At 67.7% G+C, this 42,654-nt stretch carries 37 protein-coding genes and 4 pseudogenes; 24 read left to right on the forward strand and 17 right to left on the reverse strand.

Annotated features, from left to right (window positions below):
* Positions 1–327 precede the first annotated feature (327 nt).
* Positions 328–1,311, forward strand: coding sequence for a heme o synthase (locus G9373_RS31820; protein WP_005255013.1), 984 nt, complete (start codon positions 328–330; stop codon positions 1,309–1,311).
* Between the two features lie 57 nt (positions 1,312–1,368).
* Here G9373_RS31820 and G9373_RS31825 read toward each other — a convergent pair whose 3' ends face one another.
* Positions 1,369–2,334, reverse strand: coding sequence for a quinone oxidoreductase (locus tag G9373_RS31825; RefSeq protein ID WP_005565774.1), 966 nt, complete (start codon positions 2,332–2,334; stop codon positions 1,369–1,371).
* Positions 2,335–2,414: 80 nt separating this feature from the next.
* On the opposite strand from G9373_RS31825, the gene G9373_RS31830 reads away from it, so the two are divergent.
* A complete protein-coding gene (locus G9373_RS31830) occupies positions 2,415–2,780 on the forward strand; it encodes a hypothetical protein (RefSeq protein WP_005565772.1) in 366 nt (121 codons plus the stop codon).
* On the opposite strand, the gene G9373_RS31835 is transcribed toward G9373_RS31830, so the two are convergent.
* The 5 genes from G9373_RS31835 to mptB all read right to left on the reverse strand — a co-directional run bounded on the left by G9373_RS31835 (position 2,777) and on the right by mptB (position 8,684).
* Entirely contained in the window at positions 2,777–3,739 is a 963-nt protein-coding gene (locus tag G9373_RS31835) for a heme A synthase (RefSeq protein WP_133986666.1), read from the reverse strand. The two genes, G9373_RS31830 and G9373_RS31835, sit on opposite strands and share 4 nt — an antisense overlap.
* A gap of 69 nt (positions 3,740–3,808) precedes the next feature.
* Positions 3,809–5,254, reverse strand: coding sequence for a hypothetical protein (locus G9373_RS31840; protein WP_005565767.1), 1,446 nt, complete (start codon positions 5,252–5,254; stop codon positions 3,809–3,811).
* Positions 5,251–6,051, reverse strand: coding sequence for an ABC transporter permease (locus G9373_RS31845; protein ID WP_007300659.1), 801 nt, complete (start codon positions 6,049–6,051; stop codon positions 5,251–5,253). The genes G9373_RS31840 and G9373_RS31845 overlap by 4 nt, the downstream gene beginning before the upstream one ends.
* Entirely contained in the window at positions 6,048–6,992 is a 945-nt protein-coding gene (locus G9373_RS31850; protein ID WP_037203409.1) for an ABC transporter ATP-binding protein, read from the reverse strand. The genes G9373_RS31845 and G9373_RS31850 overlap by 4 nt, the downstream gene beginning before the upstream one ends.
* A 6-nt stretch (positions 6,993–6,998) precedes the next feature.
* A complete protein-coding gene (mptB, locus tag G9373_RS31855; RefSeq protein WP_240960860.1) occupies positions 6,999–8,684 on the reverse strand; it encodes a polyprenol phosphomannose-dependent alpha 1,6 mannosyltransferase MptB in 1,686 nt (561 codons plus the stop codon).
* A gap of 231 nt (positions 8,685–8,915) precedes the next feature.
* On the opposite strand from mptB, the gene G9373_RS31860 reads away from it, so the two are divergent.
* From G9373_RS31860 to G9373_RS31895, 8 genes are all read left to right on the forward strand, one after another.
* Positions 8,916–9,665: a metalloregulator ArsR/SmtB family transcription factor gene (locus tag G9373_RS31860; RefSeq protein WP_269591226.1), complete on the forward strand. Its 750-nt coding sequence runs from the start codon at positions 8,916–8,918 to the stop codon at positions 9,663–9,665.
* Positions 9,666–9,760: 95 nt separating this feature from the next.
* Positions 9,761–11,221, forward strand: coding sequence for a Fe-S cluster assembly protein SufB (gene sufB / locus G9373_RS31865; protein ID WP_005565756.1), 1,461 nt, complete (start codon positions 9,761–9,763; stop codon positions 11,219–11,221).
* Positions 11,221–12,450, forward strand: a complete 1,230-nt coding sequence (gene sufD / locus G9373_RS31870) for a Fe-S cluster assembly protein SufD (RefSeq protein WP_133986667.1) — start codon at positions 11,221–11,223, stop codon at positions 12,448–12,450. The genes sufB and sufD overlap by 1 nt, the downstream gene beginning before the upstream one ends.
* 45 nt (positions 12,451–12,495) lie before the next feature.
* Positions 12,496–13,305: a Fe-S cluster assembly ATPase SufC gene (sufC, locus tag G9373_RS31875; protein WP_005255023.1), complete on the forward strand. Its 810-nt coding sequence runs from the start codon at positions 12,496–12,498 to the stop codon at positions 13,303–13,305.
* A gap of 6 nt (positions 13,306–13,311) precedes the next feature.
* Positions 13,312–14,571: a cysteine desulfurase gene (locus G9373_RS31880; RefSeq protein ID WP_005565753.1), complete on the forward strand. Its 1,260-nt coding sequence runs from the start codon at positions 13,312–13,314 to the stop codon at positions 14,569–14,571.
* The gene (gene sufU, locus G9373_RS31885) at positions 14,568–15,083 is read left to right on the forward strand and encodes a Fe-S cluster assembly sulfur transfer protein SufU (RefSeq protein ID WP_133986669.1); all 516 of its coding nucleotides are present in this window, start codon (positions 14,568–14,570) and stop codon (positions 15,081–15,083) included. Before G9373_RS31880 ends, sufU begins: the two co-directional genes overlap by 4 nt.
* Positions 15,080–15,499 (forward strand): metal-sulfur cluster assembly factor, encoded by a 420-nt coding sequence (locus G9373_RS31890; protein WP_005565751.1) that lies wholly within the window; start codon positions 15,080–15,082, stop codon positions 15,497–15,499. The genes sufU and G9373_RS31890 overlap by 4 nt, the downstream gene beginning before the upstream one ends.
* Before the next feature lie 179 nt (positions 15,500–15,678).
* Entirely contained in the window at positions 15,679–16,107 is a 429-nt protein-coding gene (locus G9373_RS31895; protein WP_133986670.1) for a hypothetical protein, read from the forward strand.
* Positions 16,108–16,292: 185 nt separating this feature from the next.
* Here the strand turns inward: G9373_RS31895 and G9373_RS31900 are convergent, their stop codons facing one another.
* Complete coding sequence (locus tag G9373_RS31900; protein WP_007300667.1) at positions 16,293–16,634, reverse strand: metallopeptidase family protein; 342 nt, start codon at positions 16,632–16,634, stop codon at positions 16,293–16,295.
* Positions 16,631–16,777 carry a hypothetical protein gene (locus G9373_RS31905; protein WP_164709573.1) on the reverse strand — a complete coding sequence of 49 codons (147 nt, stop codon included), beginning with the start codon at positions 16,775–16,777 and terminating at the stop codon, positions 16,631–16,633. Before G9373_RS31905 ends, G9373_RS31900 begins: the two co-directional genes overlap by 4 nt.
* Positions 16,778–16,846: 69 nt before the next feature.
* On the opposite strand from G9373_RS31905, the pseudogene G9373_RS31910 reads away from it, so the two are divergent.
* Positions 16,847–19,004 (forward strand): annotated as a pseudogene (locus G9373_RS31910) (LuxR C-terminal-related transcriptional regulator).
* A gap of 17 nt (positions 19,005–19,021) precedes the next feature.
* Here G9373_RS31910 and G9373_RS31915 read toward each other — a convergent pair.
* Positions 19,022–19,918 carry a Ku protein gene (locus tag G9373_RS31915; RefSeq protein ID WP_005255030.1) on the reverse strand — a complete coding sequence of 299 codons (897 nt, stop codon included), beginning with the start codon at positions 19,916–19,918 and terminating at the stop codon, positions 19,022–19,024.
* Positions 19,919–19,949: 31 nt separating this feature from the next.
* On the reverse strand, positions 19,950–21,098 hold the full coding sequence (locus tag G9373_RS31920; RefSeq protein WP_167118793.1) for a lycopene cyclase family protein: 1,149 nt from the start codon (positions 21,096–21,098) through the stop codon (positions 19,950–19,952).
* Positions 21,099–21,748: 650 nt separating this feature from the next.
* Here G9373_RS31920 and G9373_RS31925 point away from each other — a divergent pair.
* Both G9373_RS31925 and G9373_RS31930 read left to right on the forward strand, forming a co-directional pair.
* Entirely contained in the window at positions 21,749–23,380 is a 1,632-nt protein-coding gene (locus tag G9373_RS31925) for an ABC-F family ATP-binding cassette domain-containing protein (RefSeq protein ID WP_007300669.1), read from the forward strand.
* 73 nt (positions 23,381–23,453) lie between these two features.
* Positions 23,454–23,669 (forward strand): helix-turn-helix domain-containing protein, encoded by a 216-nt coding sequence (locus G9373_RS31930; protein ID WP_005255033.1) that lies wholly within the window; start codon positions 23,454–23,456, stop codon positions 23,667–23,669.
* A 24-nt stretch (positions 23,670–23,693) separates the two neighbouring features.
* On the opposite strand, the gene G9373_RS31935 is transcribed toward G9373_RS31930, so the two are convergent.
* Both G9373_RS31935 and acnA read right to left on the reverse strand, forming a co-directional pair.
* Positions 23,694–24,260, reverse strand: coding sequence for a TetR/AcrR family transcriptional regulator (locus G9373_RS31935; RefSeq protein ID WP_005241827.1), 567 nt, complete (start codon positions 24,258–24,260; stop codon positions 23,694–23,696).
* A 207-nt stretch (positions 24,261–24,467) separates the two neighbouring features.
* Positions 24,468–27,272 (reverse strand): aconitate hydratase AcnA, encoded by a 2,805-nt coding sequence (acnA, locus tag G9373_RS31940; RefSeq protein WP_005255034.1) that lies wholly within the window; start codon positions 27,270–27,272, stop codon positions 24,468–24,470.
* Positions 27,273–27,578: 306 nt separating this feature from the next.
* Between acnA and G9373_RS31945 the strand changes: the two genes are divergently transcribed.
* From G9373_RS31945 to G9373_RS31980, 8 genes are all read left to right on the forward strand, one after another.
* The gene (locus G9373_RS31945) at positions 27,579–28,184 is read left to right on the forward strand and encodes a DUF6676 family protein (RefSeq protein WP_005565745.1); all 606 of its coding nucleotides are present in this window, start codon (positions 27,579–27,581) and stop codon (positions 28,182–28,184) included.
* 381 nt (positions 28,185–28,565) lie between these two features.
* Positions 28,566–30,065 (forward strand): NlpC/P60 family protein, encoded by a 1,500-nt coding sequence (locus G9373_RS31950; RefSeq protein ID WP_005565744.1) that lies wholly within the window; start codon positions 28,566–28,568, stop codon positions 30,063–30,065.
* Between the two features lie 204 nt (positions 30,066–30,269).
* Entirely contained in the window at positions 30,270–31,445 is a 1,176-nt protein-coding gene (locus G9373_RS31955; protein ID WP_005565743.1) for a MoxR family ATPase, read from the forward strand.
* Positions 31,442–32,416 (forward strand): DUF58 domain-containing protein, encoded by a 975-nt coding sequence (locus G9373_RS31960; RefSeq protein WP_054248890.1) that lies wholly within the window; start codon positions 31,442–31,444, stop codon positions 32,414–32,416. The genes G9373_RS31955 and G9373_RS31960 overlap by 4 nt, the downstream gene beginning before the upstream one ends.
* On the forward strand, positions 32,413–33,393 hold the full coding sequence (locus G9373_RS31965; protein WP_005255039.1) for a VWA domain-containing protein: 981 nt from the start codon (positions 32,413–32,415) through the stop codon (positions 33,391–33,393). Before G9373_RS31960 ends, G9373_RS31965 begins: the two co-directional genes overlap by 4 nt.
* Before the next feature lie 63 nt (positions 33,394–33,456).
* On the forward strand, positions 33,457–34,206 hold the full coding sequence (fabG1, locus tag G9373_RS31970) for a 3-oxoacyl-ACP reductase FabG1 (protein WP_050998704.1): 750 nt from the start codon (positions 33,457–33,459) through the stop codon (positions 34,204–34,206).
* 48 nt (positions 34,207–34,254) lie between these two features.
* On the forward strand, positions 34,255–35,052 hold the full coding sequence (gene inhA, locus G9373_RS31975) for an NADH-dependent enoyl-ACP reductase InhA (protein ID WP_133986673.1): 798 nt from the start codon (positions 34,255–34,257) through the stop codon (positions 35,050–35,052).
* Between the two features lie 41 nt (positions 35,053–35,093).
* Positions 35,094–36,197: a ferrochelatase gene (locus G9373_RS31980; RefSeq protein ID WP_120659102.1), complete on the forward strand. Its 1,104-nt coding sequence runs from the start codon at positions 35,094–35,096 to the stop codon at positions 36,195–36,197.
* Here G9373_RS31980 and G9373_RS31985 read toward each other — a convergent pair.
* The gene (locus G9373_RS31985) at positions 36,163–36,972 is read right to left on the reverse strand and encodes a hypothetical protein (protein WP_133986674.1); all 810 of its coding nucleotides are present in this window, start codon (positions 36,970–36,972) and stop codon (positions 36,163–36,165) included. The two genes, G9373_RS31980 and G9373_RS31985, sit on opposite strands and share 35 nt — an antisense overlap.
* A gap of 67 nt (positions 36,973–37,039) precedes the next feature.
* Between G9373_RS31985 and G9373_RS31990 the strand changes: the two genes are divergently transcribed.
* Genes G9373_RS31990 through G9373_RS32000 form a run of 3 tightly spaced genes read left to right on the forward strand, consistent with a single transcriptional unit; the run spans position 37,040 to position 39,522 of the window.
* The gene (locus G9373_RS31990; RefSeq protein ID WP_133986675.1) at positions 37,040–37,879 is read left to right on the forward strand and encodes a DUF3097 domain-containing protein; all 840 of its coding nucleotides are present in this window, start codon (positions 37,040–37,042) and stop codon (positions 37,877–37,879) included.
* Between the two features lie 8 nt (positions 37,880–37,887).
* Positions 37,888–38,319 carry an NfeD family protein gene (locus G9373_RS31995; protein ID WP_005241863.1) on the forward strand — a complete coding sequence of 144 codons (432 nt, stop codon included), beginning with the start codon at positions 37,888–37,890 and terminating at the stop codon, positions 38,317–38,319.
* Entirely contained in the window at positions 38,320–39,522 is a 1,203-nt protein-coding gene (locus G9373_RS32000; RefSeq protein WP_005571979.1) for an SPFH domain-containing protein, read from the forward strand.
* Here the strand turns inward: G9373_RS32000 and G9373_RS47835 are convergent.
* From G9373_RS47835 to G9373_RS32015, 4 genes and pseudogenes are all read right to left on the reverse strand, one after another.
* A complete protein-coding gene (locus G9373_RS47835) occupies positions 39,503–40,003 on the reverse strand; it encodes a thioesterase domain-containing protein (RefSeq protein WP_346842877.1) in 501 nt (166 codons plus the stop codon). The two genes, G9373_RS32000 and G9373_RS47835, sit on opposite strands and share 20 nt — an antisense overlap.
* Positions 40,004–40,022: 19 nt before the next feature.
* Positions 40,023–40,241: pseudogene (locus G9373_RS47840) on the reverse strand (thioesterase domain-containing protein); the annotation flags it as partial.
* Between the two features lie 4 nt (positions 40,242–40,245).
* Positions 40,246–40,866, reverse strand: a pseudogene (locus tag G9373_RS32010) (aminotransferase class I/II-fold pyridoxal phosphate-dependent enzyme); the annotation flags it as partial.
* Between the two features lie 390 nt (positions 40,867–41,256).
* Positions 41,257–42,302, reverse strand: a pseudogene (locus tag G9373_RS32015) (transposase).
* Positions 42,303–42,654: the final 352 nt, after the last annotated feature.

Here is a 42,654-nt window from a genome sequence, read left to right on the forward strand (position 1 = left end):
CGCGTCCGCGGCGAGCACCCGGATGGTGTCGACGGCCTTGGTGTCCAGTTCGGTCCAGTCGGCGGGGTGAACCGGTTGCGTGAGGACGTGGATGTCGTCTGTGATCGACACGGGCAGAAGTCTCCTGACATGGGTGAACGTGGAGCCTGAGGATGCGTGGGCCTCTTGTGCCACTCCAGCCTAGTGTGCGGTCGTATCCGGGTCGATTCGGTTCACGCATTACGGCGGTCTACCATCGTTTGTAGTAGACGGCCGGCCGTCGCGAAGGACTTCGGGAGCAGGCGCCGGCATTCGGATGTGGAATTACGCGTGGTGCGAGGAGAGAACGTGCGGACAGGGCATCAGCCGAGCGGACACGGCTTCGGCAGCCCCAGCCCCGCCCCCCGCGCGACCGACACCGGTACGGTGCTGGGTCGCGTCACGGGCAAGGTCCTGGCCTACATCGCATTGACCAAGCCGCGGGTGATCGAGCTGCTGCTGGTCGCCACCATCCCGGCAATGCTGCTGGCGGATCGCGGCAACGTCGACATCGCGCTGATCCTCAGCACGCTGTTCGGCGGATGGATGGGTGCGGCGAGCGCGAACTCGCTCAACTGCGTCGTCGACGCCGACATCGACAAGGTCATGAAACGCACCGCTCGCAGGCCGCTGGCCCGCGACGCGGTGCCGACGTCGCACGCGTTCGTGTTCGGGATGACTCTCGGTGTCGCGTCGTTCCTGTGGCTGTGGTGGCGGGCGAATTTGCTCGCCGGCTGCCTGGTCGTCCTGACCATCGCGTTCTACGTGCTCGTGTACACGATGGTGCTCAAGCGCCGGACCTGGCAGAACGTGGTTTGGGGCGGCGCCGCGGGCTGCATGCCCGTCATGGTCGGCTGGTCGGCGGTCACCGGGTCGCTGAGCTGGCAGCCCATCGTGCTGTTCCTGGTCATCTTCTTCTGGACGCCGCCGCACACGTGGGCCCTCGCCATGCGCTACAAGGAGGACTACAAGGCGGCCGGTGTCCCGATGCTGCCGGTGATCGCCACCGAGGAGCACGTCACCAAGCAGATCCTGCTGTACAGCTGGGCGATGGTGATCACGTCCCTCGTGCTCGTCCCCGCCGCGGGTGTCGTGTACGCCGTCGTGACGCTCGTCGCCGGTGCCTGGTTCCTGCTGATGGCCCATCAGCTGTACCGCAGCGTCCGCGGCGGAGCGGCCGTGAAACCGCTCCGCCTGTTCCTGCAGTCCAACAACTATCTGGCCATCGTCTTCGTCGGTCTCGCCGTCGACTCCGTGCTGGGACTGCAGACCGTCGGCAGCCTGCTGAGCTGATCCTCCGCGTCAGGGCCGAGTTGACGCTCCGCATCAGGGCCGAGTCGACGCTCCGCGTCAGGGCACCAGCACGATCGATCCCGTCGTGGCACGCGCCTCCAGGTCGCGGTGCGCGTCCTCGGCCCGCTCGAGCGGGTACTCCGCGCCAACCCGGACCGTCAGCGAACCGTCGGCCAGGGCGGAGAACACGTCGCCCGCCCGCCACGTCAATTCCTCACGGTTGCGGATGTGGTGCGCGAGTGTGGGCCGGGTGAGGAACAGCGAACCGGCCGGGTTCAGCCGTTGCGGATCGAACGGCGGCACCGGGCCGCTCGCCGCGCCGAACAGCGCGACCGTCCCCCGGATCCGCACCGACGCGAGACTGGCCTCGAACGTGGACGCGCCGACACCGTCGTAGGCGGCTGCGACGCCCTCGCCGTCGGTCAGTTCTCGCACCCGGGCGGCGATGTCGTCGTCGTATCGCAGCACCTCGTGTGCGCCGGCGTCGCGGGACAATTGTTCCTTGGCGTCGGAGGACACGGTGGTGATCACCCGCGCGCCCAGCGTGGTCGCCATCTGGGTGAGCAGCAGGCCGACTCCGCCCGCTCCGGCGTGAACGAGGACGGTGTCGCCGGACTGGATCGGGTAGGTCGAGTGGGCCAGGTAGTGGGCCGTCATTCCCTGCAGCAGAGCGGAAGCGGCCTGCGGGGCGGGCACGGAGTCGGGGACGGCGATCGCGGCCGCCGCGGGGACGACCACCTTCTCGGCGTAACTGCCGGGGGCGGAGCACCAGGCCACCCGGTCGCCGGGAGCGATACCGGTCACGTCGCCGCCGACGGCCTCCACGACTCCGGAGCCCTCGTCTCCGGGGATGTAGGGCAGCGGCCGCGGATACAGCCCCGTCCGGAAGTAGGTGTCGATGAAGTTGATGCCGATCGCCTCGGTGCGAACCAGAAGATCCGTCGCTCCGATCCGGGGTTCGGGAACCTCCGCCGGTTCGAGGACGTCGGGACCACCGAGACGGGAAACCTGTATCGCGCGCATGGATTCAGTTCTACACGGCGAGTGCCGCCGTTCCGAGCCTGGCGGACACGACGCCACTACCGCCCAGTATTCTCGGGGTCATGAGTACCGACACCCACGCGGATCAGGCGCCCGCGAGCCCGGCGCCCTCGCTGCCGTCCCACACGGTCGACGCGATCAAGAAGTTCGTGGCCGAGCACGGCGGTTCCGCCAGTGCCGTCATCCAGCCGATCGGACTCGCCGGCGTCCGCATCACGCTCGTCGGCGCCGACGGCATCCTCGGTGACCAGGTGGTCAAGGATCTGGCCACCGCCAACGCCGTCGTCGCATCCTTCGACGACGTCACCGTCTCGGAGTGGGACCGCGCGATCACCAGCATCGTCACGCCCCGCAAGGGGCACTTCCAGAAGATGGCCGGCTGGGTCGCGCGGCAGACGCGGTTCCCGAAGGCCCGCAACGAGCGCTAGACGCTCGCGGTGTCCGGCTGCGTGACGTACTCGCGGGTGCGTCCCGCAGCCCACACCGCCGCGGTGGCCGCGGTGCACAGCCCGGCCCCCGCAACGTGGAATGCCACCAGGGCCGCGGGAACGTCCGTGAAGAACTGGACGAGTCCGATCAGGGCCTGCGCCGCCACCAGCACGAGCAGAACCTGCACGCGGATCTTCACCGCGCGGGTGGCGCCCACGGCGTAGAGGCCGAAGCACAGGCCGACCAGCAACGCCAGGTAGCCCACGAGCAGCTGGGCGTGCAGGTGCACGAGCGTGACGATCTCCACCTCGAGGCGGGGAACCACGCGGTCGAGACTCTTGTCTCCCGCGTGCGGTCCGGCGCCCGTGACCAGCGTTCCGGCGGCGAGCACCCCCGCCAGCGCGACACCCGACAGCGCGGTGAGCCACCGCAGCGGGGCGGGGATCACGTCGATTGCCGGTGCGTCGTCGGGTTCGCAGATCTTCACGTACATCACGGTCGCCAGCCACACCATCGCCATCGACGCGAGCAGGTGTACCGCGACCGTCCACCACAGCAGTCCGGTGAGCACCGTGACACCGCCGATGACGGCCTGCACGACGGTGCCGAGGGGCATCATCCACGCGTAGACGAGGACCTCTTTACGGCGGCGGGCGCGGGTGACCGCGAGGACGATCAGGGCCGCGGCCACGACGACGACGAACGTGAGCAACCGGTTGCCGAATTCGACGGCCTGGTGGATGACGGCGACCTCGCCGTGCCCGACCGGCACGAAGCTGCCGGGGAAGCACTGCGGCCAGGTGGGGCAGCCGAGGCCGGACGCGGTCACCCGCACGACGGCTCCGGTGACGGCGATTCCGCCCTGCGTGAGGATCACCGCGAATGCGATGACACGCTGCACGGTCAGCGACGGAAGGGGGAGACGGTCTACCAGGCTCAGAAACCCGCGATACAGCACGACGTCGATGGTAGAGGGCCGTCAACTACAGCGTGTCGTTGGGCTGGTGGCGGCGCGCTCGACTCCGTGCTACTCGCCGCGAATCCGCAGGATGCCGGTCACCGTACCTTGCCAGAAGTCGCCGGTGTCGGTGACGAGTCCGGACATCTGGAGGGTGTCGTTGACCGCGGTGCCGGGGAGTGGGCTGGTGTGCTCGACCGAGCCGTCCGCCGGATCGATCACCGCGAACGAGAAGCCGTCGAGGGGTGTCGTGACGTCGAATCCTTGACGGATCACGGTGTACAGCAACCCGTCACCGGTCGAGAGGTGGGGCACCGCCGCGCTGCGGACGTCGTTGCTCCACACCTGGTGGCAGCCGATCGGGTCGATGTCGACACGGGTCATGCCGCCGGTGAAGGGGGCGTTCGTCGGAACCGCATCGCCCGCGCCGTCCGGGACGGCGGGATACGGGTAGCCGTACGTCCCGGCGACGTACACCGAATTGGCGATGCCGATCGGCGAGTTCTCGCTGCCGCCCGGGTTGCCGAGCACGGGGAGGGAGCAGATCTCGTCACCGGAATCGGCGCGGAAGACCCGAAGACTCACCTGCGGGTCGGCGTTGTCGACGATCGCGACGAAATCGCTGCCGGTCGACGGCCCGAAGTAGGTGGGGGTGGAGCCGGTGCCGCGGCTGAGTTGCCCGGGTTTACGGTCCGGACCGCGGTCGTATTCCCGCCGCCAGTCCACACGCACCGCGCCGTCGCGGAGCGTGAACTGGTACAGGGCGTGCGTCGTCGCGACCGCGGTGCCGGCGGGCGAGGTGGAGATGCTGTTCTGGACCTGTTCGCCCGCGGCCAGCGGCAGGCTGTGCGCGACGCCGGCGCGATCCACCGCCCCGACGACGCCGCCGCCCGTTGCGAACCAGACGTTGCCCTGCCAGTCCGGCGTCAGCCCGGTCACGTTGTCGCCCGGCGGAACACTGCCGGACAGGTCGACGCGCGAGTCGACGGTGATCCGCCAGCGGCCGTCGGGGTCCCGCGAATGCCCGAGGCGCAGTAGCTGACGGTTGCCGTCCACCGCGACCAGTCTGTTGTCGTTGTCGAGGAACGCGTACACGCCGCCCAGGAGGCTGCCCTTCGCCAGTGCGAACGTGGCGAGCGAGGCGCCGAACGGGGCCGCGGGGGCGGCGGGGTCGATCAGGTGCACCGTCGGGACCTGGCCGGCCACGGACGTGCACAAGGCGACGACGAGCCGGTCGGAACCCTGCAGGAGGGTCGGGCACGCCGACACCAACGGGTACGCGGACAGGGTGAGCGGGCCGGTGCCGGGACCGGGCAGCGGAGTGACGTCGGTGGACCCGGCGTCGCCGTGCATCGTGGACGTGCCTGCGGGTCCGAGGAACGGGTTCGGCGCGGCCGGTGGTCCCCACTGCGGTGCGGCGCCCGCGGGCAGGGTGCCGCAGCCGAGAACGGCGAGCAGGACTGCCAGAACGGTGCCGACGGTGCGGGCGCGGCGGGCTGCGTGTCGGCGGCTCACGTGAATCGGAACGTCCGGGACGCCAGGGCTCCCGCGGCCGCACCCCAGACGACGAGGACCACGACGCTGAGCAGGTCCACCGACCCCGACAGTGCGGCGTCGAGCGCGTGTGCGAGCGCACCGGACGGAATCAGCCGGGCCCCGGTGTGCAGGAGCCAGGGCAGGTCGCCGGTGGCGAACACCACGCTGCCGACGCCGACCATGACGAACCACAGGATGTTGGCCAGCGCGAGGACGATGTCGGCGCGGAGGGTGCCGCCGAGCAGCAGTCCCATCGCCGCGAACGTCACGGTGCCCAGGGCGATGATCACGGCGCCGAGGACGAGTCCCCACGCACTCGGACGCCAGCCGAGCGCCAGTCCTATGGAACCGAGGAGCACCGATTGCAGGGCGACGACGATGACCACCGCGGCGCTCTTCCCGGCGATGATTCCCCACGTCGGCAGGGGAGTGGCGCCGAGCCGTTTGAGGGCCCCGTACCGGCGGTCGAAACCGACCGCGATGGCCTGGCCGGTGAACGCGGTGGACATCACCGCCACCATCATGACGGCGGGCACCACCTTGTCGACCCGCGACGTTCCGAGATCGCCGATGGGCAGCAGGCACAGGCCGATCAGCAGCGTGATCGGGATGAACATGGTCAGTAGCAGCTGTTCGCCGTTGCGCAGGAGCAGTTTGAGTTCGAGCGCGGTCTGCGCCCGCAACATGACCGCCGCGCCGCTCGGGCGGGGATCGGGTGCGAACGTGCCCGGGGCGAAACGATTCTCCGTCAGACGGTCACTGGTGCTCATCGTCATCCCCTCAGTTCCCGGCCGGTGAGTTCGAGGAACACGTCCTCGAGGCTGCGCTGGTCGACGCGGATGTCGCTGATCAGGGCGTCCAGATCGGCGCACCACGACGCGACCGACGCCACCACCTTCGGATCGATCGGCCCTTCGACGAGATAGGTGCCCGGTCCGGACTCGGCGACCCGGAAACCGTCGGGGAGGGCTCTCGCGAGGGGCTCGGTGTCCAGACCGGCGGGCGCGCTGAGCCGCAACTGGCCTTCGGCGCCGCGGCTGGTGACCTCCGCCGGCGTACCCGCAGCGACGATCGACCCGTGGTCGATGATGACGAGTCGGTCCGCGAGTTCCTCGGCCTCGTCCATCAGGTGCGTCGTCAGCAGCACACTGACGCCGTCGCGGCGCAGGGCGTCGATCAGTTCCCACACCAGCAGGCGGGCCTGGGCGTCGAGTCCGGCGGTGGGTTCGTCGAGGAAGACCAGTTCCGGCCGGCCGACCAGCGCGCAGGCCAGGGACAGGCGCTGCTGCTGCCCGCCCGACAGCCTGCGGTAGGGGGTGCGACGGGAATCCTCGAGTCCGAGGCTGCGCAGCAACCAGTCGGGGTCGAGGGGGTCGGCCGAATAGGCCGCGACGAGGTCGAGCATCTCACCGGCGCGGGAACCGGGGTAGGCGCCACCGCCCTGCAGCATCACGCCGATCCGGGCCCGGACGGCGCCGGCGTCCGCGACGGGGTCGAGTCCGAGGACGCGGACGGTGCCGCTGTCCGGGCGGACGAAGCCCTCGCACATTTCGACGGTGGTGGTCTTACCCGCGCCGTTGGGGCCGAGCAACGCGACCACCTGTGCCGGTTCGACGGTGAGATCGAGTCCGTCGACGGCCCTCACACCGTCGAAGGTCTTCACCACGCCTTCCAGGCGTACAGCAGGTTGCGCCGATCCGGGCGTTCGCGAGGTCACGGGGAATCAGCGTAAGCCCTGGCCTGGTGTGACCCGGCCGGTGCCCCGGCTTTCCGCGTCGGCGTCGTCCCGGGGCGGATCCTGGGTGTCCGGCACGGTCGGCTGCTGCTCCGAACCGACCCGCCACGGCAGCCGGTTGCGGGTGATCACGATCAGCGTTCCGGCTGTGAAGATGGTGGCGATGGCGGCCTGCACGATGACGAACGGCTGGTACTCGCCGCCGTTCGGCATCAGGATGACGCTGACGATGGACGAGAAGACGATGGCGGGGACGCGGAAGGCGGGTGCTGTGGCCCACGCCGCGAGCGGCAGGACCGCCCACAGCAGATACCAGGGCTGCACCACGGGGAAGAGGAGGACGACCGCGCCGAGGGACAGCCCCAGCGCGCCGACCGCGTGGATGCGGCCGACGAGCGTGGCGACGAGCATCCGCAGTGTGATGAACGCCGCAGCGACGGCCGCGATCGGCCGGGTCAGGCTCAGCACCGCCGTCGTGTGGTCGCCGAGGCCCAGGAGGACCCCGGCCAGTCCGGTGCCCAGTCCGAGGAGCGTGGGGATGGACATCCAGCTGCGGACCGCGTTCGCGGTGCCGAGGGTGTGTACCCAGCCGATGCCGAGTCCGCTGGACGTGCTGATGACGAGGGTGACCGCCAGGGCCACCCCGCCGAGCAGGGCGGCCGCCGTGAGCACGGCCTTCGGGGTTCCGCCCCACCTCCGGGCCAGCGCCATCCCGACGAATCCCAGTGCGAGGAGGGAGGGGATCTTGATCGTCGACGACAGGGCGATGAGCGCCGCCCCCGACAGCAACAGGAGCAGGGACTGCCCGCGGATCGGCTCCGACCGTTCGACGGCCCGCAGCGCCAGCTCGATCCCGGCCAGCATGAGGCCGAGCATGAGCGCCTCGTTGTGAATCCCCGCGACCAGGTGGAACAGCAGCAGGGGGTTGGCGGCGCCCAGCCAGAGGGCGCTGACCTCGGCGACGCCGCAGCGTCGCGCCAGCCGGGGGAGCGCCCACACGATCATGGCCACACCGGCGAGGGCCAGCAGCCGGTGCAGGAAGATCCCCGCGACGATGTTCTCGCCGGTCAGCCAACTGATTCCGCGCCCCATCCAGAGGAACAGCGGACCGTACGGCGCCGGCGTGTCGCGCCAGATCGTCGGCACGGTCCGGGTCAGGACGTGATCGACGCCGAGCGCACCCGCGGGACCGATGGCGTAGGGATCGAGCCCACGGGCCGCGATCTCGCTCTGCGCGAGGTAGGAGTACACGTCCTTGCTGAACATCGGCGGCGCGACCGACAGCGGGATGATCCACAGCAGCAGGGTGCGGTCGAGCTGGGAGCGGTTGAGGCGACGCACCGCCCCCGACTGCAGACTGCCGATCGCGAACCGTCCGAGGAGGAGCCACGCGAGCACGATCATCACGGTGCCGGTCATGGTCAGCGTCAACGCCACACTGGGGATCCGGGCGGGCAGACCGATGACGCGAAGACCCTGGACAGGGTTCTGCAGTACCGGCTGGGCGCCTGCGCCCAGCGCACCCACCGCCATCAGGACGGCTCCGGTCGCACCGAACCGGCGGATCCCGCGGAGCTGCGCGGTCTCCTGCTCGTTCAGGCCCGCGGTTTCCGGCTCGTCGCCGTGCAGCGCGGCCGCCACCGAGGGTCGCGGGGAGCGGCCGTCGATGCCCAGCGCCCGCCGGGCGAGCTCGGCCGGATGTCGAAGAGCGGCGCGAGCCGTGAAGGTCGGCTCCGCGCGGGTCGGCTCCGGGTTCTCGGGGGTCTGCGGCACACAGGCAGCGTAGCGGTGCGCCGAACACAGTCGGTTCAGCCAGTATTCCCGGGCCCGAGCCGCAGATAATCACAGGTGTAAGGCAGGGCACCCTTAGTAGACCTGCGATCCGAATTCCGTCACACTGGTGTTGTGAAAACGGAAACGACACCACGTGCAACGAAGGAAAGCGCAGTTCACGCGCCTTCCTCGGCGGCGCCTGTCGAAACCGCGTCACCCGTCGCCGTCGGCCACGAAGGCCACACCCGAGCTGCCGTCGTGAAGCTCCTCCTCGAGGAGGGGCCGATCACCGCGTCGGAAATCGGAACCCGCCTCGGTCTGAGTGCCGCCGGTGTCCGTCGTCACCTCGACGCGCTCCTGGACTCCGGCGAGGCGCGCGAGGCGTCCTCCGTCGCCGTGCGTCACCGCGGGCGGGGACGACCCGCCAAATACTTCCAGATCACCGCCAAGGGCCGCGGCCGGCTCGGCCACGCGTACGACGACCTCGCCGGCGCGGCGATGCGTCAACTGCGGGAGGTCGGGGGAGACGCCGCGATCACCGATTTCGCTCGTCGCCGAGTCCAGGCGATCGTCGGAAACGTGACCCCGGCAGGCGATCACAGCGCCGAGGGCCTCGAAACCACCGCCGACGCCATCGCCGACGCGTTCACCACCGCAGGATTCGCGGCATCGACGCGCCCGGTCGGCAACGGCGTCCAGATCTGCCAGCACCACTGCCCGGTCTCGCACGTGGCCGAGGAGTTCCCGGAACTGTGCGAAGCCGAGCAGGAAGCGTTCGCCCAACTTCTCGGCACCCACGTCCAGCGGCTCGCGACCATCGCGAACGGTGACTGCGCATGCACCACTCACGTTCCACTCGTCCCGCCGTCCGGTCCCAAATAACAACGCTTTCCCGATAGACCCCCTAGTCAGCAACCTGTTTTCCACCGGCGACCAGCCCTCGCCGGTCTCGTAACAAGACTCCGGAAGGAGCTCGCATGACCGTCACATCAGACCAGGTGACATCCACTGCGTCGGCCAACGCCGAGCCGCTCACGCAGGAAGAGACCATCGCGTCACTCGGGCATTACGGGTACGGCTGGTCCGATTCCGACGAGGCCGGTGCCAGTGCGCAGCGCGGTCTGTCCGAAGACGTCGTGCGCGACATCTCGGCGAAGAAGAGCGAGCCGGACTGGATGCTCGACATCCGCCTGCGCGCGCTGAAGACCTTCGACAAGAAGCCGATGCCGAACTGGGGTTCGAACCTCGAGGGCATCGACTTCGACAACATCAAGTACTTCGTGCGCTCGAGCGAGAAGCAGGCCGAGAGCTGGGAAGACCTGCCCGAGGACATCAAGAACACGTACGACAAGCTGGGCATCCCCGAGGCCGAGAAGCAGCGCCTCGTCGCCGGTGTCGCGGCTCAGTACGAGTCCGAGGTGGTGTACCACTCGATCCGTGAGGACCTCGAGGCGCAGGGCGTCATCTTCCTCGACACCGATACCGGCCTGAAGCAGCATCCCGAGCTGTTCCGGGAGTACTTCGGCACGGTCATCCCGGCCGGCGACAACAAGTTCTCCGCGCTGAACACCGCGGTGTGGTCGGGTGGCTCCTTCATCTACGTCCCGCCGGGCGTGCACGTCGACATCCCGCTGCAGGCCTACTTCCGCATCAACACGGAGAACATGGGCCAGTTCGAGCGGACTTTGATCATCGTCGACGAGGGCGCCTCGGTGCACTACGTCGAGGGCTGCACGGCGCCGATCTACAAGTCGGACTCCCTGCACTCCGCGGTCGTCGAGATCATCGTGAAGAAGGGCGGCCACTGCCGCTACACGACGATCCAGAACTGGTCGAACAACGTCTACAACCTGGTCACCAAGCGCACCAAGGTCGAAGCCGGCGGATCCATGGAGTGGATCGACGGCAACATCGGGTCCAAGGTCACCATGAAGTACCCGGCCGTCTGGATGATGGGCGAGCACGCTCGCGGCGAGGTTCTCTCCGTGGCATTCGCCGGTGAGGGACAGCACCAGGACACCGGTGCCAAGATGCTGCACCTCGCGCCGCACACGTCGTCGACCATCATCAGCAAGTCGGTGGCCCGTGGCGGTGGACGCGCGTCCTACCGCGGACTCGTCCAGGTCAACAAGGGTGCCCACGGTTCCAAGTCGACGGTCAAGTGCGACGCGCTGCTGGTCGATCAGATCAGCCGCTCGGACACCTACCCGTACGTCGACATCCGCGAGGACGACGTGACCATGGGCCACGAGGCCACCGTCTCGAAGGTGAGCGACGACCAGCTGTTCTACCTGATGAGCCGCGGGCTCACCGAAGACGAGGCCATGGCCACGGTCGTGCGCGGCTTCGTCGAGCCGATCGCCAAGGAACTCCCGATGGAGTACGCCCTGGAACTGAACCGCCTGATCGAACTGCAGATGGAAGGGGCGGTGGGTTAGTGACCACGCCAGAAACTGGTGTCCAGAATCTCGGAGTCGCGGGAGCCGTCGCAAGCGAGAATCCGCGGATAGCGCGGACCGCCACCGGTTCGCCGATCAAGAACAAGGGTGAGGTCTTCACCTCGTTCGACGTCAACGCGTTCGAGATCCCGGGTGGTCGCGACGAGGTCTGGCGGTTCACCCCGCTGCGCCGACTCCGTGGACTGCACGACGGAACGGCCGTCGCGAACGGCACGGTCACCGTCGACGTCGCCGGTCCGGACTCCGTCCAGGTCGAGACCGTCGGGCGTGACGACGACCGGCTGGGCAAGGCCGGCGTGCCCGCCGACCGGGTGGCCGCACAGGCCTACTCGGGTTTCGAGACGGCCACCGTCGTGACCGTCGGCCGTGAGGTCGAGGTCGCCGAGACGATCAACATCACGGTCACCGGCCCGGGCGAGGACAAGGTCGCCTTCGGGCACCTGCAGATCCGGCTCGAAGCCTTCGCCAAGGCGACCGTCGTCATCGACCAGCGCGGCAGCGGCACATTCGCCGAGAACGTCGAATTCGTTCTCGGCGACAGCGCGCGCCTCACCGTGGTCGCCGTCCAGGACTGGGCGGACGACACCGTGCACGTCGCGTCGCATCACGCGCGGCTGGGCCGCGATGCGGTGCTGCGGCACAACGCGGTCAGCCTCGGCGGCGACCTCGTCCGCCTGTCCGCGACCGTCAAGTACGACGGTCCCGGCGGCGACGCCGAACTGCTGGGCCTGTACTTCGCCGACGCCGGACAGCACTTCGAGCAGCGACTGCTGGTGGATCACTCGCAGCCGCACTGCAAGTCCAACGTGGTCTACAAGGGCGCCCTGCAGGGTGATCCGAATTCGGGAAAGCCCGACGCCCACACCGTGTGGATCGGCGACGTGCTGATCCGCGCCGCGGCCGAAGGCACCGACACGTTCGAGCTGAACCGCAACCTCGTCCTCACGGACGGTGCACGCGCGGACTCGGTTCCGAACCTGGAGATCGAGACCGGTGAGATCGTGGGTGCCGGCCACGCCAGTGCCACGGGTCGATTCGACGACGAGCAGTTGTTCTACCTGCGCGCCCGCGGAATCCCCGAGGACGCGGCACGGCGACTCGTCGTGCGCGGGTTCTTCCACGAGATCATCAACAAGATCGCCGTCGCCGAGATTCGCGAGCGCCTCGAGGCGGCTGTCGAGGCCGAACTCGCCGCAGTCGGCGTGTGACCCGCGCCGCCGGACCACTACTTCCCATTTCTTCGAAGGATCACAATGTCTACCCCTGACGCTTCCACCCCCGAAACCTCGGTCCTGGAAATCAAGGACCTGCACGTCGACGTCGCGAACACCGACGAGAACGCCGAACCGATCAACATCCTCAAGGGTGTGAACCTGACGGTTCGTTCCGGCGAGACCCACGCGATCATGGGACCCAACGGGTCCGGCAAGTCGACGCTGTCGTACGCCATCGCGGGTCACCCCAAGTACCAGATCACCTCGGGATCCATCACCCTCAACGGTGAGGACGTCCTCGAGATGAGCGTCGACGAGCGTGCCCGCGCGGGACTGTTCCTGGCGATGCAGTACCCCGTCGAGGTTCCCGGCGTCTCCATGTCCAACTTCCTGCGCACCGCGGCCACCGCAGTCCGTGGCGAGGCCCCGAAGCTTCGCCACTGGGTGAAGGAAGTCAAGGAAGCGCTGACCGAGCTGGACATCGACCCCTCCTTCGGCGAGCGCAGTGTCAACGAAGGTTTCTCCGGCGGTGAGAAGAAGCGCCACGAGATCCTGCAGCTCGGTCTCCTGAAGCCGAAGATCGCGATCCTCGACGAGACCGACTCCGGTCTCGACGTCGACGCCCTGCGCGTCGTCTCCGAGGGCGTGAACAAGTACAAGGAACGCGAGCACGGCGGAATCCTGCTGATCACGCACTACACGCGCATCCTCCGGTACATCAAGCCGGAATACGTCCACGTGTTCGTCGGCGGTCGTGTGGTCGAGTCGGGCGGACCGGAACTGGCCGACGAACTCGAGGCGAACGGCTACGAGCGCTTCACTCAGGCTGCAGCAACGCAAGGAGCATAAACGCAGATGACCACCTCGGTGCGCGTATTCGACGTCACCCGGATCCGGGAGGACTTCCCGATCCTGGCGCGTACGGTCCGCGACGGAAAACCGCTGGTGTACCTCGATTCGGGCGCGACGTCGCAGCGCCCGAACCAGGTGCTCGACGCCGAGAGGGAGTTCCTCACCACCTGTAACGCGGCCGTGCACCGAGGCGCTCACCAGCTTGCCGAAGAGGCCACGGACGCGTACGAGAACGCGCGTGCGACGATCGCCGCGTTCGTCGGTGCCGACAGCGACGAACTCGTGTTCACCAAGAACGCGACCGAGTCCCTGAACCTCGTCACCCACGTCCTCGGCGACGATCGCTTCGAGCGGCACCTCGGCCCCGGTGACGAGATCGTCATCACCGAACTCGAGCATCACGCCAATCTCGTGCCGTGGCAGGAACTCGCGCGCAGCACGGGTGCCACGTTGCGCTGGTACGGCGTCACCGACGAGGGCCGGATCGACCTCGATTCGCTCGAGCTGACCGACGCCGTCAAGGTCGTGGCGTTCACCCACCAGTCCAACGTGACCGGAGCGGTGGCACCCGTCGAGGAGTTGGTGCGTCGCGCCCGCGCGGTCGGCGCGCTGGTGGTGCTCGACGCATGCCAGTCCGTACCGCACATGGCGGTGGACTTCCACGCACTCGGTGTGGACTACGCGGCCTTCTCGGGGCACAAGATGCTCGGCCCGTCCGGCGTGGGTGTCCTGTACGGGCGCCGGGAACTGCTGAACGCGATGCCTCCGTTCATCACGGGTGGATCGATGATCGAGACCGTCACGATGGAACGCACCACCTACGCGCCGCCGCCGCAGCGGTTCGAGGCGGGCGTTCCGATGACATCGCAGGTGGTCGGGCTCGGTGCCGCGGTCCGGTATCTCGAGGAGATCGGGATGGACGCGGTGGCGGCGCACGAGCACACCCTGGTCGAGGCCGCACTGACAGCGCTCGGTGCCATCGACGGCGTGCGCATCATCGGACCGACGACCGCCGAGGACCGCGGCGGTGCCGTGTCGTTCGTGGTCGACGGAATCCACGCCCACGATCTCGGTCAGATCCTCGACGACGAGGGGGTCGCCATCCGCGTCGGCCACCACTGCGCCTGGCCCCTGCACCGTCGTTTCGGTGTCGCGGCCACGGCGAGGGCGTCGTTCGCGCTGTACAACACGGTCGACGAGGTCGACGCTCTCGCGGCAGCGGTGCGGCGCGCACAGGAGTTCTTCGGGGAGGTTCCTGCATGAGAATGGAACAGATGTACCAGGAAGTGATCCTGGACCACTACAAGCATCCTCACGGCCGCGGCCTGCGCGAACCGTTCGGCGCCGAAGTCCACCACGTCAATCCCACGTGCGGTGACGAAGTGACGCTGCGCGTGCAGCTCGCCGACGACGGCACCGTGGTGGATGTGTCGTACGACGGCCAGGGCTGCTCCATCAGCCAGGCGTCGACGTCGGTGCTCACCGATCAGGTGGTGGGGATGCCGGTCGAGAAGGCACTGCAGACGGTTGCCGCATTCAACGAGATGGTCAGCAGCCGCGGTACCGTCGAGGGGGACGAGGACGTCCTCGGGGACGGCATCGCCTTCGTCGGCGTCTCGAAATACCCGGCCCGCGTGAAATGCGCGTTGCTGGGATGGATGGCATTCAAGGACGCGGTTGTTCAGATAGTGGACGACCGGGTCGTGGACGTACGGGATTCGGCCGTTCCGACAGCAGACGACGAACCAGCTCGAATCGGAGGACAGGCATCATGAGCGAGACGCAGACGCCGGAGGCGGACGCCACGGCCGTACCGGAGCAGGCGCCGGCCGACCAGGGCGGCGAGACCGCTACTGCATCGTCGAGTGCGATTACCGACCCGAAACGCCTCGAGGAACTCGAGGAGGCGATGCGTGACGTCGTCGACCCCGAACTCGGCATCAACGTCGTAGACCTCGGTCTCGTGTACGGGATCACCGAGGAAGAGGACGTCGTGACCCTCGACATGACGCTCACGTCGGCGGCCTGCCCGCTGACCGATGTCATCGAGGACCAGTCGCGGGGTGCGCTCGTGCGCAGCGGTCTGTGCAACGAACTGAAGATCAACTGGGTGTGGCTCCCGCCGTGGGGCCCCGACAAGATCACCGAGGACGGCCGCGAGCAGCTGCGCGCGCTCGGTTTCACGGTCTGACCACCACCACTGGTGACACGGAGGGGCTCGGCGAGAATCGTCTCGCCGAGCCCTCTCTCTTGTGCCGATCTCGGGCTGGGAGTCGTTGCGGGCCATCCGGTGTCGGCGACGGTACCGAACGCGAGGACAATCGACGCCGTGGCGTATTCGGAGCGGGGCATGACCACTACACTGCTGTGATGGCGGCGAAACTGCGGCACGCGCGGGTCGAAGATGTCCACGAACTGGCCCTGCGGATGCCTCACGCCAAGGTCGAGTACGGGCCCCGCGGCAACCCCATCTACCAGGTGGGCGGTAAATCGTTCGTGTTCTTCCGAACTCCGCGCCCCGACGCCGTCGACCCTCGTACCGGAGAGCGGTACACAGACGTGATCGTGTTCTGGGTGCAGTCCGAGTCCGACAAGCGAGCAATGGTTCAGGACGCGGCGTCGCCGTTCTTCACCACCCCGCATTTCGATGGACACCCTTCGATACTGTTGCGGGCGAGCATGGTTGGTGATCTCACGCTGCAGGAATTGATCGAGGTAGTCCAGGACGCGTGGCTCGCCCGCGCCTCGCCCACCCGGGCCGCCGCTTGGCTCGGCGGACACCTAGCACCTAGCACCTAGCACCTGGCCGCGGGGTCGGCGCGGACGACCGGGTGCTCCCGATCGGTCAGGTCGTCACAGTCGCGGCGGCCGACGACCACGTCGGCGATGGCGCGTGAGAAAACGCTGGGGGAGGCCTCCCTCGAGCTGCGAAGTAGGCGGGCGCAGCGACCCGCCTGGTGCAACCACGGCTGGGGTCGATGACCTCACCATCCGAGTTCGTGCAGCCGGGCGTCGTCTATACCGAAGTGATGACCGACCTCGTGGACGACGGTCCTGCGCACCTGCTCCACAACCTCGGCGTCGCTGCGGCAGATGGCGCAGATTGCGAGGCGGTAGATCGTGATCCTATCGGGCAAGACGCCGGCGTACCGCGTCGTGCGGTTGGTCAGTGGGACTCCTTGGTACAGACCTAGCAAACCCGCCGGACCGGCGTCGTGTTGGACGGTGACAGCTACGTTGGCCATCACTCGACCCAGCCCCGCCGGCAAACTGTCGAGAGCCCGGATGACCATGTCCTCGAACCGCTCGCGTTCGACGTCGATCATGAACCTATTGTCCGGCACACCGGCCTGCTCGGCGCCGCACAACTGTCGGCGACCTCCTGCCCCCAGCCGACACCGCGGGTTCGTGCGGCCTTGTCCACCTCGTACCGCTTGTTGGTGACGAAGGAAAGCACCTGCACGTCCATGTCGTCATCGTGCCGCTGCGCGGAGGTAGCGTGGTTCGCGGGGGTCCGCGCGATGAAAGTGACGGCTTCATGCGTTCCGGTGGTAAGGCGGACGTGGGAAATCTTCCCCACGAACTGACGAGTTTCGTCGGTCTGCGCCGTGAGGTCGCTGAGGTTCGCCGACTGTGTGGTCGGTCGGGTTGGGCGAACTGCACGATCCAGACGCGGTCGTCGACGCCGTGTCGTCGGCATTGACACTGCGCGAGGGCCAGGACGCTGCACCCGAATCACTACTCGTCGAGTACCTCGCGGCACGGAAACTGTTGCTTGTACTGGACAACTGCGAGCACCTCGTCGAACCGGTGGCCGAACTCTCTGGAACCCTTCTCCGCGCCTGCCCGGAACTTCGGATTCTCGCGACCAGCCGGGAACCTCTCGGCATTGGGGGAGAAGCCACGTTTCGGGTTCCGTCGCTGACGATGCCGGAATCGGACAAGCGGTCGGCGCCAGCTGAGCGACTCGGTCACTACGAGGCGGTGAACCTGTTCGCCGAACGCGCGGCGACGGCGGTCCCGGGCTTCGCTGTCACCGAGAACAATCAGGATGTGGTCGCGGCGATCTGCCGTCGCCTCGACGGTCTACCGCTCGCGCTCGAACTGGCGGCGGTGCGGGTGCGGGTGATGACAGTGGAGCAGATCCTGCATCGGGAGACGGACCGCTATGGCCTGCTGACCACAGGTGCTCGTGATGTGCTGGCGATGTGGGGACGGGTTGGCGGTATTTTCGGGCAGCTTCGAACTCGACGCTGTCGAAGCCATCTGCGCCGACCCCGTGGCGGCGGACCAGGTTGTGGAAGTAGTGGGTTCGCTGATCGGCAAGTCGATCCTGATTCGCGAAGCGGACGCCGCGGGGGCGGTCCGATACCGCATGCTCGACACCCTGCGCGACTACGGTACGGAACGGTTGCAGGAGACCGGCGAGTTCGGATCGCTGTTGCGGCGGCACCGGGAGTGATACGAACACGTGGTGCTGCGGGCGGAGTCCGATTGGATCAGTTCCCGGCAGGCAGCCTGGATCGTGCGTCTCGACGTCGAGCAGCCCAACATCCTTGCAGCACTGCAGTTCTGCCTCATCAGTTCGAGTGAGGCGGATGCGGGGATTCGCATGGCAGCGGCGTTGTACCCGTACTGGCGTGTGCGGGGCAGGCTGCGTGAGGGTATGCGGTGGCTTGCGCAGCTTCTGGCCGTTCAGGACGGCACACCCACTATGGACAGAATCAAGGCGTTTCGTGTGCTCGGTGTGCTGTCCTGGCTGCACGGCGACCCGGAGGCGTCGGCACTCTACGTGGAACGTGGTGGCGCGCTGGCAGCGCAGCTCGGCGATCGGGTCGCCGAGCTGCGCTGATGGCCGATGCCGCCGGCCATCACGCACTGGTCGCCCAGGACTACGCGACGGCATGTCGACACTTCGAATCCTCGCTCGCGGTGTTCCGCACGGATGGCAACCAGCTGTATCTGATCTCGTCCCTGCTCGGGCTCGCTCTGGCCAGTGACGCGGACGGGAATCGGACGCGGAGCGAAGTGTGTTGGCAGGAGATCCTTGCGCTCACCGAGGCGCGCGGCGAGTCCGTCTATCGGGGATGGGCGCTGTGGGGTTTAGGGCTGGGGGCGTGGCAGCGGGGCGAGCATTCCCGTGCGAAGGATCTGGTCACGCAGGGGCTGCACCGTGCTCGGTCAGTGGACAACTGCGTAAGCGCAGGGGTGTGTATGGAGGTTCTCTCGTGGGTCGCGGTGGATGGGGGAGCTCCCCGGCGCGCCGCCAGGCTGATGGGTGCGATCGCGGCGCTCGCCCGTCCCGCGGGGAGTGCGAGCATCAACTACCCAGATGTGGGGTTCTCCACCCCCAGTTCGAGCAACGCGCCCGCCGGGCGATGGGTGACCGCGCGTTCGAGACGGAGTTCCGTGACGACCTCGGGACGCGATTCGAAGAAGCCGCAGCGTACGCACTCGACGAGATAGGGCGGCCAGACACCTCCGCAGAGCCCGGACCCACGACTCTTACGCGGCGGGAGCAGCAGGTAGCCGAACTCGTCGCCGATGGCCTCACCAACAAGGCGATCGCTGGGAAACTCGTCATTTCGCAACGCACCGCCCAGGGCCACGTGGAGCACATCCTCTCCAAACTGGGATTCACCTCCCGTTCTCAGATCGCGGCATGGGTCGTCGAGCAGACGCAGGGGCAGTCCTGATCGCGCCTCATCGTCGATCAGGCGCGCTTGCGTTCCGAACTGGATGACTTCGCTGTGGCCTTCTTTGCGGCGGTCTTGGCCGGAGCCTTCTTCGCCGGCTTCTTCTTGGCGGGTGCGGCCTTCTTCCCGGCGGCGTCGACGCTGCGCTGCAGTGCGGCCACGAGATCCACCACTTCGGCGTCCTCGCCGCTCTTCTCGACCTCGGCGACGGGGATGACCTTCTTGCCGCCGGACTCGATCATCTCGTCGAGCAGTTCACGCAACTGCACCTGGTAGTCGTCGGTGAATTCGGTGGGGTCGAAGTCGTCGGCCATGCTGTCGACGAGCGTCTCGGCCATCGCGAGTTCCTTCGCCTTCGGCTTGTCGACGCCGTCGAGTGAGGAGAATTCCGCGGCGCGTACCTCGTCCGGCCACAGCAGCGTTTGAATCACCAGCACCCCGTCCCGGGAACGCATCGCGGCCAGTCGGGTGCGCTGCCGGAGAGTGAAGTGGACGAGGGCCGTGCGGTCGCTGTTCTCGAGGGCTGTCGCGAGTAGGACATATGCCTTCGGAGAGCTCGAATCCGGTTCGAGGAAGTAACTCTTCTCGAACAGAATGGGGTCGATCTGTTCGGTCGGGACGAACTGCAGAACGGGAATCTCGTGTTTCTCGGCGGCCGGCAGTTTCCCGAAATCATCGTCCGTCAACACCACGCGCACGCCGTCGTCGGAGTCGTAGGCCTTGTCGATATCGGCGTATTGGACGACGTTGCCGCATTCGGAGCAGACGCGGTTGTATTTGATCCGGCCGCCGTCCTTGGCATGGACCTGGTGAAACCTGATGTCGTGATCCTCGGTTGCCGAATAGACCTTGACCGGCACATTCACGAGTCCGAACGCTATCGAGCCCTTCCAAATCGACCGCATGCGTTCCATGATGGTCTCCTTTTCGCGTTCGCGCGACAGTTCATCGAACTTCCCGGCGAAGCGTCGAACGGAGAATCACACTGCGGATATCGCCGGAGGACGCTCGAAACATCCGCCCCATTGCGGACAGGGTTCCGCGCGGATTCGACCGCTCGGACAGGTACGCCGCCTGGAGTTGTGGCGGCAGATCGAAGAATTGCTCGAAGAATTCGGGGACGTGTTCGGAATCCAGATTCAGGAGGACGCGTAGGCCGACCGATCGCAGCGACGCGACGGTGCGTGCCTTCCACGGCCACAGTCGTGCGTTCGAACCGTCACGAAGATCGCGGGCCAGAACATCTGCGCACAGGAGCGACGCTGCGACGCTGTAGCCCGTTCCTGGGTGCATCAATCCGGCGCGGGCTCCGAAGCGTACCTGATCCGAGCTGTGGGCACGGCCGGCTTCGGGTGGTGGCTCGACGGCGAATCTGACCCTCTCGACGTCCGAATGGGACGGCACGGTGATGCCCCGCTGTCGGAGTCGGTCGTGGAGTCGGGTGGCGAGTTCCGAGATCGGGAGTGGGGGGCGACCGACCAGGCAGGTCTCTTCGAGCAGGAAACGGTCCTGCGCGAGCGGGACCCCGTAGAGGAACGACGGCGCGTCCGAGGGTGAGGTGCCGTTGTCGCGGCGCCAGTCCATGAACACAGCGGCCTCGCCGGCCAGCGCATGTGCGGCCGTGTCGGGGTCGACCACGACGCCGTATGCCGTCTGCTGGGCGAGGTCGGGGCTGTCGCCGGTGCCGCGAGCATCGACCACGACGTGCGCCTTCAGCGTCGAGCCGTCGTCCAGCTGGACGGAAGTGGGGGAGAGGTCTACGGCTCTACCTGCAAGAACGGTTCCGCATCCGCTGCCGAGTATTGATTGCAGTACTGATGTATTCAAAACACAATATGTGCGGTCGATGGTATGGCGACGGGTCGTCCAGGCTGTCGGGCGAGGAGTTCTCGTGACGACGGCGTCCCGAGGGAGCCAGTCGGGGAGTTCGTCTTCCCAGGCCGCATACGTCGCGGTCCACGATCTACGGGGGAGTGGATCGACCGAGACGACTGTCGAGCCGAGAGCCGTGGCCCGGTGGGCGAGGGCGCGGCCGGCAGGCCCGAGGCCGACGATCGCAACGTCCCAGATCGCTGGACGGGAAGAAACTGTCACGCCGCCAGCCTGTCACGGCGGCGGAATTATCGACTGGAACGCGACCCGGTTCCATACTCGGACGCCGACGGAACGGAAAAGTTTCCCGAACTTCGCGCGGTGCGTTCCGGCTATCGCGGGGTAGTGGAGGCTCCACAATCACAGGTCGCGATCTCCGTGAACTCACCACAGCCATCCCAGACCGGAGTAGGTGAGGTCAGGGGAGCGTGCGCCGCGGCCGGGTCGGGCGGCTGCGGGGGAGCGTGAGCGCTGAACGCGGCGCAGTGGCGCGGGTGGGGCGAGCACGAAGCGCCCTGCGATGTCGCGAAAGGATATCGGCTGGGCTCTCGCGTCAACCAGGTTGCCGGCCAAGGCAATGAGTCGGGCCGTGACGGAACACCAGGGTTTCGCGAACTAATACCGTGGCAATTTTCTCGTCCATCCGACGGGCTCGCCACAATTGCACATCTCACCACTACGCAACTCACCTTCCATCAAGCACCTGCACAGGGGCCGGAGAGCTACCTGCGGGTCGGATACGGCGGCGAACGTTAGCGGGATCACCGGCAGGCGTGTTCCGAGTCGCCGACGGTCGGGTAAAATTGCTGGTTCGTGTGTTCTTTGCGCAGTTCTTCTCATTCAACGCGAGCGTCATTTTCCTAGGAGTCTTGTTGATCACCGCTACCGACCTGGAAGTTCGAGCTGGAGTGCGGACGTTGCTGTCCGCGCCCGGACCGGCTTTGCGGGTACAGCCCGGCGACCGCATCGGGCTGGTCGGCCGTAACGGTGCCGGCAAGACGACGACCCTCCGCATCCTCGCGGGGGAGGGGGAGGCGTACGCCGGTGCCGTGGTGCGCACCGGCGATCTCGGGTACCTCCCGCAGGACCCGAAGGAAGGCGACCTCGACGTCCTCGCGAAGGACCGAGTGTTGTCCGCGCGCGGACTCGACTCGCTGCTGCGGGACATGGAGAAGCAGCAGATCCTGATGTCGGAAGTCGTCGACGACGCCGAGCGCGACAAGGCCGTGCGCAAGTACGGCAATCTCGAGGACCGCTTCTCTGCACTCGGCGGGTACGAGGCCGAGAGCGAAGCGGCGCGCATCTGCAACAGCCTCGGACTGGCAGACCGCATCCTCGGTCAGCAGCTGCACACCCTGTCGGGTGGTCAGCGTCGCCGTGTCGAACTGGCGCGCATCCTCTTCGCGGCGTCGGACGGTAGCGGCGGACGGTCGGACACGACCCTGCTGCTCGACGAGCCGACCAACCACCTCGACGCCGACTCGATCACCTGGCTGCGGGGATTCCTGCAGAACCACGAGGGTGGTCTGATCGTGATCAGCCACGACGTCGATCTGCTCAACGACGTCGTGAACCGGGTGTGGTTCCTCGACGCCGTGCGCGGCGAGGCCGACGTGTACAACATGAGCTGGAAGAAGTACCTCGACGCCCGCGCGACCGACGAGCAGCGTCGCCGCCGTGAGCGCGCCAATGCGGAGAAGAAGGCCGGCGCGCTGCGCGCGCAGGCCGCGAAGCTCGGCGCGAAGGCCACCAAGGCGGTGGCGGCACAGAACATGGCGAAGCGCGCCGACAAGCTGATGTCGGACCTGGACGCGGAACGAGTGTCCGACAAAGTGGCCCGGATCCGGTTCCCCGAGCCTGCCGCGTGTGGCAAGACTCCGCTGATGGCGGAGAACCTGACCAAGGTTTACGGTTCGCTCGAGATCTTCACCGGAGTGGATCTGGCGATCGACCGTGGGTCACGGGTCGTTGTGCTCGGTCTCAACGGTGCCGGTAAGACGACGCTGCTGCGCATTCTCGGCGGTGTCGAGACGCCGGACGCAGGCGGGCTCGTCCCCGGTCACGGGCTGAAGATCGGCTATTTCGCGCAGGAGCACGACACCCTCGACGACAACGCGTCGGTGTGGGAGAACATTCGTCACGCGGCGCCGGACACGGGGGAGCAGGAGCTGCGTTCGCTGCTCGGTGCGTTCATGTTCACCGGCCCGCAGCTCGAGCAGCCCGCAGGCACGTTGTCCGGTGGTGAGAAGACGCGCCTCGCGCTGGCGGGTCTCGTGTCGTCCGCGGCGAACGTCCTGCTGCTCGACGAGCCGACGAACAACCTCGACCCCGTCTCCCGTGAGCAGGTGCTCGATGCGCTCCGCAGCTACACCGGTGCCGTGGTGCTGGTGACGCACGACCCGGGCGCGGCCGAGGCCCTCGACCCGGAACGGGTCATTCTCCTGCCCGACGGCACGGAGGACCACTGGTCGCAGGACTACCTGGAACTGATCCAGCTCGCCTGAGCACTGCGCGTAGATATCGCCGTCACGGGGCTCTACCGTGGAAACCACCGTCGCTCGCCGACTGGAGGAGTTCATGGCTGACATCGGGGTCTTCGCCAAGAGCGCTCGGATCACGGGACCGTCGCGCGCCGATCTGCAGGCGGAGCTGAAGGAGCGCTACCAGGCCGGTGCGAGTATTCGTTCCCTTGCCCGGGAAATGGGGAGATCGTACGGATTCGTCCGCAACATCCTCGCAGAATCCGAGGTGGAGCTCCGCGGACGAGGCGGAGCTCACCGTCGCAAGACCTGACCGGTGTCGGTGGGGAGTGCGGTGTCAGTCGCGGCGTCGGACGGATTCCTCGACGAGGTCGAGGACGGCCGACAGGTTGTCGCCGGCGTGCCCGGAGGCGATGCGTGCGACGAGGCCGTCCAGAACCAGGTCCAGGTAGCCGATCAGCACGTCGGTCGGGACGTCGTCGCGGAGGCGGCCCGCGGACTTCTGCCGCGCGAGACGCGCCATGGTCGCCTCGGTGAGTTCCGCCGACCGTTGTGACCAGCTTCTGCGGAAGTCGGGATCGTTCCGCAGCCGTCGGGCGATTTCGAGCCGGGTTCCCAGCCAGTCGAACTGTTCGGGCTGGGCGAGCATGTCCCGCATCACCTGGACGAGGCCTTCGTGTGCGACCACGTCGGCCATCCTGGTCGCGTCCTCGTGGGCGAGCGCGAGGAACAAGCCGTCCTTGTCCTTGAAGTGATGGAAGATCGCCCCGCGTGACAGTCCGGTCACTTCTTCGAGCCGGCGGACGGTGGCGCCGTCGTAGCCGTATTCGGCAAAGCAACGGCGGGCGCCGCTGAGGATCTGACTGCGCCGTGCCGCGAGATGGTCTTCACTGACCTTGGGCAAAGTGCCTCCTTCGTCGGCCTGTGAGTGTTTTTCGGCCCTCGACATGTGAGGGCCACCGAAAGCGCGAAGCGCGCACGACCACCTCGATCGGGACAGCGGCGAAGCTCCCCTGAAACTGGTCGTGCGCGCTTCGTGCCTGTCATGGCCGAAAACACTCACAGGTGCGTAGCGTCTGTGGGCCGAAAGCTCGCACAGGCGCGGTAGCGCCTAGCCCTTGATCATGTTGCGGAGCACGTACTGCAGGATGCCGCCGTTGCGGTAGTAGTCGGCCTCGCCGGGCGTGTCGATGCGCACGACCGCGTCGAAGACGACCTTCTCACCGTTCTCGCGGGTTGCCGTGACCTTGACGGTCTTCGGCGTGACACCCTCGTTGAGCTTCTCGACGCCTTCGATGTCGAAGACCTCGGTGCCGTCCAGCTTCAGCGACGCAGCGGACTCGCCGGCCGGGAACTGCAGCGGCACGACGCCCATGCCGATGAGGTTGGAGCGGTGGATGCGCTCGAACGACTCGGTGATGACGGCCTTGACGCCGAGGAGGCTGGTGCCCTTGGCGGCCCAGTCACGGGACGATCCGGAGCCGTACTCCTTGCCGCCCAGCACGACCAGCGGGATGCCGGCCTTCTGGTAGTTCTGCGACGCGTCGTAGATGAACGCCTGCGGTCCGCCGTCCTGGGTGAAGTCACGGGTGTAGCCGCCGGAGACGTCGTCGAGGAGCTGGTTGCGCAGACGGATGTTCGCGAACGTGCCGCGGATCATCACCTCGTGGTTACCGCGACGCGAGCCGTAGGAGTTGTAGTCCTTGCGGTCGATGCCGTTCGCGTCCAGGTACTGCGACGCGGGCGTGCCAGCCTTGATGTTGCCGGCCGGGGAGATGTGGTCCGTGGTGACCGAGTCGCCGAGCAGCGCGAGGACGCGGGCGCCCTTGATGTCGCTGACCGGGGTCGGCTCCTTCGGCATGCCGTCGAAGTAGGGTGGCTTCCGCACGTAGGTGGAGTTGGCGTCCCACTCGAAGGTCTTGCCCTCCGGGGTGGGCAGTCCGCGCCAGCGCTCGTCGCCCTTGAAGACGTCGGCGTAGCCCTTGACGTACATCTCCTGGCTGATCGAGGAGTTGATGGTCTCCTGGATCTCCTGGGGAGAGGGCCAGATGTCCTTCAGGAACACGTCGTTGCCGTCGGCGTCGGTGCCGAGGGCGTCGTGCTCGAAGTCGAAGTCCATCGTGCCTGCGAGGGCGTACGCGATGACCAGCGGCGGGGAGGCCAGGTAGTTCATCTTCACGTCGGGGGAGATGCGTCCCTCGAAGTTGCGGTTACCCGACAGCACCGCGGTGGCGGTGAGGTCGTTGTCCTGGATGGCCTGCGAGATCTGCTCGTCCAGCGGGCCGGAGTTGCCGATGCAGGTGGCGCAGCCGTAGCCGACGAGGTAGAAGCCGAGCTTCTCCAGGTACGGCCAGAGGCCGGACTTGTTGTAGTAGTCGGTGACGACCTGCGAACCGGGTGCCATGGAGGTCTTGACCCACGGCTTGGCGGACAGGCCCTTCTCGACGGCGTTGCGGGCGAGCAGGGCGGCGCCGAGCATGACCGACGGGTTGGACGTGTTGGTGCAGGAGGTGATCGACGCGATCACGACGGCACCGTGGTCGAGGATGAACTCGCCCTTGTCCTCGGACAGAACCTTGACCGGCTTGGTCGGGCGGCCCTCGGATCCGTTGGCGGCCGACTGCACGTCGACTGCGCCGTCGTCGGCGAACGACAGGGCGGCGGGATCGCTCGCGGGGAACGACTCCTCGACGGCCTCGTCGAGCTGCGAGTGACCCGCGGGGTGGTGCTCCTCCACGTAGTTGTGGATGTCCTTGCGGAACGCGTTCTTCGAGTCCGACAACAGGATTCGGTCCTGCGGGCGCTTCGGGCCTGCGATGGACGGAACCACGTCACCGAGGTCGAGTTCGAGGTACTCGGAGTACTCGGGCTCGTGGTCGGCGTCGTGCCAGAGGCCCTGTTCCTTCGCGTACGCCTCGACGAGTGCGAGCTGCTCCTCGGAGCGGCCGGTCAGGCGAAGGTAGCTGACGGTCTCGGCGTCGATCGGGAAGATCGCGGCGGTGGAACCGAACTCGGGGCTCATGTTGCCGAGCGTCGCGCGGTTGGCCAGCGGAACCTCGGCGACACCCTTGCCGTAGAACTCGACGAACTTACCGACGACGCCGTGCTTGCGCAGCATGTCGGTGACGGTGAGGACCACGTCGGTGGCGGTGACGCCGGGCTTGATCTCACCGGTCAGCTTGAAACCGACGACGCGCGGGATCAGCATGGAGACGGGCTGGCCGAGCATGGCGGCCTCGGCCTCGATGCCGCCGACGCCCCAGCCCAGCACGCCCAGGCCGTTGACCATGGTGGTGTGCGAGTCGGTGCCGACGCAGGTGTCGGGGTACGCCTGGCCGTTACGGACCATGATCGTCCGGGCCAGGTGCTCGATGTTGACCTGGTGGACGATGCCGGTGCCCGGGGGGACGACCTTGAAGTCGTCGAACGCGCCCTGGCCCCAGCGGAGGAACTGGTAGCGCTCACCGTTGCGGGAGTACTCGATCTCGACGTTGCGCTCGAAGGCGTCGGCGCGGCCGGCGACGTCGATGATGACCGAGTGGTCGATGACCATTTCGGCGGGTGCGAGGGGGTTCACCTTGTTCGGGTCGCCGCCGAGTGCGGTGACCGCTTCACGCATGGTGGCGAGGTCCACGATGCAGGGGACGCCGGTGAAGTCCTGCATGATCACGCGGGCAGGCGTGAACTGGATCTCGACGTTCGGGTCGGCCGAGGGATCCCAGCTCGCGATGGCGCGAATGTGGTCGGCGGTGATGTTCGCGCCGTCCTCGGTGCGAAGCAGGTTCTCGGCGAGAACCTTCAGTGCATAGGGCAATTTTTCGGTGCCGGGCACGGCCGAGAGGCGGAAGATCTCGTAGGAGTTCTCACCGACCTCGAGGGTGCCTTTGGCGCCGAACGAATCAATACTCGTGCTCACGTCAGCTCCACTCGTCTATGAGGGTCGCCGCCGACGGGGCTGTGTCGACGGCTGCAGGCACTGCGGGCACGACTGATCCGTGTGCGCTGTCGTGCTAGCGATGACGGAATCGGCCCATACCGCGGTACCTCCGATAGTCTAACAGTACGCTTGTCCTGTGAGAATTCGGGGGGAATCGAGCGTGTACCCCTCGGCGATTCTCCTCGATCCCGACGCGGGACGCGCGCGGACGGAACGGAACTTCGGGGACTCCTCACGTAGTGTTCACGCGAGGCTTTACGTTCCTACAGCAAACCCGGATGAGAGATGCCTGCCCCTATCGCCACCGCACTTCCTGCCAGTGTCACGCTCCCCGTCCATTCGGCCCTCCCGTTGTCGACGGACCTTCCGGAAGACATCGACGTCTCCGACGTGGTCGCGGACGTGTCCGACGACGGCGTGTCGGCGCCGTCCGACGAGGCGAGTGAACTCGCCGCCGTGGTCGACCGCGCGGCCGAGCACGGGATCAAGCTGAGCATCGTGGTGCTGGACGAGGATCCCGGCCGCGATTCGCAGCTGCGCGACCTCGCGACCGAGGTCGGGGCGGAAGAGGGTGGCACCGTTCTGGTGCTGAGTCCCAGCTGGGTCGGCACGTACAGCGATTCGATCAGCCGGGTCCTGCTCGAATCGGGTCAGGACCGCACCTACACCGGCGATGCGGTGGTCTCCGCGAATCACTTCGTCGACGAGGTGATCGAGCCGGGACCGCCGTGGGCCTTGTTCACGGCCGTCATCGTCGCGATCGTCGTGATCGCGTCGGCTGCCACGTTCTTCGCGAAATCGCGCCGGGCGTCCGTATCCCGTGACGACACGGCAGAAAAGCGCGACAGCGCTTCGGGGGCCGGCACGTCGTACGAGCGGCCGAAGCCCTGACTCCTCCCGAATTCCCGGGATAACTCGGCGGCAATTTCACGATTCGCCCACGCGTGGCCGCTGCCTGCGTCGATGCGCGTAAATAGCGCCGACGATTCACAGTTCGACATTTCCGCTGGTCAAATTACTCATGTGTTATTTGTGACTAAAGTTTCCATAGAGTCCGGAAGTGTCGTACGGTGCATTTGGCGCTCTTGGGGAAGAAGTGTCGCAGGCTGGTGATTGACGTCCAAAGTGACGGCGATCCGGTGTATATCGGTGTCGCCGAAGCGCGGGAAGGTGTGGCTGCCGCAAATTTCTCCCCACGACGAGCACGGCGCGGTGTGCGTGATCGGTGCAGAACCGAGGGAGAGAGTTGTGAAGCGACAAGCACGAGCTGGAGTGGGGCACCGTAGCTTCTCCCGCGGGCGCACTCGCACGGCGCGACTCCTGATCGGATTGGGCATCGTCGGAGCCCTGATCACCAGCACGCCCGGCCTGGCCGCGGCGGTGCCACCCCCGCCGCCGAATCCGTCCGACAACGACATCGCGCAGGCCCAGACCCAGGTGTCGGCGGGCCTCGGGCAGGTCAGCGAACTGATCAACCAGGTCGCCTCCGCGGATCAGCAACTCGCTCAGCTCGACAACGAGGTCGCCATCAAGCGTGAGGACGTGAACCGGGCCCTGGTCGATCTGCAGAACGCCCGCAGCGCCGCCGATCTGGCGGCCGGCGTGGTCGGGGCCTCACAGCAGGCGCTGCGCGACGCCGGCGCGCAGATCGAACTCGCGCAGAAGGACTTCGACAAGTACGCCCGGTCGAGCTACACGCAGGGCACCAACGTCTCGTCGATCTCGACCTACCTGGGCGCCCAGGGGCCCGGCGACGTCCTGGATCGGGCGCAGGTTCTGAAACTCCTGGCCACCAGCCAGAATGTAGTGCTCGAGGGTCTGCAGCGGGCACGGACCGCGCAGGCCAACAAGGATTCCGCGGCCCGCGAGGCGAAGCAGCAGGCGGACGTGGCCGCCGATCAGGCCGCGTCGAAGAAGTCGCTGGCGGAGCAGGCGATCGCGATCGCTCGGTCGGCGCTGCAGGACCAGGCGGCCAAGAAGGCGCAGATCGAGAGCAACCGCGCCGCCGCCCAGGCCCAGCTCGACGCCGCCCGCGGGAACGTCGCGGGGTTGCAGGGGCAGCGTGAGGCATACGCGACGTGGGAGGACCAGAAACGCGCCGAGGACGCGCAGAAGGCTGCCATCGCCGCCGCGGCCCGGGAGGCCGCGACGCAGGCCGCGGCGCGGGTGGCCGCCAACGAGGCGGCTCGACAGCGCGCCGCGGAACTCGCCGCGGGGCAGCGCGCGCACACCACGATCGAGGAGGACTCGGAAGACGAGGACTCCGACTCCTCGGCCGACGGCGGGACGACCACGCCGAAGTCCACCCCCAAATCGAAGCCGTCGACCAGCGGTGAGGACCTGACCGGCAGCGAGGCCATCGAGACCGTCATCGATCGGGGACTGTCCCAGATAGGTGTGGAGTACGCGTGGGGCGGCGGCGACGAGAACGGCCCCACCCTCGGCATCCGTGACGGCGGTGTCGCCGACAGTTACGGCGACTTCAACAAGGTCGGTTTCGACTGCTCCGGTCTGATGATCTACGCGTTCGCCGGGATCGGCATCTCCCTGCCGCACTACACCGGGTATCAATACACCGCGGGCGAGCAGGTTCCCTCGGAGGAGATGCAGCGCGGCGACATGATCTTCTGGGGCCCGAACGCCAGCCAGCACGTCGCCCTGTATCTCGGAGACGACCAGATGCTCGAGGCCCCCGAGTCGGGGGACGTCGTCAAGATCTCCCCGGTGCGATGGGACGGCATGACCCCTTACGCTGTCCGTATGGTGTCGTGATCCATGATGTCGATGAAGTAGTCCGCAGTGCGGATCGTGCTTGGTTGCGGCGGGGGTTGCTTGCACCTGGAATAGTTGAGCAAGTACGTGAACGGGCGGAACGATCTAGGTGAAAGCGGTGGATTCTTGGTGACCTCACGTGATGATGCGGTATCGGAGGGTGCAGCCCGGAAGGAGTCGCCCGCGAAGGCCGCTCCCGAAGGTGTGAAGAACGGGGGTGCGGCCAACGGATCGGGTCCCCAGAACGTCACCGCGCCGAATGCACCCTCACAGAACACGGGCACGCAGAGCGCGACGGCGAAGACTGTCGCGCCCAGTCTCGCCGCCGACGTCCAGACGCTGGAACGCGCGATCTACGAGGTCAAGCGCGTGATCGTCGGGCAGGACCGGCTCGTGGAGCGGATCCTGGTCGGTCTGCTCGCGAAAGGACACGTGCTGCTCGAGGGTGTGCCGGGTGTCGCGAAGACCCTGGCCGTCGAGACGTTCGCGAAGGTGGTCGGCGGATCCTTCTCGCGTGTCCAGTTCACCCCCGACCTGGTGCCCACCGACCTGATCGGTACGCGCATCTACCGGCAGGGGCGCGAGGAGTTCGACACCGAACTCGGTCCCGTCGTCGCGAACTTCGTGCTCGCCGACGAGATCAACCGCGCGCCGGCGAAGGTGCAGTCGGCGCTGCTCGAGGTGATGGCCGAGCGGCACGTCTCGATCGGCGGCAAGCGGTACCACATGCCCGACCCGTTCCTGGTGATGGCGACGCAGAACCCGATCGAGAACGAGGGTGTGTACCCGCTGCCGGAGGCGCAGCGCGACCGCTTCCTGTTCAAGATCCTCGTCGACTACCCGACGGTGGAGGAGGAGCGCGAGATCGTCTACCGGATGGGTGTCGATGCGCCGGAACCTCACCAGGTCCTCGATCCCGAGGAGCTCGTCCGCCTGCAGAAGGTCGCGAGCGGTGTCTTCGTGCACCATGCGCTCGTCGACTACGTGGTCCGGGTCATCGCGGCCACACGCACACCGGCCGAGTTCGGTCTCCCCGAGGTCGACGGCTGGATCGCGTACGGCGCGTCTCCGCGCGCGACGCTGGGCATCATCTCCTCGGCCCGGGCGCTGGCGTTGCTGCGCGGGCGTGACTACGTGGTGCCGCAGGACGTGCTCGAGGTGATCCCGGACGTGCTGCGTCACCGTCTCGTGCTGTCCTATGACGCTCTCGCCGACGAGGTCAGCCCGGACGACGTCATCTCCCGCGTGCTGCAGACCGTGGGTCTGCCGCAGATCGCCGCACAGCCGACGACGGTCCCGGCCGCTCCCGCCGGTCACCACGGACCGCCGGTCCCGTCCACGTCGGTGCCCGGACCGACGGCGATGAGCCAGCCACGGTGAGTGCGCGTACCGCCGGTGCGCAGAGCTCCGGCCCGCCGCCGTCGTTTCGCTCCGGCGAACTCCGTGATCCCAAACTGTCCGCGGCGCTGCGGACGCTGGAACTGACCGTCCGCCGCCGGCTCGACGGCGTGCTGCACGGCGACCACCTGGGCCTGATCCCGGGACCGGGCTCCGAACCGGGTGATGCGCGCGAGTACCAGCCGGGCGACGACGTGCGTCAGATGGACTGGTCGGTGACCGCCCGGACGACGCACCCGCACGTCCGGCAGTCGGTGGCCGACCGGGAACTCGAGACGTGGCTCGTCGTCGATCTGTCGTCGAGCCTCGACTTCGGTACCGCCGACTGCGAGAAGCGGGACCTCGTGGTGGCCGCTGCCGCCGCCGTCACGCACCTGACCAGTGGCGGCGGGAACCGGATCGGGGCGATCGTCTCGACCGGCGCCCAGACCACCCGGATCCCGGCCCGCGGAGGCCGCATCCACGCGCAGGCGATGCTGCGTCAGATCGCGACCACCCCGCACGCCCCGGACGGGGTGCGGGGAGACCTGCAGGGTGCGGTGGAGTCGTTGCGCCGACCCCAGCGTCGCCGCGGTCTGGCCGTCGTCATCAGTGACTTCCTCGGACCAATCGACTGGGAGCGGTCGCTGCGGGCGATCTCGGGCCGCCACGACGTACTCGGTGTCGAGGTGCTCGACCCGCGAGATCTGGAATTACCCGACATAGGGGATGTAGTGCTGCACGATCCGGAGTCCGGACGGACCCGCGAGTTCACGACCACACCGCAACTGCGCGCCGACTTCGCGCGGGCCGCCGACGAGCACCGCCTGCAGGTGGAGCAGTCGTTGCGGCGTTGCGGCGCACCGCTGCTCAGTCTGCGGACCGACCGGGACTGGATCTCGGACGTCGTGCGGTTCGTGTCCGCCCGGAAGCACAGTTACGGGACCGCGACGAACCAGAGGTCCCGCCGGTGAGCCTTTCCCAGTTCACCTCGCCGTGGTGGCTGCTCTTCCTCCTGATCGTCGTGGCACTGGTCGCGGGATACGTGTGGGTGCAGCGTCAGCGGCAGAAGCACACCCTCCGGTTCACCAACTTCGCGCTCCTCGAGAAGGTCGCGCCGTCGAGGCCTGGCCGGGCCCGGCACATTCCGGCGCTGCTGATGGTGCTGGCGCTGGTGTTCTTCAGTGTGGCGCTGGCCGGACCGACGGAGGACAAGCGGGTTCCACGGAACCGGGCGACCGTGATCCTCGTCATCGACGTGTCGTTGTCGATGAAGGCGACCGACGTGGAACCGACCCGGCTGGCCGCCGCGCAGGACGCCGCGAAGTCGTTCGCCGACGGGCTCACCCCCGGCATCAACCTCGGTCTCGTCGCGTTCGCCGGCACGGCCTCGGTGCTGGTGTCGCCGACCACCAACCGGGAGGCGTCGAAGGTCGCGATCGACAATCTGCAGCTGAGCGAGCGGACCGCCACCGGTGAGGCGATCTTCACGTCGCTGCAGTCGATCGACACGCTGGCCGCGGTGCTCGGCGGCAGTGATCAGGCGCCGCCCGCCCGCATCGTGCTGCTCTCGGACGGCAAGCAGACAGTGCCCGAGAACCCGGACGATCCGCGCGGCGGGTTCACCGCGGCCCGGCAGGCGAAGGACAAGGACGTCCCCATCTCGACGATCTCGTTCGGCACCAGCTACGGCAAGGTCGAGATCGAGGACGAACGCATCCCCGTGCCCGTCGACGATCCGTCACTGCGGGAGATCGCGGATCTCTCCGGGGGCAGCTTCTTCACGGCCTCGAGCCTGGAGGAACTGCGCGACGTCTACGACACCCTCGAGGAGCAGATCGGGTTCGAGACCACCCGCGGCGACGCCAGCCGCCCCTGGCTCGTGCTGGGGGTCCTGTCCGCCACGGCGGGGCTGATCCTCGCGCTGGTCCTGCGTCAACGGCTGCCGTGATCTGCGTTCCACCGCGGCCCCGCGCTTCCACTCCTGCACATCTGAACAGATAGGTTGATCCCCATGTCTACCCCACAAACTACTGACGCGTCAGTTGGGACGGTGTCCACTCCTCGGTCGGTGCTCGTCACCGGCGGCAACCGCGGGATCGGCCTCGCTGTCGCGCAGCGCCTCGCGGCGGACGGCCACAAAGTCGCGGTCACGCACCGCGGTTCGGGTGTGCCCGACGGCCTGTTCGGCGTCCAGTGCGACGTCACCGACACCGAGTCGGTCGACCGCGCCTTCAAGGAGGTCGAAGCGCACCAGGGTCCCGTCGAGGTTCTCGTCGCGAACGCCGGCATCACCGACGACACGCTGATCATGCGGATGACCGAGGAACAGTTCACCTCCGTCGTCGACGCCAACCTGACCGGCGCGTTCCGCGTCGCGAAGCGGGCGACACGGTCGATGCTGCGGGCGCGGTTCGGCCGGTTCGTGTTCCTCGGGTCGGTCGTCGGTCTGGCCGGTGGTCCCGGCCAGGTGAACTACGCGGCGTCGAAGGCCGGCGTGGTCGGTATCGCGCGGTCGCTGACCCGTGAACTCGGTTCCCGTTCGATCACCGCGAACGTGGTGGCCCCGGGATTCATCGACACCGACATGACCGCGGTACTCGACGAGAAGTACAAGGACATGATCACCGGCGCCGTCCCGCTGCAGCGGCAGGGCAAGCCCGAGGAGGTCGCCGCGGTGGTGAGCTTCCTGGCCTCCGACGATTCCGCCTACGTCTCCGGCGCGGTGATCCCCGTCGACGGCGGCCTCGGCATGGGCCACTAGCTCTCCCCACTCCACTTCCCGGACTTTTTCTTCACAGGAGGACACCTCATGGGCGGATTGCTCGAAGGTAAGACCATTCTCGTCACCGGCATCATCACGGACGCGTCCATCGCGTTCCACGTCGCCAAGGTCGCCCAGGAACAGGGCGCCGAGGTGATCATCACCGGCTTCGACCGTCTCCGGCTGATCGACCGCATCGCGCAGCGCCTGCCGCAGCCGGTGCCGCCCGCGCTCGAACTCGACGTGCAGAACCCGGAGCACCTCGCCAGCCTCGCCGACCGCATCCGGGAGATCGCACCCGAGGGCGTCGACGGCGTCGTGCACTCCATCGCGTTCGCGCCGCGGTCCTGCCTGGGCAGCCCGTTCTTCGACGCACCGTGGTCCGATGTGGGAGTGGCGTTCGAGGTCTCCGCCTACTCGTACGCGTCGCTGTCGAAGGCGCTGCTGCCGGTGCTGAACGACAACGCGTCGATCGTCGGCATGGACTTCGATCCCGCCCGCGCGGTGCCGTTCTACAACTGGATGGGTGTCGCCAAGGCGACCCTCGAGTCGGTGAACCGGTATGTCGCCAAGGAGGTCGGCGAACGCGGTATCCGCTCCAACCTCGTCGCGGCGGGCCCGATCAAGACCCTCGCCGCCAAGGCCATCGCCGGCACCGCCACCGACGACGCCAAGCAGATGAACGAACTCAACACGGCGTGGGACGAGCGGGCGCCCATCGGCTGGAACGTCGACGACCCGGAGCCGGTCGCGAAGACCGTGTGCACCGTGCTGTCCGACTGGCTGCCCGGCACCACCGCGTCGATCATCTACGTCGACGGTGGCGCCCACGCGATGGCCGGCTAGGGCACTACCCGGGGAGTGCGCCCCGAACGGCACCACGGAAGATGGGGATCATGATCGCTGCGAATTCGACGGACGGTTCCGGTTCCCGGTTCGATGCCCTTCTCGTGTTGTCGTTCGGGGGTCCGGAGCAGCCCGCCGACGTGCGCCCGTTCCTGGAGAACGTGACCCGGGGCAGGGGGGTGCCGCCCGAACGTCTGGACGCGGTCGCCGAGCACTACCTGCATTTCGGGGGCGTGTCGCCGATCAACGCTCTGAATCGCGACATCATCTCCCGCGTCGAATCCGAATTGGTAAGCGCTGGAATGGATCTGCCCGTCTATTTCGGTAACCGGAACTGGCACCCGATGGTCGAGGACACCGTCGCCCGGATGGGTGAGGACGGGGTGCGGTCGGCCCTCGTGTTCCCGACGTCGGCGTGGGGCGGGTACTCGGGCTGCAGGCAGTACCACGAGGACGTCGCGCGGGCGCGGGCCGCAGCCGGGGAGGGGGCTCCGCACCTGCTGAAGCTGCGCCAGTACTACGACCACCCGCTGCTGATCGGGGCGTTCGCCGACGCCGTCCGCGAGGCCGCGGTGCAGCTCCCCGCCGGGTGCCGGGCGCGCCTGGTGTTCACCGCGCATTCCGTGCCGGTGTCCGCTGACGTCAACGCGGGACCGCCCGCGGAGGGTGGTCGTCTCTACAGCCGGCAGGTGGCCGAGGCGGCCCGGCTCACCGCCCACGCCGCCGGCTTCGACGACTTCGACCTGGTGTGGCAGTCCCGGTCCGGGCCACCCCAGGTGCCGTGGCTCGAACCGGACATCTGTGACCACCTGGACGCCCTCGCCGGCCGCGGTGTGGGCGCGGTGATCGTGTGCCCGGTGGGATTCGTGTCCGACCACCTCGAGGTGGTGTGGGATCTCGACACCGAGGCCCGGGACAAGGCGGCCGAACTCGGCATCGACTTCGTACGCGCGGCCACCCCCGGAACGGATCGGCGGTTCGCCGAACTCGTCGTCGCACTCGTGGCCGAGCAACTGGCCGGCACACCCGCCGCGCGGCTCGGTTCCGAGCCGCTGCTCGGTTCGACCCTGGACGGTCAGTCCTGCGCGGTCGACTGCTGCAAGACCGTGGTCAGGCCGTCAGGCCGTCCCGCGCACACGCGTTGACGGCGGCGGTGCGCGCCGAACGCACCGCCGAACGCAGGGGCCGCAGCAGATCCTCGAGCGTGGCCGCACTCGACGCGGACACGGTGCGCGCGGGGGCCATCTGCTCGGCGACCGTGAGGATCGCAGCCACCTGATCGGCCGAGTCCAGGATCCGCAGCGCCCGCGGGGCGATCGTCGCCGGATACCGGTGCCGTGCGGACTGCGCCAGCGCGTCGGCGATCTGCGCGCGCGGGTCGGCGCCGAAACCGGAATCGAGCATGTGCAGCGCCTCGAGCGCAGCTGCGGCGTCCCGCACCGCCTGCCGCATCGTGAACTCTGCCTCACCCAGTCCGGTGTGGTGGACGTCGAGGGGAAGCCGCTCGATCGTCGACACCGTCCAGCGCAGCACGTCCGGACCCTCGACGTGCGGGACCAGCCCCGTTCCGGACCGGCCGGGCGGTCCGACGAGCACACCCTCGCCCGCGCTGATCGCGGCGGACGCGAACTCGGTGCCCGCGGGAAGCCCGCGTACGTCGCCCGGCCCGGGCAGGACCAGCCGGATCTCGGTCTCGGGTTGCGACACGGAGCGGCGCATCGTCTGGAGCAGCGCCGTCACCCCGGCGTCCTGCGGGTGGGGCCACGGCAGCCCGGTGCGGCCGGCCGTCCCCTCGTCCTCGGCGCAGGCCAGATGCATCGGCGCCCACGCGTGGAGGGCGTCGATGACGTCGTCGGGTGCACTGTTCCCGGCGAGCCAGGAACTGGCCCACACGGTGAGAGTGGCGCTGGGTGAAGTCACGATAAACGAGCATATGTCGGCGTGGCGGCGTGTGCGTAACGGCGCCGCTGGCATAGCGTCAGCGCCCGTGAGCGGAGGCGACAGATACGGCGACATCTTTTCCGGACACCCACGCGCGAGGAAGCCCGTGACGCCCACGGTCCCGGCCGAGCGGGACCTGGTGGTCGAGGACGCGGGCACCGGTTTCTGCGGGGCGGTGGTGGGGTTCGAGCGCACCTACGACGGCGATTTCGTCCGCCTCGAGGACGGGGCGCGGCGCACCCGGTTGTTCGCGATGCGGGAGGCGGCGTTCCTCATCGACGGGAAACCGGTCACTCTGATCCGTCCGGCGGCCAAGCCCGCCGGACCGGTGACCACCCGATCGGCGTCGGGATCCACCAAGGTGGAGGGGCTGCGGGCCCGGACGGCGCTGGCGAGCCGGATCTGGGTGGAGGGCGTGCACGACGCCGCCCTCGTGGAACGGGTGTGGGGGCACGACCTGCGCGTCGAAGGTGTCGTCGTCGAGCACCTCGAGGGTCTCGACAATCTCGGGGAACGGCTCGCCGAGTTCCGGCCCGGCCCCGGACGGCGCGTCGGTGTCCTCGTCGATCACCTCGTCACCGGATCGAAGGAGACGCAGCTGACCCAGGGGCTCGGGCCGAACGTGCTCGTGACCGGGCACCCGTTCATCGACGTGTGGGAGGCGGTCCGCCCGTCGGCGGTGGGCATCGAGGCGTGGCCGAAGATCCCGCGCGGTGAGGACTGGAAGACCGGGGTGTGCCGCGAATTGGGGTGGGGGACACCGCGCGACGGCTGGCGGCGGGTCTATTCGGCCCTCAACTCGTTCCGCGACCTCGAGGCACCACTGATCGGGGCGGTCGAACAGCTGGTCGACTTCGTCACCGTCGGTTCCGGAGGTTCTGGTTAGATGGTGTTGTGGCTGCATTGATTTGGCTGGTAGCGGGGGTGCTGCTCGCCGCCGCGGAAGCGTTGACGGGGGACTTCTTCCTCCTCATGCTGGCGGGCGGTGCGCTGGCCACGGCCGGGGTTACCGCGATCACCGACTTCCCGGTCTGGGTCGACGCGGTGATCTTCGGCGTGCTGTCCCTCGCCCTGATCCTCGGGGTGCGGCCGGTGTTGTTGCGTAAGTTCGAGACCCCGCCACCGACCCCGACCGGGATCGAGGCGCTGACCGGCAAGCAGGCCCTGGTGCTCGAGGAGGTCGCCGAACACGCAGGGCAGATCAAGCTCGGCGGCGACGTCTGGACGGCCCGCCCGCTCGACAGCACGGAAGTGTATCCACCGGGGACGACCGTGACGGTAATGCAAATTGACGGCGCGACCGCCGTCGTATGGAGGGGGCCCTAGATGGCAGCGCTCATCGTGTTGATCGTGCTCGTGTTGTTCGTCGCCCTGGTGGTGGCCAAATCGGTGGCGCTGGTGCCGCAGGCCGAGGCCGCGGTGATCGAGCGACTCGGCCGGTACGCGCGGACCGTGTCGGGTCAGCTGACGTTCCTGATCCCCTTCGCGGACCGTATCCGAGCGAAGGTGGATCTGCGTGAACGGGTGGTGTCGTTCCCGCCGCAGCCGGTGATCACCCAGGACAACCTGACGCTGAACATCGACACCGTCGTGTACTTCCAGGTCACCAACCCGCAGGCCGCGGTGTACGAAATCAGCAACTACATCGTCGGTGTCGAGCAGTTGACCACCACCACGCTGCGCAACGTCGTCGGCGGCATGACGCTGGAGGAGACGCTCACCTCGCGTGACTCCATCAACGGGCAGCTGCGCGGTGTGCTGGACGAGGCCACCGGCCGGTGGGGTCTGCGCGTCGCCCGGGTCGAACTCAAGAGCATCGATCCGCCGCCGTCGATTCAGGAGTCGATGGAGAAGCAGATGAAGGCGGACCGCGAGAAGCGGGCCACCATCCTCACCGCCGAGGGGCATCGGGAGTCGGCGATCAAGACGGCGGAGGGCGACAAGCAGTCCCGCATCCTCGCCGCGGAGGGCGCGAAGCAGGCGTCGATCCTCACCGCGGAGGGTGAGCGGCAGTCCCGCATCCTGCGGGCGCAGGGCGACCGAGCCGCGAAGTACCTGCAGGCGCAGGGCCAGGCGAAGGCGATCGAAAAGGTGTTCGCCGCAATCAAATCCGGCAAGCCCACCCCCGAACTCCTCGCCTACCAGTATCTGCAGACGCTGCCGCAGATGGCGCAGGGCGACGCGAACAAGGTGTGGCTGGTGCCCAGCGACTTCGGTGACGCCCTCAAGGGGTTCGCGAAGACCCTCGGCGCGCAGGGGCAGGACGGGGTGTTCCGGTACGAGCCGTCCACCACGGAGGAGGATCTGCCCAAGCCCGAGGACGATTCGGAAGAAGTCGCCGACTGGTTCGAGACCAAGTCCGACCCGGCGATCGCGCAGGCCGTCCGGGCCGCGGAGGTCGAGGCCCGTCGTCCAGTCGACGGTCCGGGACCGCTCGCGACGTCCGGTGGCGCCGACGAGCATGCGCCGCTGGATCCGGGGGGAGCGCCCGGGCAGCTGCCGCCGCCCGTCACCCCGCCGACTCACTGACCGACTCCGACACGGCGTAGCGACGCAGTAACGGGCGGAGCACGCCGAAGAGGTGTTCGGGTGTGTGCTCGAGGTAGAAGTGATCGCCCGGCATGATGTGCACCTCGCGCAGCCGGGTGGTGTGCCGCTCCCAGGCGTGCAGATCCCGCTCGCCGACCAGCGGATCGGCGTCCGCGCCGAGCACATGCACCGGACAGGAAAGCGGCGGGTCGCCCGGATCGCGGTAGCCGGTGCAGAGGCGGAGATCGTCCCGCAGCGCGGGGAGGCAGCGGTCCCGCCACGCCGGCCGGGCCTGGAGGTCGGCGGGCAGACCGCCCGTGATGCGCAGCAACTCGATCAGTGGCGCGTCGTCCAGGTCGTCGACCGGTGGCAGCGGCGAGGGTAGGTGCGGCGCCGAGTACCCGGAGAGCAGCAGCGCCCGTGGGAGCGGCTGCCCGGCTCGCGCGCCGGCGGCACGCGAGCCGGTACGCCACCAGCGCACCCATGCTGTGCCCGAAGAAGACGTGCGGCTCCGTGAGGTGTTCGGCGAGTTCGGAGTCGAGTGCGGTGACGAGGGACTCGACGTCGGTGAACCCGGCCTCGCCGGCACGGCTCTCCCGTCCGGGCAGCTGCACGGGCCACACCGACACGTGCGGGCTCAGGGCGCGGTGCCAGTGGCGGTACGTCGAGGATCCGCCGCCGGCGTGAGGGAAGCAGAACAGCCGGAGGGGGCCGGGCACGGCGCTACGCCGCCGCGACGAGCGTGGCGAGTTCTTCGGCGAGAGCGGCCACCGTGGACCGGATCTGGTCCTCCGTGTGGCACGAGGTGACGAAGAAGCGCAACCGCGCGAGGTCTTCGGGCACGGCCGGGTAGAGGATCGGGTTCACGTTGATGCCGCGCCGGAGCAGGGCCTTGGACAGTGCGAGGGTGCGGAGTGAATCCCCGACGATGCACGGGATGACCGGGGTGTCCTCGGTGTCCTTGGTATCGATTCCGGAGTCCGTGGCGAGCTGCAGGAAGAGCCGGGAGTTGCGACGCAACCGGTCGAGCGCCTCGGGTTCGGCGCGCATCTGTCGGATCGCGGCCAGGGACGCCGCGGCATTCATCGGCGTCATCCCGACGCTGTAGACGAAACCGGGTGTCGTGTACTTCAGGTAGCGGATGAGCGCGGCGCTGCCCGCGACGTAGCCGCCGCAGCCGGCCAGGGCCTTCGACATGGTGCCGGACCACAGTTCGACGTCGTCGCGGTCGACGGCGAAGTGCTCGCCGATGCCCCCGCCGGTGGCGCCGAGCACCCCGATGCTGTGCGCCTCGTCGATCATCATCAGTGCCTGATACTTCTTCTTCACCGCGATCATCGCGGGCCGTCGGGGATGTCGGTGGTTGGGCAGTGCAAGGCGGCATGGGTGGGCCGGTGGCCTTCTCGGCGCACAGGTCCGGGTGACCGAATCTTTGACCGCGCGGAGCTCGATTCTGATCTGGGCAGGCCCGGATGGGAGTGTGTGGGAGCGACGCCGGAGCGGGTGGTGGCAGTGTATTGCCGGATGTCTGGCTCGACAGGGTAAGGGGCGTCGCTGGTCGATCCGAAAAGATGTTGCGGGACAGCACTTCTGGTGCGGTGTATCGAGGTATGCATGGATCGCGATTCGAGTCCGGGGGGCAGCAGGCGGGGTTGAGCCGGATGCTCGACGGCGCGCCCGAGGGCCGGTTCGCCGGTGGCGTGGTTCGGGCGGTGATTGAGTTCCTGACGGAGGTCAAGCCACCTGGCGGCTCGTAGGCTTGGTCATGGCGGGCTGGGCTGTTGGAGACCATCGCGACTCTTGGGACTCCTGGCCCGCCGCCTGCTTGCGGCGCTCACGCATCCGCTTGTAACGGACATTTTTGCGCCGCCGCGGGTCGATCTTGTAGCGCGCCGTGACGATCGCCCGGCCCTCGGCCTCGGTGATCGGCGTGCCGTCGACGTCCCGCAAGGCGTACCGCTGGCCGGCACGCATACAGGCGGCGATCCGGGTGACCAGATGGGTGGCCAGATGACAGATCGCAGACTCGTGATGCCGGTCGCCGACCATCAACCGCTGGTACTTCGCCGCGAACTGGGGATCGACCCTGCGAGCCTGGTCGGCAGCGGTGCACAGCACCTCACGCAACAGCGGATCCCGGCCTTGGTGATCGAGGACTCGACCTTGCTCACCCCGGACTGGCTGACCTTGGGAACCAGACCGGTATACGCGCGGATCGCGGCCAGGGACGTGAACCGGTGCGGGTCGCCGATCCGTCCAGCGATGACCGCGCTGATCACCGCCCCCACGCCGGGAGCAGAGGCAACGATGCCGGCCGGGTCGGCGTCGGCGTAGAGGTTCGCGACTCGCTCGTCGATCTGCTTGATCTGACGGGTCAGGAACAATGCCTGCTCGGCTTCGTGGGCGATGTCCTCAGCGAGCTCGGCGAAGGCCGGCAAGGGCAGTCGGGCGAGCAATTCGGAGTCGATCCGGTCGTTCTTGGTGTGCTTGGAGTAGTACTTACGCAGGTCGGCCGACTGGGCGGTCGTGACCATCACCACGCGTGCACCGTGGCGACGGAACCACTCCGCCAGCACGATCCACGCGTTCCGGGTCGGCTCGACCACCACGGTCAGCTCAGCCGGATCGGGCAGGTCCAAGTCCGCCCACATCCGTTCCAGATAGGCCAGCCGTGTCCAGAACTTCCGGCCACGCCATACCGTGGCACCATCACGGGCCCGCGTCGCCTGATGCTCCGCCCAGACAGCCACGTCGATCCCCAACGTCAATGCCATCGTCATTGCTCCTGTCGGTCCACATCCCTGTTCACCAGGTGACTGACCATCGCGGCCACGGCCCAGACATTCTCTAAGCAGGGGTCCACGCCTACCGGCCGGCTCCAAGTTCCCGAACAAGGACACCGCTCGACCAGACACCGAGCCCGCAGACGACCACTCAAAAGCCAGGGATCACCAGGTATGCCGGTCGGACGTTCGGCCCGCCTGCGGACTCCCTCCGAGGCTAAACCGAAGTTGCGATGGGTTTGTCCTGGTATTTACGGCTGAGCTGCAGCGGAAGCATGAGACACACCCATTCTGTAGTCACTAAAATGATTGCCACTATGGTAGCCGTGGAGTAAAATCAGTTCATGGC

This window comes from Rhodococcus sp. A14 (genome assembly GCF_011603105.1).
Classification (GTDB): domain Bacteria; phylum Actinomycetota; class Actinomycetes; order Mycobacteriales; family Mycobacteriaceae; genus Rhodococcus_F; species Rhodococcus_F opacus.

Excerpts from the sequence above, each read along its gene's own strand:
- G9373_RS31825 (WP_005565774.1), bottom strand. The coding sequence starts at position 2,334 with ATGCGCGCGATACAGGTTTCCCGTCTCGGTGGTCCCGACGTCCTCGAA.
- G9373_RS31830 (WP_005565772.1), top strand. The coding sequence starts at position 2,415 with ATGAGTACCGACACCCACGCGGATCAGGCGCCCGCGAGCCCGGCGCCC.
- G9373_RS31845 (WP_007300659.1), bottom strand. The coding sequence starts at position 6,051 with ATGACGATGAGCACCAGTGACCGTCTGACGGAGAATCGTTTCGCCCCG.
- sufB (WP_005565756.1), top strand. The coding sequence starts at position 9,761 with ATGACCGTCACATCAGACCAGGTGACATCCACTGCGTCGGCCAACGCC.
- sufC (WP_005255023.1), top strand. The coding sequence starts at position 12,496 with ATGTCTACCCCTGACGCTTCCACCCCCGAAACCTCGGTCCTGGAAATC.
- G9373_RS31880 (WP_005565753.1), top strand. The coding sequence starts at position 13,312 with ATGACCACCTCGGTGCGCGTATTCGACGTCACCCGGATCCGGGAGGAC.
- sufU (WP_133986669.1), top strand. The coding sequence starts at position 14,568 with ATGAGAATGGAACAGATGTACCAGGAAGTGATCCTGGACCACTACAAG.
- G9373_RS31890 (WP_005565751.1), top strand. The coding sequence starts at position 15,080 with ATGAGCGAGACGCAGACGCCGGAGGCGGACGCCACGGCCGTACCGGAG.
- G9373_RS31895 (WP_133986670.1), top strand. The coding sequence starts at position 15,679 with ATGGCGGCGAAACTGCGGCACGCGCGGGTCGAAGATGTCCACGAACTG.
- G9373_RS31900 (WP_007300667.1), bottom strand. The coding sequence starts at position 16,634 with ATGATCGACGTCGAACGCGAGCGGTTCGAGGACATGGTCATCCGGGCT.
- G9373_RS31905 (WP_164709573.1), bottom strand. The coding sequence starts at position 16,777 with ATGGACGTGCAGGTGCTTTCCTTCGTCACCAACAAGCGGTACGAGGTG.
- G9373_RS31915 (WP_005255030.1), bottom strand. The coding sequence starts at position 19,918 with ATGGAACGCATGCGGTCGATTTGGAAGGGCTCGATAGCGTTCGGACTC.
- G9373_RS31930 (WP_005255033.1), top strand. The coding sequence starts at position 23,454 with ATGGCTGACATCGGGGTCTTCGCCAAGAGCGCTCGGATCACGGGACCG.
- G9373_RS31945 (WP_005565745.1), top strand. The coding sequence starts at position 27,579 with ATGCCTGCCCCTATCGCCACCGCACTTCCTGCCAGTGTCACGCTCCCC.
- fabG1 (WP_050998704.1), top strand. The coding sequence starts at position 33,457 with ATGTCTACCCCACAAACTACTGACGCGTCAGTTGGGACGGTGTCCACT.
- inhA (WP_133986673.1), top strand. The coding sequence starts at position 34,255 with ATGGGCGGATTGCTCGAAGGTAAGACCATTCTCGTCACCGGCATCATC.
- G9373_RS31980 (WP_120659102.1), top strand. The coding sequence starts at position 35,094 with ATGGGGATCATGATCGCTGCGAATTCGACGGACGGTTCCGGTTCCCGG.
- G9373_RS32000 (WP_005571979.1), top strand. The coding sequence starts at position 38,320 with ATGGCAGCGCTCATCGTGTTGATCGTGCTCGTGTTGTTCGTCGCCCTG.